Raw genomic sequence first — 57,671 nt, forward strand, 5'->3', positions numbered from 1 at the left:
CCGTGGGATCATGGGGCTTTCTTCCGGTTTTTGGACGAAACGGGGAGATTTATGATGGATATTATACCCCGAAGTCAGGCCAACTCATTGCCTTTGTTCAGGTTTTTACTTTTGCAGGGGCGACTAAGTACCGATGTTGAGTTCGCCGAGACGATCAATAGGGCATTTGAAGATAAATGTCGCGCGCTGGATTGGATAGCGGTTGGACAACCACTGTTTCAGGTTGGTATGGCATATCGCTCAACAGCGTGCAGGCCAACTCCATCCACGCGGGTACTGGTATGTTACGGCACCCTAAAGGCAGTTCGTGATTATGAACTGCGTCGAAGATTCGCTTCGCGTTGAGATTCAGACATGGCCTCTGTGGGAAGAGTTGATGCAACAAGGCGGGGCAGGGCCAGGACTTCTCTAGAATTGGCATTCTTGAATGCGATCAGGTCGCGCCAGCGTAGTGCCGCTTCAATAGGACGGTAATACACTTTTGCGAGTGGACTATGGTGATCATACATGCCGGCGTCCCCTGTTTTCACCTCGGTAGACCTTGCGTCGGGTACTTCGCCAGTCGCTGGTGTGCGTATATTGACTTCCGTGCGACGGCTACCATGCTGTCATCGGTGAGATTCTCGTGATTCCGATAGGAAGCTCTTCGCGTCCGCAAGAAACTGTTCCAGTTGATCATGATGAAGCCAATGCCCGGCAGTGGGGTAGAGCTTCACCTTGGCATCCCTGAATAGTTCGATTCGCGCCAGGTTCTCGGCAAGGGAGAAGAAGCTTAGCCCTCCCCAGGGCAGCAGTACGGGGCAGGAAACCTGCGCTATCAGTTGGCGCAGCTCGGACTCGGTGGCGCAGACCTGGCTCGGCTTGCGGCTATAGTCGTCGAACTTCCAGGTGAGGCTGCCGTCTCCGTGCTGGCGCAAGCCGTGACTTGCCAGGTGCTCGGCCTGGGTATGGCTCAACGTCGGATTGCGCCTGTGGAAGTGCTCGACCGCCTGTTCCGGCGAGCTGTAGCGATGCGCTGGGCGGGATGGCAGCGACAGTCGGTACAAGGCGTTTTCACGCAGGCGCTGGCTGTAGGGGAGGCTGTGGGTGTGCTCTACCTCGCCGGGTGAGGTGCCGAGGCCCTCGATGCAGATCAATCGCTGCATCCTTTCCGGGAAGGCGGCTGCAAAGCGCAAGGCGATGTTGCCGCCCAGGGAGTGGCCGATGATCGTCGCCTTGTCGATTTGCAGGTGTTCGATCAGCGCCAGCAGATCCCATACATAGGCGTCGTAGGTATAGATGCCGGAAGGGCACCAGTGGCTGTCGCCATGTCCACGAAGGTCAGGGGCGATGATCTGCCAGTCACTGCGCAGCTCCCTGGCCACCCAGTCCCAGTTGCGACAGTGATCCCGCCCACCGTGTACGAGGATCAGTGGTGGGGCATCCCGGTCACCCCACTCGGCGTAGTGGAGTTTCAGACGCTGCGACTCGAAGAATCTCGAAACAGGGTGTTGTGGCATTCGCGCGTATCCCTTCAGCATGGGTATTGGGTATCGTCGACGCGCAGGCAGATGCCCGTGACGAGCTCGGAGGCCGGCGACACCAGATAGAGTAGGTGCTCTGGGCGGCCGGCGCGTTTACGCGGCATACGCTGCAGAATTCTGTCGCCGAATTGCCTTAGCTGCTGCTGGGTCATCTCGGTCTCGAACAGACCTGGCGCGTTGGCGTTGATGCCATATCTGGCCCACTCCATCTCCAGGGCTTCGGTCATGCGCACCACTCCAGAGTTACAGGCGTAGTAGAGTGCTGTAGTGGTAGGCCCCCACGGAGGCCACGTTAATGATCATGCCAGGCGGTAGGAAAGATCAATGCACAACGGCGCCGCTGCGTTGTTTGCGGACGAGGACATGATCGGGGGCTCCGGTTAGGCTATCGCGGCCGGCGTGAACCGCCGCGATAGCGAGCATGGCAGGTCTTAGGAGGACTTGGGAATGAAAATGGATTTCGGCTGGGTGAACTCCATCAGGCCGGCCACCCCGTTTTCCACGCCGATCCCGGACTGCTTGTGGCCCCCAAGGGGGACGCTCGGCGAGGATTCCAGGTTCTGATTGATCCATACAGTGCCGGTGTCCAGGCGTTGGGCGACGGAGACGGCCAACTCGATGTCCTTGCTCCACACCGCCCCGGCCAGGCCGTACTCGGTACTGTTCGCGCGTTCGATGACCTCATCCAGGTCGCTGAAGCGCAGTAGTGGCAGGATCGGGCCGAAGGCCTCTTCGGTCACCACGCGGGAATCATCGGGGGGATTGTCGACCAGCGTCAGCGGCATGAAGTAACCGGTTTCGGGCACCGCCGCCCCTTCCAACAGCGTCAGGCCGGCGGCGAGCGCTTCCTCGCGCAGTTGCTGTACGCGCCGGTATTGGGGCTGGTTCTGGATCGGACCGAACAGCACGTCAGGCTGCATGCCGTCGCCGATTGGCAGGGTTTGGGCCAACTGATGCAGCTTGTCGCGCAGGCTGTCGTAGATGCTGTCGTGGATATACAGACGCTTGCAGGCCACGCAGACCTGGCCGCTGTTGAAGAAGGCGCCCATGAACAGTTTCATGGCGACCTCATCGATGTCCACGTCCGGCAACACGATGGCGGCGTCGTTGCCGCCCAGTTCCAGGGTGATGCGCTTGAGGTCCTTGGCGGCCGATTCCATGATGCGCCGCCCGGTGGCGGTGGACCCGGTGAAGGAGATTTTGGCGAAGCCGGGGTGGCTGGTCATCAAGGGGCCAAGATGGTCCCCGCCACTGATGATGTTCAACACCCCGGGCGGCAGGATACCTTGACTTAACTCACCCAGTCGCAAGGTCGTCAGCGGGGTGAAGGGCGATGGTTTGAGCACCATGGTGTTGCCGGTGATCAGGGCGTGGGAAATCTTCCAGGCGGCCAGGAGAATGGGGAAGTTCCAGGGGACCAGGGCGCACACCACGCCGAGAGGGTCGCGATGCACTTCGACCCGGCGTGTCCCGGTTTCCTCAACCACCTGAACCGGAATTTCCAACTGGCCGATGCCGCGGATCCAGTACGCGGCGCCGAGCACTTCCTCCTTGGACATGGCCAGCGGGCGCCCATGTTCCAGGGTGAAGAGCTTGGCCAACTCGTCGGCGTGCTCGACCATTTTCTCCGCGAACTGATCGAGCAGCCGGCGGCGTTCATCATGGCTGGTGGCTTTCCAGGCGGGGAAGGCCCGCTGGGCGCTGGCGACCGCCTGGTCCAGTTCCGGTTGCCCGGCGTCGGGGGCATGGCCGATGACGGCTTCGGTGGCCGGATTCAGCACATCCAATTGATGTTCCGTGGTGGCCGGGCTGGCGTCTATGGTCATGGCGAGCGAGACGAGGGAGGACATATAAGGGGGGCTCCTTTGGCTTCTGCTTGTTGTTGTGGGGCCGCCAAAACAGGCGGCGTGCGCATATTTATCTAATATAGTTAGATAATAGTTTTCCGTCAACCCGCCCTGCGCGGGCATTTCATTCATTGATGACCGATGGCGGACAAGAAGGTCTTTTCAATTAATATCTATTGCTGTTAGATTAATGGGATCCGACCTGACTTCCCCCGAGGACGTATTGGCGGAACCAACAACAACAAGGGCGAGGCCCGCTGCCTTGAGGAGTCGCAGATGCTCAATCCGGAAATTACCCCAGTGATCGTTGGCGTCGGTGAATGCGTGGACCGCCCGGCTGACCTGCAACACGCGCTGGAACCGCTGGCCCTGATGGAGCGGGCGGTCCGTTCCGCCAACAGGGACGCCGGCGACCAGGTGCTGGGGCGGGTCGGGTCGGTGGAAGTGGTGGGGTTCGTGAGCTGGCGCTATGAGGACCCGGTGAGGGCTTTGTGCACGAGACTGGATATCAGCCCGTCGCGCCGGATCAATGCCTCCATGGGAGGGGAAACCCCGGTTCGTCTGCTCCATGAGGCGGCGTTGCGTATCGCTGGCGGGCAGGGCGTCACCTCGCTGATCGTCGGTGGCGAGGCGATGAACTCGGTCAACAAGGCACGCAAGCAGCGTGTGCGTCTGGATTGGACACCGATGGCGGCCAAGGACAAAGCCTGCCGTTTCGCCAACGACGCCATCACCACCCGCGCCCTTGCCAAGAGTTTGGACGTCCGCGAGCCGACACAGATGTATCCCCTTTATGAAATGGCTTGGCAGGCCCGCCAGGGTATCAGCCCGGCTCAGGGGCGCGAGGAATCGGCGCGGTTGTGGGCACGCTATGCCCAGGTCGCCGCGCGCAACCCCGGGGCCTGGCTGCGACACGCGCCCGATGCGGCGCGGATCGCCGAGTCCGGGGAGGAAAACAGGATGATCTGCTGGCCCTATTCCAAATGGATGGTGGCCAATCCCAGCGTCAACCAGGCGTCGGCCGTTCTGGTGACCAGCCTGGCCGAAGCGCGTGCGCTTGGTGTCGCCGAGGAGAGGCTCATTTATATCTGGGGTGGCGCGCATGCCTGCGAGCCGGATGACTTTCTCGAGCGCTGCACCTTCGACCGTAGCTTCGCTCAGGAGGTGGTGCTCGAAAAGGCGTTGAATCTGGCTGGTGGCACGGTCCAGGCGCTCGACCGGGTCGAGCTCTACAGCTGTTTCCCCGTGGTGCCCAAAATGGCGTTGGCCAACTTGGGGCTGGATATTGATTCCAGCCTGGAACCGACGGTGTGCGGCGGGCTCAGTTTCTTCGGCGGGCCGCTGAACAACTACATGGGGCACGCGGCGTGCGGCATGGTGCGGTCATTGCGTGAGATCCCCAATGGTCGTGGTTTGCTGTATGGCCAGGGCGGTTTCGTGACCAAGCATCAGAGCCTGGTGTTGAGTCGTCTGGCCCCTGAGCGTCCGCTGGAACCCGAGGCGTCGGTGCAGGCGCGGGTGGATGTGGCGCAGGGGGAGGTGCCGTCGGTGCTGGAGGAGTATGTCGGTCCGGCGCGGATCGAGACCTATACGGTGCTGTACGCCCGCGACGGCCAGCCACGCCAGGGTGTACTGGTGCTGCGCACGCCGAGCGGTGCCCGCACCATGGCCAGGGTCAGCCGCGACGACGAGGAGGCGATGGCCCTGCTCCTGTCCACCGAACGAAATGCCGTCGGCACCTCGGGCCATGTCCGTACCGATGTCTTCGGCAAGCCTTGCTGGCGCCTTCACGAACACGAGGCCGCCAGGGAAGACCGCTATGCCAAGGTCGAACGGCACGGCCCCATTACCTTGGTGACCATCGACCGGCCCAAGCAAATGAACGCGTTGCACAGGGATGCCAACGCGGAGCTGGCGCGGATATTCGACGAGTTCGCCGCTGACCCCGAGCAATGGGTGGCGATCATCACCGGTGCCGGAGAGCGTGCCTTCTCCTCGGGGAACGATCTTAAGTACACCGCCGAGGTGATGGGCAGGGGCGAAAGGGTGGAGGTGCCGGTCAGCGGTTTCGCCGGCTTGACCGCGCGCTTCGATCTGAACAAGCCGGTGATCGCGGCGGTGAACGGCCTGGCCATGGGCGGTGGCTTCGAGGTGGCGCTGGCCTGCGACCTGATCATCGCCTCCGAGCATGCCGCGTTCGCTCTGCCGGAACCGAAAGTAGGGCTGGCGGCGCTGGCGGGGGGGCTACTCAGGCTGCCCCGGCTGCTCGGTTATCAGCAGGCCATGGGCATGATCCTTACCGGTCGTACCGTGGCGGCCGACGAGGCCCTGGCCCTGGGGTTGGTCAATGAAGTGACCGGCGCCGCCGACCTGCTACCAACAGCGTTGCGCTGGGCCGAGCAAATCGTTGCCTGCAGCCCCATGTCGATCCGTGCCTCCAAGGAAATCGTTGCCCGTGCCATGGAGGAGCCGATCCTCGAGCAGGCCTATCAGGCCCAGAGCGCTTATCCCGCGGTCCGTGCGCTATTCCGTTCGCCGGACGTTATCGAGGGTCCCCGGGCGTTTGCCGAAAAACGCCCACCACGCTGGGGTTCACGTTGAGCGGAGATGACGACCATGAATACCCAATGGAGCGATGAGGAAAACGCGTTTTGTCGGCAGGTGGTCGACTTTTTCGAGCATGAACTGAGCGATGATCTGCGGGCCGCCGGGAGATGGATGACCAGCGTCTACGCCGATCATGAACGGTCTCTGCGTTGGCAGCGCAAGCTGGTGGCCAGAGGTTGGGCGGCGCCGGCCTGGCCAGTGGAATACGGCGGCTGTGACTGGAGCGTGGCGCAACACTACATCTTTGCCCGCGAGCGGGCCTTTGCCGGTGCGCCGCCGGTCTCGCCGATGGGCATACAGATGTGTGCTCCGGCGCTGATCGCCTTCGGTACCGCCGAGCAGAAGGCCCATTTCCTGCCGCGCATGCTTAGCGGCGAACACTTCTGGTGCCAGGGCTATTCGGAGCCGGAAGCGGGCTCCGACCTGGCGTCATTATCGATGGCCGCCAGCGACGACGGCGATCACCTAGTTTGCACGGGCAGCAAACTCTGGAGCACCCACGCGCATGTGGCCAACTGGGTATTCTGCCTGGTTCGTACGTCGCGTGGTGACCGCCCGCAAAAGGGCATCACCTTCCTGCTCATTGATCTCGACAGCGCCGGGGTGGAGGTGCGCCCCATTGTCTCGCTGACCGGCGAACACATCCAGAATGAGATCCTTTTCAATCAGGTGCGGGTGCCCAAGGCCAATGTGGTGGGCCGCATCGGCGACGGCTGGACGGTGGCCAAATACCTGCTCGAGTTCGAGCGAGGCGGTGCCGCCTACGCGCCACAGATGCAGGTGCGCCTGCGGGAACTGCGCCAATTCGCGCGGCGTGCGCCGGCGGACCGCGGTGGCACACTCAGTGACGACCCGGTGTTCATGGCGCGTCTGGCCGAGGTTGAGTGCCAGGTGGATGTGCTCGAAAGCTATGAGCAGGAAAGGCTTTCGGAGTTATCGCGGGGCGGCTCGCCAGGCGCCTCGGCATCGGTGCTGAAAATTCTGGGCACCGAGTTGCAGCAGGCGGTCACCGAACTGGGGCTGGAGGCGGCCGGCCATTATGGCGCGGCTTTTCAACCCCAGGCGGGATACCCCGGTGGGCCGGTGCTGCTGCCCCATGGCGGCGGTTTCCTCGGTGATCGGCAGGCGGCTCTGGCGCCGCTGCGTTACTTCAACGAACGGGCCGGCACTATTTACGCTGGCACCAACGAGATTCAGCGCAATATCCTGGCCAAGACCGTTTTCGGACTGTGACCGGAGCGCTCCTTTAACCGGCCCGTGGGCCAGAACAACAATCAGGAGTCGTACAGTGAAAGGTATAGGCGCCGACGGCGAATACTGGGCCGCGCTCGCCCAGGGCAAATTGAAGATGCAGCGGTGCGCGGGCTGCGACAAGTGGAACTGGCCGGCAGTGTGGCGCTGCAGCGAATGCGGCGGTTGGCGGCAGGCTTGGCATGAGGTGGCGCCGCGCGGTCGTATCTACAGCTGGACCCGTTCTTGGCACGATTTCGGGGTGCCCCGCGATTTGCCGGTTCCCTACGTCAGTGTGGTGGTCGAGCTCGATGACGCCGGCGGTACTCGCTTGCTGGGAACGCTGGCGTCCGGGGAGCCGGCCATCGGTTTGCCGGTAACGGCAACGCCGCACACCAGTGAATTCGAGGGCGAGGCGCTGCACTGCCTGCGCTGGAATCCGTGTTCCACCCAGACCGGCGGGGAGGCCTGACATGTCCTTGGAGAACTTCCGTGGCGCGGTTTCGGTAGCCGGGGTGGGCCTGCGTCAGTATAAGCGCGGCACGGCGCCGCTGCCCGAGCAGGGCGTGCTGGTACAGGCGATCGTCGATGCCTGCGAGGACGCAGGTTTCGACCCGGCCGACATTGATGGCTTTGCGTCCTATGGCGATGACAACAACGAGCCGGTGCGGCTGATGCCGGACCTGGGCACGCGCGAGCTGCGTTTCAATGCGCAGATGTGGGGCGGCGGCGGCGGCGGTATCGCCGGTGCCTTCGGGCTGGCCGCGGCGGCCATCGCCACTGGCCAGGCCCGCGCTGTGGTGGTGTTCCGCGCCCTGGTACAGAGCAACAGCGGGCGCATGTCCGCCGCGGTCATGCGCCATCACCTCAATGATCATCTGGTAGGTGCCGGGCTGTTGGCGCCGGCACAAATCTGCGCGCTGCGCGCGCAGCGGCTGTATGAGTACCACAAGGTGCCGAAGTCGGTGGCCGAGGAACTGGTGCGCGCCTCCTACTATCACGGTTCCCGCAACCCCGATGCCACCGCCTTTGGACAGACGCTGGATCTGGAAGCCTATCGCGAGGGGCGTTGGATCGCCGAACCCTTCCGCCTGTTCGATTGTTCCCGTGAGAGCGACGGTGCCGGTGCCCTGCTGCTGGTTTCGGCGGAACGCGCCCGCGACCTGCGTAAACCGCCGGTGCGCCTGCTGGGCGTTGCCAACGGCACGGAGAAGGGCTGGGGGGATCTCTGCGAGAACGACCTCGACTACGCCTCGGCGGGCTTCAAACCGATCGCCCGGCGCCTATGGCAACAGACCGGCGTGACCCCGGCGGATGTGGATGTCGTCCAACTCTACGAGAACTTTAGTGCCCAGGGAGTCGCCTCACTGATCGATCATGGCTTCTGCGATTACCAGAACGTGGCCGAGGTGGTGCGCTACGAGAACCTGATAGCGCCGGGCGGCAAGCTGCCGGTGAATACCGCCGGTGGCAACTTTGCCGATGGCTTCGTCCACGGCATCGGTATGGCCGTGGAGGCGGTGCGGGTGTTGCGCGGTGAGTCAGCCAACCCCGTGGAGGGGGCCAAGACCTGTCTGTTGGCCGGTGGGCCGGGGGCGCCAACCGTGAGTTCGGCGCTGTTCGGCCGCGATGATCTGTAACGCCGAGGAGAAAAACAAAATGCCCGATCTACAACACTGTATCATCGTCGGCGGCAGCCACGCCGGAGCACAGGTGGCGGCCAGCCTGCGTCAAGAGGGCTGGGAGGACGGCATCACCATGATCTCCACCGAGTCGGTCCTGCCGTACCATCGCCCGCCGTTGTCCAAGGGCTTCCTGCACGGTGGTAAAAGCGACGACGAGCTGCTGATCCGCCCGGCCGATTTTTACACCAAACAGGGCATCGAGGTGCGCTTGAATACCCGGGTCACCCGGGTGGATCCGGTCAGCCGTATGCTGTCCTGCGACAATGGCGCGCAATTGGCCTACAGCCACCTGGTGCTTGCCACCGGCGCGGATGTCCGACGCCTGAGCGTGCCTGGCAGTGAACTGCCGGGTGTGTGCTACCTGCGTGGGCGCGATGACGTCATGGCGATCCGCCGCCACCTCCGGCCCGGAGGTCACGCGGTGATTGTCGGCGGTGGCTATATCGGGCTGGAAACCGCGGCTTCGCTGCGCAAGCAGGGTATGGAAGTGACCGTGCTGGAAGCTCAGAGCCGGGTTCTGCAACGGGTCACGGCGGCCCAGGTCTCGGAGTTCTACACCCGGGTGCACCGCGAGGAGGGCGTGGAGATTCTGCTGGAAGCCAGCATCGCCCGCATCGCCGGCGGCGATGCGGTGGAAGCGGTGGTGCTAAGCGACGGACGTATCCTGCCGGCGGACCTGGTTGTGGTCGGTATCGGTGTGCTAGCCAACGTGGAACTGGCTCGCCAGATGGGTCTGGAGACGGACAACGGTATCCGTGTCGACGAGCATGCGCGCACCGCCCTGGACGATGTCTACGCGGTGGGCGACTGCTCCCTGCACTACAACCCTTACTACGACACCTGGGTGCGGCTGGAGTCGGTGCAGAACGCCACCGACCAGGCCAGGACCGCGGCCCTGGCGATCAGCGGCAAGCCCTCGTCCTACAAAGCGCTGCCCTGGTTCTGGTCGGATCAATACGACCTCAAGCTGCAGATTGCCGGCCTGTCCAGTGGGTACGACCAGGTGGTGATCCGCGGCGACAGCCGCCGGGGGCGCGGTTTTTCCGCCTTCTATCTGCGCGAAGGGAGGCTGCTGGCGGTGGATGCCGTTAACCGGCCCAAGGAATTCACCTTCACCAAACGCTTCCTCGCCGAGGGGCGGAGCGCGGACCCTCAGCGCCTGGCTGATGAGTCCGTCGATTTTAAAGCTTGTTTCAGTTGAGGATCACGCCTATGCCACAGATCACTTTCGTCGCCCACGACGGCTCCGCCTTCGACGTGGAGGCCGCCGTGGGCAGCAACCTGATGCAGACCGCCCTGGCCAACGGCATTGACGGCATCCTCGGTGAATGCGGTGGTGCCTGCAGTTGCGCCACCTGCCACTGCTACTTGGATTCGAATGTGTACGAGAAAATACCCGAGCCCAGCTCGATGGAGCGCGACATGCTCGACTGCGTGGTCGATCTGGAGCCGACCAGCCGGCTGGGTTGCCAGGTGGTGGTGACTGAGGACATGGACGGCATGCGGGTGCGCATGCCTGAGTCACAGTATTGAGCGGCGTTTCCGCCGTGTTAACAGAAACCTCATTGAGGAGATGATCAGCATGATGCCGCGGGTAATTTTCGAGGCTGAGCATGAGCAGTTTCGCGATAGCGTTCGTCGCTATGTACAGGGTGAGATCGGGCCGCGCGCCGAGGCCTGGCGTCAGGCCGGGCGGGTGGACAGGGAAGCCTGGCGCAAGCTGGGTGAGCAGGGCTACCTGTTGATGTGGGCGCCGGAGGAATACGGCGGCCTGGGCATCGATGATTTCCGTTACGACCAGATCCTCTACGAGGAAAACGTGCGCTACGGTGAGATCGGCTTCTACATGCAGTTGCACTCGCGCCTGGTGGCGCCGTACATCGGCCATTTTGGCAGCGAAGAGCAAAAAGCGCGCTTCCTGCCGGGCTGCATCAGTGGCGAAAGCATTCTTGCCGTGGCCATGACCGAGCCGGGTGCCGGTTCTGATCTGGCGGGCATGAAGATGCGCGCCCGGGACATGGGCGATCACTGGCTGCTCAACGGTTCCAAGACCTACATCTCCAATGGCCTGATCGCGGATGTGGTACTGGTGGCGGCGCGCACGGTGGCGGACTCGAAACATGGCATCGGTCTGTTTCTGGTCGAAGAGGGCATGCCCGGCTTCACGCGTGGGCGGAAGCTGCAAAAGATGGGGTTGGATGCCCAGGACACCGCGGAGCTTTTCTTCCAGGACGTCAAGGTGCCAAAGGAGAACGTGCTGGGTGACCCCACCAAGGGTTTTGGCTACATGATGCAGGGTCTGGCGGAAGAGCGGCTCACCGGCTCGGTGGTGTCACTCGCCTGTGCCCAGACGGCGTTCGACCTGACCCTGGAATACATCCAAGAACGCAAGGCCTTCGGCCGGACAGTGGGCAGCTTCCAGAATTCGCGTTTCAGGATGGCGGAACTTCGCACTCGCCTGGATGCCGTTCAGACCTTTCTGGACCAATGCGTGCTACTGCACAACAAGCGTGAGTTGAGCGGCGAGGTGGCCGCCCAGATCAAGCTACTGACCTCCGAGCTTGAGGGCAGGGTGATCGACGAATGCCTGCAGCTGTTCGGGGGCGCCGGCTATATGGAGGAATACCGCATCTGCAGGATGTACCGCGATGCGCGTATTACCCGGATTTTCGCCGGCACCAGCGAAATCATGAAGGAAATCATCGGTCGCAAGCTGGGGCTGGACGAACGGGGCTGACAGGCTTTGGGGCCGGCGCGGCGGCGGGAGGCTCGCTCAGAGCAGTCCGCTCTGACGCGCCAGGGATACCGCCTCGGTGCGGCTTCGCGCGCCCAGCTTGGCGTTGATGTTACGCAGGTGGGTACGCACGGTTGTTTCGGAGACGAACAGGCGGGCGGCGATGTCGTTGTTGCGCAGACCCGTCTCCAGCAGGGTAAGGACTTCGATTTCCCTCGGTGACAGCGCCACGTCGGGGGGGGGGGCTTCGGCGCTCAATGCCTGCTCCAGTCGCGACTGGAATTGCTCCAGGAGCGGGTCCTGTCCGCTGTCGTTGCGTAACAGCGCACGGTGGGTCTCACACCAGCGCAGCGCCAGGCGGTGGATTTCCGGGCCCTCGTCGAGGAACACTTGGCTGTAACCTTGATCCACGGCCTGACGTAAGGGGCCGGTCAGCGCTTCCAGAGCCCGGTCTTCGTCCTGGTCGCCGGTTAGCAGGGCACGGGCCAACAGGATCTCCAGTTCCATGGCGCGGCGTGTGCGGCCTTCGCTCCGGGCGGTGGCGACGGCCCGGCGCAGTTCGTCCAGCGTACCGGCGTCGCTGGCGCGGGAGTGGGCGGCCAGGCGCAGCCGCATCATCTCCGGCCAGTCGGCATCGTACAGGTAGGCAACTAGCCTGCCGGAGTGCTGTCCGGACTGCGCGGTGGATCGCCGGTACGCGTAATGGGCGCCAGCGGCGTCGCCCCGTTTCCAGGCCAGCCAGGCGCGACCTATCCAGGCGCTGCTGCTCAGGCGCGGGATGTCGTGTACGCAGGCCAGCGCATCCAGTTCATCCAGGTACTCACTGGCCTGCGCGGTGGCGCCGCGCAAGGCGTGGATGCGTGATTGCAGCAGATGCGCGTAGATCAGTTGGTCCGGCGTGCCGTTCTCGGCGATCAGAGGCATGATACCGGTAAGCACCTCGAAGCAGCGCTGCAGCTCGTTACGCTCATAGAGCGCGATCGCCAGGGTGATGTTGTTCAGGCCGCGGCTCCGGTGCCGATACAGCGGTTGCGTGGCACGGCTGTACTCCTGCTCGTGGCGCAATTGGCCCAGGGCGGTGCCCAGGCGCCCCTGGATCAGGTCCAGTGAAGAGCAGAAGCTGCTGGCCAGGGCCTTGGTGAAATCCGCCTGGTGCCCCCGCGGGCTGGCCACTATCCGTTCCAGTAGTTCCCTAGCCGCCTGGAAGTCGTTGCCCGCGATCATGGCGTAGACGCAGATGTGCATCAAAACCTGTTGTTGGAAAGGTCGGCCGGGTGAATCCGGCACGTCTGACTCGACGCTGATCATCGCCACGCTTTCGTGGGTCCTGTCCACCATCGCCAGGCTCACGGCGCGGATCGCCTGAATTTCCTGGTGAAGCTCTTCAGCGGCGGCGGGGTCCCGATCGGTGAAGGCGTTGAGATAATGTTGGGCTTCCTGGTGACGGCGGCTCAGGCCCAAGGTCCAGGCGAATGTCAGCATCAGGCGGTGGTGGTGGCGGATGCCGTCGGCGGGCAGTTGTTCGAGCCAGCGCAGCAACAGCCGCACGCGTCCCTTGGCCAGCAACTCCGATGATATCCGCTCGATCAGGGTGATGGTTGAGGCGGTACACCCGGCCAGCAGGAAATGGTTCACGGCGAGGATTGGACGTCCCCGGTCACGATACCAGATCGCGGCCCGCCGATGGATGCCGGCGCCACGCTCAGGAGTGACCATGGACATAAGAATGTTTGAGAACAGGCCATGGTAGCGATAGGTACTGCCTTGCGGGTCGACCCGGTGGACGAACAGCTGTTGCCGTTCCAGATCGTCGATGATGGCCTGGCTGTCCTGTCGGCATAACGCGTAGTCGCAGAGGGGCCCCTCGAACTCTCCCAGTACGCTGGATTCCAGCAAGAATCGCCGGGTGGCCTCATCCAGTCTGTCGACGATGCGGCGGGAGATCATTGACGTCATTGAATCGCGCCCCTCTTTAATCCGTTGCCGCAGTTCGTCGTCGGTCATCGGCCCATGCAGGGTGCGGCAGAACAGGCCTAGGAAAGCGGGCCAGCCTTCGCTCTTGCGCTGCACCAGAGCGATTTGCTGTTCGCTGAGGAGTGAACCTGACCGGGCTCGCAACAGAGAACGGATTTCCTCATGATCGAAGTTGAGCTGGTGCGCGGTGATCTCCAGCACCGTACCCTGCGCGCGCAGGCGGGGCACGCCGATGGCGGGAAGGATGCGGGAACCGATCACGACCTCACTGTCCTGACCGACGCGTTTGAGCAGTTCCCGCATGAAGCTGAGAACACCGGGATTGTTGATCACCTCGAATTCATCAAGAAACAGACAAAAGGCGGTGCCGAGCAACAGATTTTCAAGACGTTCGAAGGCATTGCCGGCGGGACCCTCTTCTGAGACCTGGGAAAGGGCCCGTTCCAGCCTCAAGGCGAAGTGGTTGATGTCGTTGTCGCGTTCCGACAGCGTCAGCCAACCGCAGTGCCTTTGCGCCGAACGGTCGGTGAAGAACTGCCTGAGCAGACTGGTCTTGCCATACCCCATGGGCGCATGAACCAGTGTCAGAACGCACGGCGGAGACCGCCGGAATCGCTCCAGCAGGTTGTCTCGGGGAATCAGCGTTGTCGTCGGTCCGGGCGGCGGCGTCCGGACCGCCAAGCGGGCCGCTGAAGACTTACTGGGCATGCTGGTGCACCTCGGCGAGGGCAAGCAGTCGGCCCCGCCGGTGTTAGCGGCGGCGGGGCCATCGGCTCGCGTCATCAGCCCATGTATTTTTCAAGGGTTTCGTATTGCATCAGGATGCAGCGCTCCAGACCGGAATAAACCACCTCGATGTCGTCGAGGGCACCGGTCTTCAGACCTTTGAAGCACCATTCCGATGCCTTGAAATCCTCGTTGCCGAACACCCCCAGCACGGTTTCATAGGATGTTTTGTAGAGCGCCTCGGACTTGGGGTTGTCCGCCTTGTTGAGCGTCAGCATGTGGTAGTCGACTTGCGTTTTCCCGGCCGCCGTTGGGATCACGATCATCACGCTCATGTAATACGGGCTGGTAATCACCACCGTGTTGGGGAATAGCAGGTAGGCATGAGTGATGGTCTTGTGAATGTTCTTTTCGTTGTCCAGGCCCTGCGGGGCGAATTCGACCTTGCCGGAGATTTGCCGGATATGGTCACCAATGCGTTTCACCACGGTCGGTACGTCGGCGAACAGTGGTCCCACGGAGTTGGCGTGCAGACGTTGCACGTGATAGCCCTCCAGGAAGGGTTCGATGACCTGCTTCCAGTTGGACTCCAGGTGAAAGGTTTTCCGCCCATACAAATACTGGCTGCCCAGATCGAGGGCGTCGAGGTCGGCGACGATTTCGTCGTTGAGCAAACTGAAGTCGGCTTCGGCGTCACGGTCGAGAATCGCCCAGATGATGCCGCCGGTTTCCCGGCTGGGCAGCTCAACCAGGTTGCGCTCCGCTTTGTTCAGGCACTCGAAGGTTTCCGCGCGGGCAACGCCCGCCAGCTTGCCATCAAGGCGCCAGGACCAGGCGTGATAGGGACAGGTAATGCGGGCGCCTTTCTGCGATTCGCAGCCGGTCACCAAGGTTGAGCCCTTGTGCATGCAGGCGTTGATGAACACGTGGGCGACGCCTTCGCGATCGCGGGAAACCAGCAGCGGTACGCCATACGCCTCATGGGGCAGCAGGGTGCCGGTTTCGGGCAGCATCGCTGAGACGGTGACGGCCACCGGCAGCCGGTGGAACACGCTCTCTCTCTCCTTTCGGAACACCTCTTCGTCAAGAAAGATCGCGGTTGGCCGGGTGGCCTTGATGGCGGGTGCATCCGCTTCGCCATGTGCAGGAATGGCGTGGATATCCTCTATTTGGCTAGGAGTCAGGTCACTCAGCCGCTGGTAGATCGGAGTTGCATCACTCATCGCTCTCGTCCTCTTTGGTCATTTTTGTTCTGGAAGCATTTAACTAATGACGTTAGATTATTGTCACGGTATCGTCTTTATTTCAAGCCCCATCGTCCTGGTGGCTCCAGTTTTTTTGGGGTGACCAAGCACGAATCGTCGGAAGCGACGAAGGCGCGGTCCGCGCAGCCGACTAGCATAAACCGCAGTGGCTCTCCCTTCGGGGGGGGGCTTTCATGCATCTGGTTGGAGTTGCTCAGTGACTGACGCCTATATCTACGATCACGTCCGGACGCCGCGGGGGAAGGGGCGCGCGGATGGCGCCCTGGCGCAAATAACCCCTGTTCAGTTGGCGGCCCAGGCGCTCACCGCTCTGCGCCAGCGCAACGACCTGGACACCGCTCGGGTGGACGACGTGATTCTTGGCTGCGTGGCGCCCATTGGTGAACAGGGGGCCAACCTCGGCCGCCTGGCGGCGCTCGTCGCCGACTATGCCGAAGGCGTACCAGGCCAACAAATCAACAGATTCTGCGCCTCGGCGCTGGAGGCGGTGAACCTGGCGGCCGCAGTGGTCTCGGCGGGGCAGGCGCAGGCGGTGGTGGCCGGCGGCGTGGAATCCATGTCGCGGACTCCGATGGGGGGTGATGGCGGCCCTTGGTACGCCGATCCGCAGACCAACTGGAAATCCTACTACACCCCGCAGGGGATCGGTGCTGACCTGATCGCCACGCTTGATGGCTACAGCCGCGAGGATGTAGATGGCTTTGCCGTCGAGAGTCAGCGTCGGGCGGCCCGGGCCTGGGAGGACGGATACTTCGCGAAATCGGTGGTGCCGGTGTGCGATGTGATCGGCGAGGTGTCACTGGCGCGCGATGAGCATATGCGCCCGGGCACCTCCCTGGAAGACCTGGGGCGCCTCAGGCCCGCTTTCACCGCGCTCGGCGCGAGCGGCTACGACGCGCTGGCTCAGCAACGTTATCCGCGGGTGGAGCGGATCGAACATGTGCACACCGGGGGCAATGCGTCAGGCATCGTCGACGGTGCCAGCGCGGTGCTGATCGGCAGCCGTGCCTTCGGCGACAAGGAGGGCCTCAGGCCGCGTGGTCGAATCCTCGGTTTTCAGTCGATCGGCAGTGAGCCGACCATCATGCTCACCGGGCCGGCGCCGTGCAGCGCTAAACTTTTGCAGCGCCTGGGCCTCAGCTTCGACGATATCGATCTGTTCGAAGTGAACGAGGCTTTTGCCTCGGTGGTGTTGCGCTTCATGCGCGAAACCGGCGTGGACCACGAACGGGTCAACGTCAACGGCGGCGCGATCGCCATGGGTCACCCCCTGGGTGCTACCGGCGCCATGCTGCTGGGGACTGCCCTCGATGAGCTGGAGCGGCGCGGCGGCAAGCGCGCGCTGATCACCCTGTGCGCGGCGGCGGGCATGGCTACGGCCACCGTCATCGAACGGTTTTGATGGAGGAGTAGCGAAGATGGAAACCATCAAGTATGAAATCGATGGCGATGGTGTGGCACTGATCGGCATCGACGTGCCCGGGCGCAGCCTGAACATTCTTACCCCGCAGCTGCAGAGTGAGCTGGAGCAGTTGTTCGCTTCGATGGCCGGGGATGACGCGGTCAAGGGCGTGGTAATCCACTCGGCGAAGGCGCGCGGCTTCATTGCCGGCGCCGACCTGATGGCGCTCGCACAGTCCTTCGAGCGGGGCATCAGCCGGAGCGAGGCGCGCGCGCAGAGCTCCTCCCTGCAGGGTCTGACCCGGCGTATCGAGACCTTCGGCAAACCGGTGGCCACCGCCATCGGCGGCTTGGCCCTAGGCGGTGGCCTGGAGCTGGCGCTGGGTACCCACTACCGGGTGCTCAGCAATGATCCGGACGTCAAGGTTGGGCTTCCGGAGGTGACGGTGGGGCTGCTACCCGGTGGCGGTGGTACCCAGCGCCTGCCGCGCCTGATTGGCGTGGCCGAGGCGCTGCCGTTGCTGCTCGAGGGCAAGCCGGTGGCGCCGCAACGGGCGCTGGAACTGGGTATTGTCGATGAACTGGCCGAGCCAGCGCAGTTGCTGGAGCGGGCCAGGTCCTGGGTGCTGGCCAATCCCGAGGCAAGGCAGCCCTGGGACCGCAAGGGCTGGAAGTCGCGCGACTTGGCGTCGTTGGCATTCCCCAGCGGGCCGCTGACCGCGGCCATCCTCCAGGCCCATGTGGCCTCGTACGGCAACTACCCGGCACCCCTGGCGATCCTTTCCTGCGTCGGCGAGGGCCTGGTGGTGGGCATCGACGCCGGCTTGCGCATCGAGAGCACCTATTTCGCTCAGTTGCTGACCGACCCGGTGGCACGCAACCTGATCCGCACCCAGTTCATCAACAAGTCGGCGGCGGAAAAGCTGGTGCGCCGCCCGGTGGGTTTTGAACCCCGCGAATTTGCCCGCATCGGCGTGCTTGGCGCCGGTCAGATGGGCGCCGGCGTCGCCCGGGTGGCCGCCGCCGCCGGCATCGAGGTGACACTGTTGGACGCTTCCCTGGTGCAGGCCGAGGCCGCCCGCGAACGGATCGGCGCCGGCCTGGCCAAGAGCGTGGCGCGTGGTCACCTTGACCAGGATCAGGCCACGGCTATTCTGGCGCGTATCCGTCCCGTGGCCGACTATGCGTCGCTGGCCGGGGTCGAGCTGGTAATTGAGGCGGTGTTCGAGGATCTGGCGGTCAAGGCCGAGGTAATCGGAAAGGCGGTGGCCGCCATGCCGGCTGACGCGGTGTTCGCCAGCAACACATCGACCCTGCCGATCTCGCGCCTGGCCGCGGAATTCCCGCGTCCGGCGGACTTCATCGGCCTGCATTTCTTCTCCCCGGTGGAGCGTATGCCGCTGGTGGAGGTCATTCGTGGCGACACCACCAGCGACGGGACTCTGGCACAGGCCATGGATTTCGTCGGGCAGCTGCGCAAGACCCCGATTCTGGTCAACGACAGCCCCGGTTTCTTTACCAGTCGGGTATTCGGCAGCTTCGTCGACGAGGGATTTCTGATGGTCAAAGACGGCATCGACCCGGTGCTGGTGGAGCAGGCTGCCCGCCAGGCCGGCATGCCGGTGGGGCCGCTGGCGGTCGCCGATGAGGTGTCGCTGGAACTACAACTCAAGGTCAACCGGCAGGCCATCGAGCTGGGTCTGGATGAGCGCTTCCAGCGCGCCGCCGCCATCGACTTGGTGCGCACCATGGTGCAAGAACTGGGGCGGCCGGGACGGCGCGGCGGCGGTGGTTTCTACCAGTACCCGGCGGACGGCGCCAAACACCTCTGGCCCGGTCTGGCCAGGCATTGGCCAGTCGCTCCCGAGCAGCCGTCGCTGGAGGAGCTGCGCCTGCGTTTCCTCAGCATCCAGGCAATGGAAGCGGCCCGCTGCGTGGAAGAAGGGGTGATCGGGGAAGCGGCCGACGCCGACCTGGGCTCGACTCTGGGCATCGGCTACCCGACCTGGACCGGCGGGGTCCTGTCCTATATCGATACCATCGGCGCGGCTGTCTTTGTCGAACAGTGTGAGCACCTGGCCGAGCGCTGGGGTGAACGCTTCCTACCGTCGCCCTGGCTGCGTCGACGCGCGGCGGATGGCGAAGCGTTTTACCGCGCTTCCTGTTCCGCCTAGAGGAGATGGCATGGCCGATTTTCGCCTTGACCTCCAGTGCGACGATGCCTTTGCCCCCGGCAACTATCAGTTGGTGCGCACCAGCGTCATCGGCGCTGGTGTGATGGGCCGTGGTATTGCCTGTGTCTGCGCCCTCAACGGACTGCCGGTGCGAATAAAGGACATTCGCCAGCAGGCCCTCGATCGCACGTTGGCCGAGGTCGACCACCTTTTAGCGCGCAGGGTCGCCTTGGGTCGCCTTGACGATGACGGGGCGCGACGGGTGCGCGCGGCGATCCATCCGCAATTGGATTACTACGGGTTGGAGAGCGTGACCGTGGTCCTTGAAGCGGTGGTCGATAACCTGGGCGTGAAGAATCAGGTGCTCAGCGAGGTGGAGGGGCTGTTGGCGGCGGATGCGGTACTGTTGAGCAACACCTCGTCCCTGCGCATCGACGACCTGGCCGGGGCGCTGCAGCGACCGCAGAACTTCGCTGGCCTGCATTTCTTCAATCCGGCGCCGGCCATGCCACTGGTGGAAGTCATTCGCGGCCGCCGGAGCAGCGACTACGCGATTCAGACCGCGGTCAAGCTGGCGCTGGCCATGGGCAAGATTCCCATCGTTGTGGGTGACGGCCCCGGGTTCCTGGTCAATCGTATCCTGATGGCTTACGTCCATGCATTCCTGCAACTGCTCGCCGACGGCGTGGACTACCCGTGCATCGACCGGGTGGCCGAAGCGTTCGGATGGCCCATGGGGCCGGCCTACCTGGAGGATGTGGTGGGGTTGGATGTGGGTAGCCAATCCTGTGACCTGATCTTCGCGGGCTACCCACAGCGCATGCCCGGTGTCGACCCTGATGCGTTCAAGCTGCTGCTCAGCGAGGGCTGGCTCGGACGCAAGAGCGGAGCCGGGTTCTACCGCTATGGCCTGGACGCCGAGGGACGACAGGTGCGTAGCCCCCATCCGGCGGCGCGCAAGCTATTGGCCGAGCGAATGCCCCCACGCCGGAGCTCGGGTGACGGTGAGATCCTGGAGCGGCTGATGCTGCCGATGATCGTCGAGTCTGTGCATGCGCTGCAGGAGCAGGTGGTGGCCAGCGCCGAGGAACTGGACCGTGCCCTGCTGTTGGGCATCGGCTTCCCGGCCTGGCGGGGTGGGGCGCTGCGCTATGTTGACGAGCTGGGCGCGGATCGAGTGGTGGCGCGCTGCCGGCGCTACAGACACCTGGGACCGAGTTACGAGCCGCCGGAATTGCTGCTCCAGAAAGCCCGCGACGGCGGGCGATTTTACGCCGACGACCCGCTGGAAAATCCATGAGCCGGATGCCCGCCACCCGTCGCTGTTCTTCGTCGGGCCGGCAGCCCGGTCCGTCCACTCCCGATCAGAAGGAAACCACGTGGTGAAAGATTCGTATCGCTACATCACCTTTTCCACCGAAGGCGCCATCGCCACCCTCACACTTAACCGGCCGGACAGCCTCAACGGCATGAGCGCGCCGATGCAGGCGGAGATCCACCAGGTGTTGCTCGAGCTGCAGACCCAGAGTCAGGTGCGCGCGCTGATTCTCACTGGCGCCGGGCGGGCATTCTGTTCCGGGGCCGACCTGAGTGACATTCGCGAGAAGGGGGATGGCCAGGAGCAGGCCGAAACTACCTTCCAGGCCATGGTCGAACAGTCCAACCCGCTGATTCTGGCGTTGCGCCGTTCGTCGATCCCGGTGATTGCAGCGGTCAATGGCATCGCCGCGGGCGCCGGAGCAAGCCTGGCGCTGGCGTCGGACATCGTGATTGCCGCCCGGTCAGCGGGGTTCCTGATGCCGTTCTCGCCGCGCCTGGGCATCGTCCCAGATATGGGGGCGACATGGCTATTGCCGCGCTTGCTTGGCGATGCCCGGGCGCGCGCCGCGTTTCTTCTGGGCGAAAGCATCAGCGCCGGTCAAGCGGCCGACTGGGGTGCCATCTGGTCCTGCGTCGAGGATGATGACCTGTTGCCGCGGGCTCGTGAGCTGGCCGCCCGGCTGGCCGCCGCGCCACGGCATGCCGCCGTCGAACTGAAGCAGGCTCTGGAGTTGGCTGATCGCCAGTCCCTGCCCGAGCAGCTCCGGTACGAGGCCGAACGTCAGCGCGAGCTGATTGCTCGGGACGAATTCCAGGAGGGGGTGGCGGCGTTTCTTGAGAAGCGTAAGCCGGTCTTTCACTGACGTTTGATCGGAGTGATCACGGCAAAAAAGAGATGTGGGGGTGCATTGCATACCTACTGGCGTTAGGTTTATTTTAGGCCTCTGACGAAACAAAAAAAATAATCGAGCACCGGTGGTGGCGGAGGAGTTTGCCTTGATCGTCTTTGCAATGCCTGGAAAACCTGATGGTCCCCGTCCTGAGCGGCTAGTCAACGATGTGCGCAGCCTGTTTGGTGCCATGGAGCTGCATACTGTGGAGAGGCCGCGGTTGCTCCAACCGCTGCTTGAACGGATTGAGAATCAATCCGTGACCTTCATCCAGGGGCCCGCGGGCAGTGGCAAGACGGTGTTGCTCGAACAAGCCCTGAAAGCCCTCGCCTCGCGGATGCCAACGGCGCGATTGTCGCTGGCCTCCACGCCGCTGCGAGGCAGTTCGATCCGGGCGTCACTGCTGGCGTTATTTTCCCGCCTGTCCAAGGGATCCCGGTCTTTCGTGATTGTGGTTGACGACGCCGATGAACTGCTCGGACGGGCGGATCAGCGGGTGCTCGAGGAGTGTCTGGTCAGTCTGCCGCCGCGGGGAAAGTTGGTAATCGCCAGTCGCCGGCGGTTGATGGCGCGGCAAGCCGACGGCCCGGTATTGGAACTGGCCGACCTGCTGTTCACCCAGGACGAAGTGCGCGCGGCGCTGCGGCGGCGTGGGCATTCCCTCGATGCCGCTTCGTTGATGGCGGTCTGGCGTCTCAGCGAGGGCTGGCCGGCGGTGCTGGCGTTGCTCTGCGCCAGCGACACCGATGACCAATCACTGGAGCCGGAACGGCTGCTGATGGAGTGGTTCCAGGAAGAACTGCTCGACAGCCTCGCCCCTGAGCTGCTGGCGTTCGCCCTGGAGGCGAGCGTGGTGGTGGGGCGTCTGCGCCCCGAATTGCTCGATCGCATGCGCGGGCGACCCGGCAGCTGGGCCCAACTGCATCGACTGGTTGTCGATCACGGGCTACTGATCCGTGGTCACGAGCGTTTCCCCCGGCCGTTGGCGTCGACCCTGCGCCGTCTCCATAGCAGTCGTTCACCGTTGCGGGTTCGCGAGTTGCATCGCGCGGCCCTGGAAACGCTGCTCGCCGAAGGCGAACCGGAGGCGGCCCTGGAGCACGCCTACCGGATGGGTGATCGAAGCCTGTTGCTGCGGCTACTGAAAAGCCACTCACGGACGCTTCTGTTGCAGGGGCGTATGCGTTCGCTGAGACGGTGGCTGACGGCGCTTGATCGGGAAGGGGCCCTGGGTGACGATCCCGGCGTCCACCTAACGCTGGCCTGGTCGCTGCTCTTCAGCAAGGATCAGCAGGCGGCTCAAAGGATGATCGAGCGCCTGCGGGAATGGCCGTTGACGACGCAGGGCACGCAGGCCCTGCGGGCACTGGAGTTGACCTGGCTGAGTATGCGCGATCAGGTGGACGAGGCCCGGTTGTGCTTGGCGGCGTTTGAGCGGGTGCCGGTCGGGGATGGTTTCTCGACCGGCGTGGGGCAATGCACCGCGACGCTGGTCCGGCTGCTTCTGGAGGACCTGGCGATCGGCGGGGCCCACCTGGACCGTTGCTTGCCGCGGCCTGATGCATCGGGTGGTTTCGTTGCCGCCTACGCCCGTTCGCTCCGGGCCATGCACTGCCTGATGCGCGCCGACACCGTGGCGGCAAGGGACCACTTGCGTCTCGCCCGCCACGGCCTAGTGGGCGAGGAGGAGAGGGCACGCGGTAATTCCCTGGTCGCGACACTCGATGCCGTAGCGCTCTATGAAACGGGTGAGCTGGATCAGGCCGGTACCTTGCTCGAACTGCATCTGCCGCTGCTCAGGCAGGGTGGCATGCTTGATCAGATCATCCTGGCGCACAAGCTTTACGCGCGCATCGCACTGCGGCGCGGCGATCACGACATCGCACGGGATGCGCTGACGTCGCTGGAATGCCTGGGACGGGCTCGCCGCCTGCCGCGAATGATGTTCAGCGCGCGACTTGAGTGGGTCCGCTGCGCGCTGGTACGGGGCGACCTAGCCTTGGCGCGGGAGCGGTTGGAGGCGGCCCGCGACCCGGAGATGGACGCCTTCGTCCAGCGCTGCAACTTCCCCTCCAGCGACACCGATACCTGGTACCTGATGAGCGTGCGTCTGGCACTGGCCAGCGACGCCGCGGAAGGGCTGGACAAGAAACTGGCCGGTCTGCTCGAGCAGGCCGAGCGGGTCGGCCGCGAGCGCCGTGCACTGACGTTGCGCATCCTGCTGGCACAGGCGCTGGAACAGAACGGGCACCCGCACGCCGCCCGGCGAGCCATGCAGGACGCCTTGTTGTTCGCCGCCCCGCGCGGCCTCAGCCAGGCGTTCCGCGACGAGGGGCGCCGGGCCCTGAAGTTGGCATTCAAGGCTAGCGAGGGGGTCGCCGGGGTCTCGTCTTTAAGGGAAGTCTTGGTTGAGGGTAGCGGTCTGGAAGATGCACCGGAGGCGCCGACCGTGGCCCTGACCAACAAGGAACTCCAGGTCTTGGCCTTGGTCGCCGGCGGTCAGAGCAACGGCGATCTGGCGCGGCGCCTGTTCGTCTCGGAAAGCACCGTTCGTACCCATCTGCGCAGCATCAACGTCAAGCTGAACGCGCGCAGTCGCCTGGAGGCGTTGGCGATTGCCCGTCGCCAGGGACTGATCACCGCCTGAGTGAAGCAAAATCGTCTGAACCGATGAGGAATGCCGGATCGGGCCTGGCGGATACTCGCGGGGTATGCCGGCGAGCCCCATGTCGTGTCGCCGCGCTGCATCACCAATAACAATGAGAGGGCTGCAAGATGGACAAGGTAAATCTTCCATTGTCAGGTGTCCGCGTGGTGGAGCTGACTTTTGGCAAGCTGGAAATGTGCGGTCGCTTCCTGGCCGATCTGGGTGCCGAGGTGATCCTGGTCGAACCCCGCGGCGGCTTGGCCTCCAGGCAGGCAACGCCCTGCTATCGGGGCGCCAGCCTGCATTTCGCCAGCCACAACGCCAACAAGCTGAGCGTCGAGCTGGACCTGGACGGCGCCGAGGACTTGCGGAGGCTCGAGCAACTGTTGCAGCGGGCGGAGATCGTTCTCGACGCGGCTCCCCCGGGCTGGTTGCGTGATCGCGGTTTGGACCGTCGCCCGTGCGCGCATCAAGTAGTACTGAATCTGAGTGACTTCGGCTGCACGGGGCCCTACGCTGGATTTTCCGCCACTAACGCTGTGTTGTTGGCCATGGGCGGCGTGCTGGCCCGTTCCGGTATCAAGGGCAGTGAGCCACTGTTGCCGCCTGGAGAGCTGGCCGTCGAAACGGCAGCCCTACAGGCGGCCTGGGTGGCTCTGAGCGCCTATTGGAGTCTGCTCAATGGTGGGCAGGGCGGTCGCTTCGATTTCTCCGCCTATGAGGCGACGCTGCAGATTCTCGACCCTGGCATGGGCGTCACCGGCAGCGCGGCGGGGGGGCGCAGCGCGTTGGAGCTGGCGCCCCGCGGCCGGCCTCCGGTGGGCAAAGGTTATCCGATCTTTCCCTGCCGCGACGGGGCGGTGCGTATCTGTCTGCTTAACCCCAGGCAATGGCGAGGGATGTCCGACTGGTTGGGCGACGATCATCCGTTTACCGATCCGTCGTTCGCCAGTCTGGCCCGACGTTTCAAGGTCATCCGCGAGATCAATGCCCTGATCGCCGAGTTGTTCCGTGACCAGCGGGCCGCGGATCTGGTCGCCGAGGGACAGCGGCGCGGTGTGCCGATTGCCGCCGTGGCGAGCCCAGACCAGGTGCTGGATGATGCGCATTTCCAGGCCCGTCACAGTTTCGTCGACCTGTCCGTCGCTGACGGTGTTACCGGGCGGGTGCCCGGCGGTTTCGTCGAGATCGACGGTCGATCCACCGGTATCCGCCGGCCGGCGCCATCGTTGGGTGAGCACACGGCGCAGGTGTTGGGCAATCTGACCACGCCTCCGCCGCCCGCCCCGGTGGCCACCGGCGACCCGGCACGACGACCCTTCTCCGGTATCCGGGTGCTGGACCTGGGGGTGATCGTTGCCGGCGCAGAACTGGGTCGTCTTCTGGCTGACCAGGGTGCCGAGGTGATCAAGATCGAAAGCACCGCCTACCCGGACGGCCTGCGGCAGACTCTGGATGGCCAGCCGATGAGCATTTCCTTCGCCCAGGGCTCGCGCGGCAAACATTCCTTGGGCCTCAATCTGCGCGATCCGCGTGGCGTTGCCCTGTTCAAGTCGTTGGTGGCCGACAGCGACGTGGTGCTCTCCAACTTCAAGCCCGGCACACTGGAATCACTGGGTATCGGCTACGACGTCCTGTCACGTGTCAAACCGGATCTGATCATGGCCGACAGCAGTGCCCTGGGGAATAATGGTCCTCTGAGCAGGAGTATGGGCTACGGCCCGCTGGTGCGGGCCTGCACCGGTCTCACCTGGCTCTGGCGCTATCCCGGGCGGGCGGAAGGTTACAGCGACAGCACCACTATTTTTCCGGACCATTTTGCCGCGCGCATTTCCGCCGCCGCCATCGCGGCGGCGCTGGTGCGCCGGCGGCGCACCGGGGCCGGCGGGCAGGTCAGCGTGTGCCAGGCCGAAACCATTCTGGGGGTTTTTTCCAGCCAGTTTCTGGAAGAGTCGCTGCGGCCGGGCAGCTTCGTGCCGCTCGGTAATCGCCCGGCCGGCGAGTCTCTCGCCACCTTGTTCCCCTGTGCCGGCGACGATGAATGGTGCGTGATCAGCGTTCGCGATGACCGGCAATGGCGGGGGCTGTGCGAGGCCCTTGACCGCGGCGACTGGCTGGCCGACCCGCGACTGGCTAGTGCGTCCGGCAGGCACGCCCATGCCGCCGAGTTGGAGGCCGGGATCGCCGAATGGACCGGCCGGCGCTCGCCGGTGGACGTGCGCGACCGGCTGCAAGCGGCGGGTGTGCCGGCGGGCAACATGCTGCGCCTGGACGAGATGACCAGCGATCCGCAGCTCAGTGCCCGCGTTTTCTTCAAGATCCTCCGGCAGCCGGGACTGCCGGCACCGACGCCGACCGAGAATGTTCCCGCCATCGGCCCCTGGCCGGAACCGGACATCCGCCCAGCACCCTTTCCGGGCCAGCACACCCGGGAGATCTCCCGGGAAATATTGGACCTGGATGCTGCAGTGATCGAACAGTTGGTGGACGAGGGGGTGTTGGAACCGATGGCGGCGGACATTGAGCGGCTGTTGAGCGACTACAACCCATCATGATGGAGAGAGAAGCGAAAATGTCGAGCCCCGCGTTCAAGACCTTGGATTTAAGCATAGAGGACGGCATCGCCGTGCTGTATCTGAACCGCCCAGACCAGCTCAACGCATTCACCTCGCAGATGGTGCGGGAGTTTCTGGCCGCGTTGGACTACACCGATGCCGAGGATCGCATCAAGGCGGTCATCGTCAGCGGCCACGGGCGGGCTTTCTGCGCCGGCGCCGATCTGTCCGAAGGCGGCGGCGCCTTCGACTACGACGAAGCGGAGGAGGGCGGAGTATTCCGCGACGAGGGCGGGCTGCTTACCCTGCGCATCTTCCGCAGCCTCAAGCCGATAATCGCCGCGGTCAACGGTGCCGCCGTGGGCGTCGGAGCAACGCTGCAACTGGCCATGGACGCGCGCCTAGCCTCGGAGCGGGCGCGCTTTGGCTTTGTCTTTGCCCGCCGGGGCATTGTTCCCGAGGCGGCGTCGTCCTGGTTTTTGTCCCGCGCCGTGGGTATCTCCACGGCGCTGCAGTGGTGCTATTCCGGTCGGCTGGTGATGGCTGACGAGGCGTTGGCGCGGGGTTTGGTGCAGGCCACCTATCCGCCTGAGCAGCTGCTGGCGGCGGCCAAGGAGCTGGCGCGCAGTTTCATCGAGCAGAGCGCACCGGTTTCCCTGGCCGCGACCCGGCAGATGATCTGGCGCATGAGCGCGGTGGAGCATCCGATGCTCGCGCATTGTCTGGACAGCCGAGTGGTTCAGGAGCGGGGGCGTTCGGCAGATGCGCGCGAAGGCATCGCCGCGTTTCTGGAGAAACGCCCGGCCGAGTTCCCCTGCCGGGTCTCGACCGATATGCCCGGTTGCTTCGACTGGCGTGAGGAGCCTGATTTTACCTGAGCGTTACGCCCGGTGCGCCACCGCCTGGAAAATCGTCGCATCCGACGATGGGGAGGGAGGCGGCGATACCGTAACGTTGATTCTGGCTCCAGATGGCCGTATCCACCGTCGGCGTGGGGCTTTAATTGATTCCAAGAACAATTACAAAAGGAGAACCACTGATGACCGTTACTTGGAGAATGTCCGGCAGTGCAGCCGTGGGTCTCGCCCTGTTGCCCGCCATGGCGATGATGGCGGTTGGGGGGCATGCGGCCACCTTCGAAACGGACAACTGGCGTGGGTATTGGGATAACACCCTGACTTACAATCTGGGTTTCCGCATGCGGGATGTCGATGACAAGATCGGCAACGATCCGAACTATGATGAGTCGGATTACAAGTTCAAGGATCGTGGCGATGTGGTGACCAACCGGGTCAACCTGTTGACCGAGTTGGGCGGCACCTATAACGATAGACTCTCAATGCGGCTGTCGGCGCAAGGGTGGCATGATTTTGCGTACGACGACGATGTGGAAAGCAACCCGGATCTGGCGGCGGCGCCCAACGCCTATCCATCCGGTGAATACAGCGGCGGTGTGAAGAACGAGTACATCAGTGGTGGCCGTCTTCTGGATGCCTTCGTGCAGTATTCGGATCTCATTGGCGGTCGTGCCTATACCGCCCGTGTAGGTCGCAACACTCAGTACTGGGGCAACGGGTTGTTCTTCCCCATGCAGAGCATCTCCTATTCCCAGGGCGCCGTGGATGGTATCGCCGGCGCCGCTTCCCCGGGTACCCCGGCCAAGGCGCTGTTTATCCCGAGGAACCAGGTGAACCTGAGTACCCAGGTGACGTCCTCGGTCAATATCGGCATGCAGTATTTCCTAGAGCGTGCGGAAAATATCCTGCCCCAGGGTGGCACCTATCTAGGCGCGGCGGACTTTCTGTTCACCGGGCCGGAAAGCATGCTCGGCATCCCGCGTGGTTCCACCCGGCGGGCGGATGAAATCGCCGACAACTTTGGCGTCAACCTGGGCTGGCAGGCGACACCGGGCACCACGGTCGGTTTTTATTACCGCAGGCTGGATGAGGTGCAACCCTGGGCGCCGCTGATCAAACTCGATGGTAGCGCGCCGTCTTATTTTCTTTCTTATAATCAGGGCGTCGATCTGTTCGGGATCAGCGTGGATATGCCGCTTGGGAACAGCAGTCTGGGGCTGGAGGTGTCCTACCGTGACGGTACCGCCTTGAACAGCACGCCCAATGTGATGGCCGACGATCCCGAGCGCGGCGCCACCGGCAACATCGTCAATGTGCTGGCCAACGTACTGGTCCCCCTGGGTACCACGCCGTTCTACGAAACCGGGACGCTTACCGCCGAACTCGCTCACACACGGGTGCTGTCCGTGGACGGTACCAATAAGTCGCTCTACAACGGTGAGGGCTACCAGGGATGCGCGGGTGATAAGTGGGACGGCTGCTCCACCCGCAGCGCCACGGCGCTGGCGCTGTCCTTCACGCCGGAGTGGATACAGACTTTTCCGGGTGTGGATATGAGTATGCCGACCAGCATTACTGCCGGCCTGAAGGGCAATCCGGGTGTGCTCGGTGGCACCGCGCAGGGCTCCTACAAATTCTCCATCGGGTTGCAGGCGAAATACAGATCGATACACACGCTGAAGGTCGAGTACATCGGATCGCGTGCGCATACCGGAGACACGATCGTCAACGACTTCGGGCTGACTCAGTACGCGGGCGGTAATGGCCCCTACATGCTCAACGACCGCGACTGGATTTCGATCACTGCACAGACCCTCTTTTAGGTGTTCCGGGCCCGCCTGTTTACCCCCCCCCCCAGGAGGCTGGTGTGAATCCGTTTTTCGCAACCCTGGTGAGGGGTCTCCGCCAGGGTTGCGGAACATGTTTCACGCGGCGGTTTCAGCGCCCAGCGTCCTTGGGAATATCGTTGAGTCCGACGATGGCGGCGTGCAGCGGGAATCTAGAATTGAATGAATCGTGGCCGGTCCATCCGGACCGACCGAATGAGAACGGTAAAGCAAACTCCGTTTTGGGGAGCCTGATGTGCACTAAAGATGTTATCGATGACTTCCGGAAATGCCGCCTGCTTAGCATGCGTAAGGCCGTTGCGGCGTTGGCGCTATGGCTGTCGGTGCTTCTGGGTATGGTTCCGCTCGCCCACGCTGCGGGATTCGCCGATCCCTTGGACACCGCGGCCGTCCAGCAGTCGCAGTCCGCTGATCATCTTCCCGTTCAGGCGCTCGCCGGTCTCGGGGGCGGGCAGCTGATCGCGGTGGGGATGCGGGGTGTTATCCTGCGCAGCGTTGATTCCGGCGGTACCTGGCATCAGGTGCCGGCACCGGTGAGTTCCGACCTGCTGGACGTGTGCTTCGCCTCGCCGAAACGCGGCTGGGTGGTGGGGCAGGACGGCGTGGTTCTGGCCAGTACCGACGGTGGCCGCACCTGGCACAAGCAGTTTGACGGCCGCGAACTGGAGAGCCTGCTGAATTACTACCGCGAGGATCAACGGATTGATCCAGAGCGACGCGAGGAATTGGTGCGGCAACTGGAGCTTAACCTGGGCGCCGGGCCGGTGCTGCCGTTTCTCAGTGTTCAATTTATCGATAGCGATTCCGGGCTGGCCAGCGGGCCATTTGGCATGCTAATCGCCAGTGAGGATGGCGGCCGGCACTGGCGGCCAGCCATGCACCAGATCGACAACCCGGATTACCTGCATCTCAACGCCATCGCGCGGGTCGGTGACCACCTGTTCATCGCTTCCGAGCAAGGAATCGTGTTCAAAGCCAAAGCCGATGTGCGCGAACTTCATTTCGAACCGCGAGAGACCGGTCACGTAGGCTCCTTTTTCAGCATCGCCGGCCATGACCAGGTTCTGTTGGCCGGTGGCCTCGGTGGCGTCCTGTTTGGCAGCCACGACGGTGGCGACAGCTGGCGCCCGCTGGCCACATCCTTGACACAACTGGTCAGCAACATTGAATTCGACGCCGACAGTGATCGCTTCACCGCCGTGACTACCGGTGGCGAAGTCCTGTCCCTGTCCGCTGACTTGAGCGACATTCAACTGCGCGATAGCCAGGCACCCATGCTATACACCGACCTGGTCAGTTTGCCCGGCGGCGGTGTGGTCTTCGCTGGTATTCAGGGGCTGCGCCATGACACGCAGTCGGCGATGCTGGCGCAAGGGGACGAGCAATGATGGATACCTCCGGTCTCAATAATATGCCAGTGGTCGCCAGGGTCGAGGATTTCGATCGCAATAGCGGCGGCTTTATGGAGCGCACCATCTTCAACGGACGATTTCTGGTCATTCTGCTGTCCTTGCTGGTGACCGTGCTGCTCGGTTCCCAGGCCTTGCGTTTGAACGTATCTTCGAAATTCAGCGAGATGATCCCGCAGTCACACCCCTTTATTCAGAACTATTTCGACAATGCGGATTCCCTGGGCGGACTCGGCAATGCCGTGCGCATCGTGGTGGAGAACAAACAAGGCAGTATTTACGACCCGGATTACATGGAAGTGCTCAAGAAAATCAACGACCAGGTGTATCTGCTGCCGGGGGTTGACCGGGTTTTCATGAAATCGCTTTGGATGCCGGTGGTACGCTGGACCGAGGTCACTGACCAGGGGTTTGTCGGCGGTCCCGTGGTACCCGAGGATTACGACGGCTCCGAGCGGTCCCTGAAACGACTCAAGCGGAATGTAACGGTCGGTAATCTGGTCGGTACCCTGGTCGCCAACAATGAGCGCTCCAGCATGCTGTTCGTGCCGCTTCTGGAGCGCTTCGCGGACACCGGGGAGCCGGTGGACTCCGCCGAGTTCGCCCGCCGGCTGGAAAGTGTTCGCGATTACGAAAGCGACAAGATCGGCATTCATGTGGTGGGCTTTCCGCAACTGGTCGGAGACCTGGTGGCGGGGTTGACCGAGGTGATGAGTTTCTTCGTGGTCGCCGCCCTGATCGCGATGATCATCATCTTCGTTTATACGCGTTGTCTGAAAAGTACCTTGCTGGTCACCGTGTGTTCGATCATGGCGGTGGTCTGGCAACTCGGCATTTTTGAGATCATGGGCTACGTGATCGATCCCTACTCGGTTCTGGTGCCGTTTCTGGTGTTCGCCATCGGCATCTCCCATGGTGCTCAGAAAATGAACGGCGTGATGCAGGATGTCGGTCGCGGAACCCATCGCTACGTGGCCGCGCGTTATACCTTTCGCCGTCTTTTTCTGACCGGGCTGACCGCCTTGCTGGCCGATGTGGTGGGCTTCGCGGTGCTGGTAATGATCGATATTCCGATGATTCAGGGGCTGGCGATCGCCGCCAGCATCGGTGTCGGCGTCCTTATCTTCACAAACCTGATCCTGTTGCCGGTACTGCTGTCCTATACCGGTGTTTCCGCTGGCGCGGCGCGCCGAAGCCTGCGTGAGGATCAATCGGTGAGCCGCCTGGAAATACTCGTTAATCTCACGCGATCGCGCCCTGCCGTGATCATGATTGGCGTGGCGCTGGTGCTTACCGTGATCGGCTACGCGGTCAGCCGTGATATGCGCGTCGGCGACCTCGATCCGGGCGCACCGGAGCTGCGTGCCGAGTCCCGCTACAATCAGGACAATGCCTTCATTACCGGCAATTTCGGGCTGTCCAGTGACCAGTTCGCGGTTATCGTGAAAACCGATCCGGGCGGTATCAACGGTTTTCAGACATTGCTGGAGATGGATCGCCTAGAACAACGACTGCGTGCCCTACCGGGGGTACAGACGACGGTGTCGTTGGGCAGCCTGACCAGGGTGTTCACCGCCGGTAACTCCGAGAACAACCCAAAATGGATGAGCATTCCGCGCGATAAATTCATCGCCAACAATGCCACCTCGCAAATCGCCGTGAATTTCCCCGCACTGGTCAATGACGACTACTCGGTGGCGCCTGTCATCGCCTACTTGTCCGATCACAAGGCCGAGACCCTGGAGCGGGTGGTGGTGGCGGTGCAGGCCTTCGCGGAAGAACACGACCAGCCCGGACGCCACTTTCTGTTGGCGGCGGGCAGCGCCGGCATTGAGGCGGCCACCAACGATATGGTTCGCCATGCCCACTATCGCCTGATTCTCTGGGTCTATCTGGCGGTGGCGTTGCTCTGTTTCATCACCTTCCGTTCCTGGCGCGCGGTGTTGGTGGCGCTGATCCCGCTGGCGATTACCACGGTTCTTTGCGAGGCCCTGATGGTATGGCTGGGTATCGGCCTTAAGGTTGCCACCTTGCCGGTGATGGCACTGGGCGTGGGGATTGGCGTGGATTATGCGCTCTATCTATTGAGTGTACAGATGAGCCACCTTCGCGCCGGTACCTCACTGACCGAGGCCTACCGCAGTGCCCTGCACTTCACGGGCAAGATCGTGGCACTGGTGGGCGTGACCCTGTCGGTGGCGGTGGTGACCTGGATCTGGTCGCCAATCAAATTTCAGGCGGACATCGGCCGGCTGCTCACGTTCATGTTCATCTGGAACATGGTTGGCGCTCTGGCACTGATCCCGGCGCTCTCCTACTTCCTGCTCAGAAAGCAAGATGCTGATCGCGCCCGCCACGGGGTGGATCGCGATGTGGCGGAGGTAACCGGGCGTTGAGAAGACGAGCACCAGTAACACTGGCGCGCCACACCGGAGCTGTTGGAGTGATGGCCCCGACGCTCCATGACACCCAAGGTTAGGTAATGAAAACGCAGACAGGAGAACAACAATGATATTGCGAGATTGGAAAACAAAACTGACAGGGCTGGGCTTGGCCGCCGCTGTTGCGCTGTCCACGGCCCCGGCTGTCGCACAGGAACTGACGGCGTTCGGCGCGATCAAGGACGGCAATGCCGATGGCAGTATCCCGCCCTATACCGGCGGAATCACCACACCTCCGGACGGCTATCAAGGCGACGGTAACTACATTGACCCCTATGCCGATGAAAAGCCGCTCTACAGCATCACCCAAAAAAACCTCGATCAATACAAGGAGGATTTGACGCCGGGCACTCAGTCTCTGTTCGAGCGCTTTCCCGATTATCGGATCGACGTCTATCCCACCCACCGCAGCATGCACTGGCCGGATGACGTGCTCGAGAACACCGTGGAGCACAAGGGGCAGGCCAGGCTCGCTGGCGAAGTGGAAGGCGACCGACTGGAGAACGCGTTCTCCGGCGTCCCTTTCCCTGAGCCGAAGACCGGTTATGAGGCTTTGTGGAACCGCTATTTCACCTATATTCCGTATCTCGAATTAAGTGCCGGATCCTATATGGTCGACGCGCGAGGTAATATTTCGATGCTTCCGGCGGGCACCATGCACAAAGCCAACGTGATGTACCAACCGGAGATGCAGACCCCGGACAACGCCGGCGTCACGGACATGGCCAATATCGTCAGCACCTCCCCGGCCAATGTCGCCGGCTATGCCCAGCTTCGCAAGGAACGCTTGGACTATGGCTCCGGCGGTACCATGGCGTGGGCCTATGACCCGGGCCAGCGGCGGGTGCGCGTGGCGCCCAATTATACGTACGACATTCCGGCGTCAAGCTATGGCGGGGTAATGTTCTATGACGAGGTGTTCCTGTTTTCGGGACGTATGGACCGCTTCAATTACAAACTGGTCGGCCGCCAGGAGATGATCCTGCCTTACAACAGCTACAAACTGCTGCAAACCAATTACAAGGAGGCCCTCGGGCCCAAATTCCTCAATCCCGACGTGATCCGTTGGGAGAAGCACCGGGTCTGGGTGATCGAGGCGGATCTCAAGGAAGGCGCCCGGCATGCCTACAAGAAGCGTTACTACTATCTTGACGAGGACTCCTGGGTAGTGTTGGCCACCGAAGGCTACGATCACGCCGGCGAACTGCACCGTATCGGTTACACCTACCCGGTGTTCGAGTACACCGGCCTTGGCGGTGTTTCCAACGGCAGCCACGGTTTCTATGACTTCAACCGAGGCAGCTACGCGGTCATCTGGATGGGTAAACCCTCCGGCAAGCCGGCGGATGTCGAGTTCTACAAGAAAGTGCAGCGCCCGCGTATGTTCACACCGCGTGGTATTGCAGGCTCGTCCACACGCTAGCTGTCCGCTGTGTACCAGGCGGTTGCGAGCCTGGTGCGCTACTGAACGTGCGGGGATCTTCCCTGCTCATGACTATACCTTAGTAAGTCGGGACGCCCCCGGGCGGGGTGTCTCCGAAGGAAGAAAACGATGTCCGGTACCCTTATAGAAACGTTTAACTGGTGGGCGGTGGAGCGCGCCGAACAGCCTGCCCTGGTGATAGGCGAAGAACGAGTAAGCTACGCCCGGCTCCATGCCTGGGCCGAATCATCCGCAGAATGGCTCCGCGCCGAGGGCGTACAGTCGGGGGACCGCGTCGGCGTGATGGCGGCGAACTCGCTACAATGGATCGTGCTCAGTCAGGCGGCAATGTTGGCCGGCGCCATACTAGCACCGGTTAATCCGCGCTTCACCTTCAGTGAGGCCTCCTATCTGCTGGTCGACCGTTACCGAGTCAAGGCGATTTTCCATGACGATGAACGCGCCGAGATGGTGGCCAAGGTCGGTGACCATATCGACGGGGCCCGGGTGTTTAACCTGGCGGAACTGGATCGATTCCGCGACGTCGAGCCTCGGGGCACCCTGAACCCCGAGACGATACCGTTGGATACCGACCTGGTGATCATCCCTACCAGTGGTTCCACTGGCCGTCCCAAGGGCGTGGTGCTGTCGCATCGTTCCATGTCCGGTTATGTAGCCGACTCGTGTCTGGCGCGGCCGGGGGCATTCAGTGAACCCAAGGTGCTGTTGTTCGCGCCCCTGTGTACCTCGGCGGGCTATGTGGTGTTGATGCAGTATCTGGCCTATGGCGGCACTGTCTTCCTGGAGCCGGCGTTCGACGCTGAGCGGGCTCTGCGCAGGATTGTCGAACAGCGCATCACCACCATGATGGGCACGCCGATCTTTTTCGAACGCATGGCGGCCTGCGCAAGCTTTCAGGATGCTGACCTGAGCAGCCTGTTCTACTGCCTGGTGGGTGGAGCGCGAGTTTCGCGCTCCCTGCTTGAGGCTTGGTTGGACAAGGGCGTGTTGCTGCGCCAGCTGTATGGCCAGACCGAAGTGGGCGGGCAGGCTACCTTCAATACGGATCAGGCCTCCATTACCGACCCAGAAAAATGCGGGCGGGGCTCGGTGTATACGCGGGTGGCGATCATTGATGAACAAGGTGATTTCTGCTCGCCGGACACCCCCGGCCAGATCGTCATCAAGGGTCCGGGAACCATGGAGCGTTACTGGGATGATCCAGAGGCGACGGCCGCCACCATAGTCGATGGCTGGGTACGTACCGGCGACCTGGGCATGGTCGACGAACAGGGCTTGCTGACCATGCTGGATCGCATCAAGGACATCATCATTTCTGGTGGTTTGAATATTTCCGCGGCAGAAGTCGAACGGGTGATCTCGGAGTACCCGGGAGTCCAGGAAGTGGCGGTGATCGCCGCCCATGACGACAACTTCGGCGAAACCCCCTTGGCCATTGTGCATGGCTTACAGCCCGGGGATATTCCCGATTTGCTGCACCATTGCGGCACCCACCTGAGCAGCTACAAGGTGCCACGCTATATGGTCTGCATCTCCGACCCGCTACCACGTTTGGCCAGCGGTAAGATTTCCAAACCGCTATTGCGCCAAGAGTATCGTGAAGCTCATCTCAAACTGACCAAGATACGTTGATTTCGACGCTGTTGATCCAGTCATGCCCGTAAGGGAAGGCTGGATTTTTTATCTGGAGGAAACCGGCGATGATTACCCTGTATCACAGCAAGGACACGCGCTCGTTGCGCTGCCTATGGCTGCTGGAAGAACTCGGCTTGCCCCATAAACTGGAGTGGGTCGCCTTTCCGCCGCACCTGAAGCATCCGCGGTTCCTGGAGGTCAACGCCAACGGCACGGTTCCGTTCCTGGTCGATGGCGATACCCGGCTGCGTGAGTCCTGCGCGATCCTGCTGTACCTGGCCAGCCGCCATGGTGACGGCCGCTGCCTGGTCGCCAGCGATTCGCCCGACTACGGCGTGATGCTGGACTGGACGTTCTATGGTGAAAGCGCTCTGGCCGCGCCTTTGTCCACCGTTCTACGTTACTCCCTGTTCCTGCCGCGCGAGCGGCGTGTGCCGGAGGTCGCCGAGGACTACCAGGCGCAGATGCTACAGCGCCTGCAGGTGCTTGATCAGGCGCTGACGACGCCTTGGTTGTGCGGCGAGACGTTCACTGTGGCTGATATCTCGGTGGGCTATGGGTTGCTGTTGGGCGAGATGTTCGGCCTGGCTGAGCGTTATCCGGCAAGGGTGGGCGACTACCTGCAGCGGTTGAAGGCGCGACCCGCGCTGGAGAAGGCGAGAGCCGTCGAGGGCTGAAGCCTCAATAGTTGCGGCACCTTTGCCAAGGAGGGAGAGTGGTCAGGCTGGCCGCTTCATCGGACGATCCGCCGCGTCTTGCGTAGCGGAGGTGCCCCGTTGAGGCCAGCGTGAATCCTGGCTCAGTCGCTGCCGCGGTTAGACAGCGTCGCACGCAGAGGCTGCTTGAGGATCTTGCCGGTCGGCGACAACGGCAACTGGTCGACGAAGCTCACGCTGCGCGGGCACTTGTAGCGCGCGATCAGCCCGCGACAATGGGCTATAACCTGCTCGGCGTCGAGCTCCGTGCCGTGCCGCGACACGATCACCGCATGCACGCATTCTCCCCACGTCTCGTCGGGCACGCCGATCACCGCGCACATCTCGACCTGCTCCATCCGTGCGATGGCGTTCTCGACTTCCGCCGAGTACACGTTCTCGCCACCGCTGACGATCATGTCCTTGAGCCGATCCACCACGTACAGGAAACCATCCTCGTCCAGGTAGCCGGCGTCGCCGGTATGCAGCCAACCATCGCGTAGCGCCTCAGCGCTCTGCTCGGGCAGGTTCCAGTATCCAGTCATCACCATCGGCCCGCGGGCGACGATCTCGCCGACGCTCCTGGGCTGTAGTACCGTATCCGATGCATCGACGATGCGCACTTCGGCGATCGGCACAGGCCGGCCGGCCGAGCGTAACCGTCCCCGTGGCTGGCTGGCCGCATGGCACCACGGCGGCAACGCCGCGACCACCGGCGACAGTTCGGTCATGCCGTACAACTGGGCGAACTGTGTATGGGGCAATCGTTCCAGCGCCGCGGCGAGCAGGGGCTCGTCGATCGGCGCGGCTCCGTACAGCACCAGCGCCAGGCTGGACACGTCGTGCTCGGCGAATCCCGGGTGTTCGATCAGGCGCTTGAGCATGGTCGGCACCAAGAACGTCTCGCTGGCGCGTTCACGTTCGATCAGCGATAACATTCGCGCCTCGTCAAAGCCAGCCACGAGTATTTGCGGACACAGCCGCAGCATCAGTTGCAGGGTTAGGCCCAGCCCCCCGATGTGGAATAACGGCGCCGGGTTCAGGCCAACGGCATCGTCTGGGCGCGGCGCGGCCAGGCAGGCCGACAACTGGCCAAGATAGAGGTTGCCGTGGCTGAGCATCACGCCCTTTGAGCGACCAGTGGTGCCGCCGGTGTACATGATCGCAGCCAAATCCTCGCCGCCGCGGCGCGCGTCTTCGATCGGAACGGCGGCAGCGATGAGCGGTTCGACGTCGTCGGTCGCCAGCGTTGTATTGTGCCGGCCCTCGCCCAGGCACAGCACCACGGCCAGCGAGCACGACAATCCGCGCAGTTGCTCGGCCACTGGCAGGAACGCCGGGTCGACGAGTAGGATACGGGTCTGGCTGTCGTCCAGCGAGAAGGCGATTTCATGCACGTTCCAGCGCGCATTGATTGGATTGATCACCCCGCCGGCCCACCAAGTGGCGTACAGCGACTCCACGTAATGATCCGAATTGTGGCCGAGCATGGCTACCCGCTCGCCCGCGTGCACGCCCAGGTCGCGCAGCACGGCTGCCAGCCGTGAGACTCGACCGACAAAGGCGGCAAACGACCAGCGTCTCTCCTCGCAGATCAGGGCGGTGGCTTTGGGTCGTTCAAGCAAGGCCTTGTGCAGGGGTTGGGTGAGGTGCATGCTGCGCGTCCATCCAGGTGAGGGGGTTGGGAAGGGTCATGCGGATTATCCTTCACCACGCCATCGCCGGGATCGTCCGATCTGACGAATCGAGGTCGTGATGTTCGCCGCGGGTTCGAATGTACCTTGCCGCACCGGCTCCTGGCGGCCATGGCCGCCAAGAAACGGGAGGGCTGGGGTCAGGCCCATTGCAACGGCAGTTCCAGCAGCGCCAGAGCGAAGCCCATGCGATAGCTGGGCTTGTATTCGGGGGCGAGCTTGAAGCTCGGGATGCGCTTGAGCCATTCCTCGGTGAGAATGCGCATTTCCGCGCGTGCAAGGAAATGCCCCAGGCACAAGTGGGCCCCGGTTGAGAAGGTCAAGGACTCGCGCTTCGAACGGTCGATGTCGAAGCGGTGCGGATCGGGATTCTTGCGATCATCTCGCCCGGATATCGGCAGCAGATTCAGCACCATGTCTCCTTTCTTGAAATGCACGCCGAATCGCTCGCAGTCCTTGGCTACGATACGTGGCGTACTGATGATGCCGAAGCAGCGCAGGCCTTCATCGACGAACGCCGGTACCAGTGTGTTGTCCGCAGCCAGGCGGGCCTGGAGTTCCGGGTCCTGAGCCAGTTTGCGGAAGGTAAAGGCGGTGGCGTTGGCCACGGTGTCCATGCCGCCGAGGAACAGCAGGAAGCACATGTTCTGAATCTCGTCCAGACGGATCGGGCGCCCGTCGATCTTCACGGTCAGCAGGTAGCTGATCAGATCGTCGCCCGGAGCGTTCCGCTTGGTCTCGATGAGATCGGTCATGATGCCGATGATCTGGGCGCTCAGGGTGTGCAGTTCGGCCTGCTCGTTGGTGGAAAAGAACCGGTCGGAGAGCTCCCGGAATTCGCGTAACCGCTCCAGCGGCATGCCCATCAGTTCCATGAAGATCGATACCGGGAAGGCGGAGGAAATGTCATGGGTGAAGTCGCACCGACCCTGCTTTTCCACGTCGTCGATCAGTCGGTTGGCCCAGTAGCGAATCTTGTCTTCCAGAGCTTTCACGTTCTTGGGGGAGAAATGCGGCATCAACGCCTGCCGGTAGGGCAGGTTGGTGGGTGGGTCCAGGCTCAGCGGAATGAACACTGGCGGGTTTTCGATGCGTGGGATCTGTTGTTCCGAAGCGGAGAAGTGTTCCGGGTCACGCACCACCTCGGAGATCTGCTCATGGCGGGTGATGACCCAGTGTCCGCCATTGCGCGGGGTATAGAATACGTCCGGTGCCTCACTGTGCAGGCGTCGCGCATAGGCTTCGTGGAGGTCTTCGGCAGGCTGCTCGGAGCCCGTGACATTGAACATGTCGAAATCAAAGAGCTGGTCTTCGGACACGTGGTCCGGTTGTGTTGAAGTCATCATTTATGTCCCTCACTAGCGTCATTGGTTGTTTTCGGCTTCTCCCTGCAGGAGGCAGAGAGGTGTGATAAACGACTATAAAACTAATAGTGTTTGATTTATAGCCGCTCTCCGGGCCGTTGGTCGGGTCGTTTTCAGGGTGGCGGGCGCGGCGCATCAGGCAGCACCCGCGCGGGCTCACCGTTGGGCCTTAGGTACATGAAGCTCAATACCATCAAGCGCTTCGGTGAGCGCAATCTGGCAGCAAAGGCGGGTATTGGGCTGTGGAGACGGAACGCATTCCAGGATGTCGCGTTCCATCTCGCTTTGCTTTGGAATTGCGGCCTGGAAGCCTTCCGGGATAACCACGTGGCAGGTCCCGCACACCATGTTGCCTCCACAATCGGCGAGTATTCCGTCGATGCCATTGGCAATCGCGACTTCCATCAGGTTCGCCCCCGGGGGCGCTTCGACGTCGCTACGGGCTCCATCCGGGGTCACGAAGGTCAGTCTGATCATGGGAAAGGTTCCTCATTGTTGTTATGTGTGTTGACCATCAGCGAATATCTAAATACATTAGATAAACCTCTCGGGCAGGTGTCAACTGTCTTCGAGCGAATTTTCAAGTTGCTGCCCGGCTTTTCCGCCGGGCGGCCATCGGTCGTACAACAAAAAGAATGGAGCCTGTTCATGGCTGAATTCGATTACATCATCATCGGTGCCGGCGCGGCGGGCTGCGTGCTGGCGCACCGGCTCACCAACAATCCGCGGATTCGGGTCGCGTTGCTCGAAGCCGGCGGCAAGGACGACAGCTACTTCGTGAAAATGCCCAAGGGCCTGGCCAAGGTGATGCAGGATCCCCAGCGCACCTGGATGTATCCGGCGCAACCGGAGGCCAGCAGCGCGTTCAAGGAAGAGTATTGGGCGCGCGGGCGCCTGATGGGTGGTTCAAGCAGCATCAACGGCATGATGTACGTGCGTGGTCAGCCCGGCGATTTCAATGAACTCGCCGCGCAGTCCAGCGCCGACTGGGATTGGGAACACATCGCCAAGGCGTATCGCGAAATTGAATCCCACGAGCTGGGCGCCGCCGCCAGCCGCGGCGCGGACGGCCCGTTGCGCATCAGCCTGCCGGATCGCCGCAACGTCTTGACCGAGGCGGTGATCCAGGCCGGTGTCCGTTTGGGGCTGCCGCGCAAGGAGGATGTTAACGAGCCGGATGATCAGCCGGCGGTGGGGTATGCTTCACGAACCATTTGGGACGGCCGACGGCAAAGTGCGTCCACGGCGTTCATCGATCCGATTCGTGACCGGGACAACCTGACCATCATCAGTGGGGTGACGGTGGACCGGGTGCTGTTCGACGGTGACCGTGCGGTGGGCGTGGCGCTGGCGCCGGGTAGCGCGGAAGGTGCGTTACGGGCTACCCGGGAAGTGATTCTGGCCGCTGGCGCCCTGGCCTCGCCGGGCATCCTGCAACGCTCCGGGATCGGCGCGCGAGAATTGCTGGAGAGCTTGGGCATCGAGGTGGTGCACGACAACGCCCAAGTCGGACAGAACCTGATCGAGCATCGTGGCTTACTGCCTCAGTGGCGACTTTCCGGCGCCCCCTCCGACAACCGTGAATACGCCGGACTGCGGCTGCTCAAGAACACCTTGCAGTACGTTTTCCGGCGCCGCGGGCCGATGTCCTCCGCCGCCTATGAGATTGGCGCCTGGTTGAAGTCGGACGAGTCACAGCCGCGTCCGGACATCCAGTTCCTGATCGCCCCTTTCACCTTCGACTATGCCACCGAACGGCAGACCCTGGAAAAGCATCCGGGCATGGGGATGGTGATCTATCCGCTGCGGCCTCAATCACATGGTTCGGTGAATATCGCCAGCCGCGACCCCCATCAGTTGCCCGCTTTGCAGGCCAACTACCGTGCCTGTGAGGACGACCGTGCGCTGATGGTTCGGGCTCTGCGGTTGGCGCGTCAGTTCGTTGCCCAGTCGCCGCTGGCGCCCTATGTAGTCGAGGAGACCTTCCCCGGCCCGCAGTGCGTCGATGACGACCAGATCATCGACGCCTATGACAGCCACGGCAGCTGTGGCTACCACGCGGTGGGCTCATGCCGCATGGGGCGTGACGCCGAGTCGGTGGTCGATCCGGCCCTGCGCGTGCGCGGGGTGCGCGGCCTGCGTGTGGTGGACGCCTCGATCTTTCCCGGGATTCCGGCGGGTAACACCAATGCGCCGACCATGGCCATGGCCTGGCGCGCCGCCGACCTCATCCTGCGTGAACTGGATAACTGATGGCTCCTATGGTGTTCTCTCTCACTGACGAGCAGCGTATGCTGCAGGACAATCTCGAGCGTTTCCTCCGGGAAAACCGTGGTCAACCGCTGTGGTCCCGATTGATCGGCGAGTTCGGTCTGGGGACGCTGTTGCCGAGGCCCGGCGCAGAACCGTTGCACGTCGAGCACGGTCTGGTCATGGAGGCGTTCGGCCGCCACCTGGTGCGCGAACCCTTTCTGGAAGGTTTGGTTGTCGCCGGGCAACTGCTTGCAGGGTCGGCCGACGAGCGCGCGGCGGCGCTGGCCGAACGGACTGCCCAGGGCGCGGCGTTACCGGTGCTGGCCTGGGCCGAGCCGGGCATGCGCTACGATTTCGCAGGCATCGGTCTGGGCGCTCGCGTGCGCGGCGCCGGCTGGGTGCTGAACGGTCGCAAGTGCATGGTCGCCGGGGCCGGTCAGGCCAGTCATTTTTTGCTTGCCGCGCGCACCTCCGGGGCGCCCGGCGAGGCGCGGGGGCTTTCACTCTTTGTCCTGGAGCGCGGCGCCCCGGGCCTCTCGGTGGAGCCTTATTATCGCTTGGATGGCGGAGACGTGGCCGACCTGGTGCTGCACGACGTACCGGTGCAGGCGTGCGATCTTCTGGGCGAAGAGGGCGGGCTCCTGGAGCGGCTGGAATGGGTGCGCGACTGCGCCATAGCCGCGCTCTGCGCGGAGGCCAGGGGTGCGCTCGCGGAAATGCTGGAGCAGACCCAAGGCTATCTGGGGGAGCGTCGTCAGTTTGGGCGGCGGCTTTCCGATTTCCAGGTGCTGCAGCATCGGCTGGTGGACATGTACCTGCATCTGCTAAAGGCCGGCTCGGCCTCACGGCTGGCGATGCGCAGCCTGGAGGATTCGCTCAAGCGCGCGACGGCGGTGTCCGCGGCGAAGGTGGTGGTCGCCGACGCCTGTCGCTTTATCGGCCAGTCTGCGGTTCAATGCCATGGGGGCATGGGCATGTGCGACGAGGTGGCGGTCAGCCGGTACTTCAAGCGCGTGACCTTGATCGAGCGCGAGTTTGGCGGGCGCGATTTCCATCTTGGGAGATACAATGCCCTCTATCGGTGCCCGCCATGATACGATGGGCCTTTGCGGGGTTGACTGGCCTGGGGTCAGGGGTGTCGAGGCGCTTCGGGCTACCGCCGAAGTGCCTGGGTGAGCAATACATTTACAGGAAGTACTCCTCTTGGGTAGACCATCAAATCCGATCATCTCAAAGGAACGGGTCGTCCGTGCCGCGCTGGAAGTGCTGGACGATAAAGGTATCGAAGGGCTGACCGTCCAACTGGTGGCCCGTAAGCTTGGGGTCAAGGCGCCGTCGCTGTACTACCACTTCAAGGGCAAGTCCGAGATGCTTGAAGAGATTGCCCGCACCATCCAGGTCGAGGCGATCATCCCGAACCTGCGTACCGAGGGCGACTGGCGGGAGCAACTGATCGAACTGGCGGTGGCCGTGCGGGCTTCCATTATGCGTCACCCGAAGGCGGCGCCTCTGTTATTGAGGTTCTTCCCGCGGCACCTGATGTTGCAGTACTACGAGTTCTGGGTGAATCGTTACGATATCCCGCCGGCGCGCAGGATGCTGGTCATTGAAGGTGTCGAGAAGCTGACCTATGGCTCTGCACTGATGGGTGCCATGAGCCGCGCCACCGGCATACCACCGATGCCTGATTTCGATGAGACGGAATTTCCGTATATGGCGGAGGCGATGAAGGCCAGCTCGTTGAACGACGACGAGGTGTTCGTCGAAACCCTCAAGGTGTTTCTTTACGCCTGTTGATGTTTGCCGGAGTGTCCTCGTTAGATTCGTCGTAAGCGACGATGTTGGGTCGCTGGCCGATACGTGATCATTGCCATCGTAATTTCGCTGGATGGCTAATGGTATGAAAACACGTATCACGGAACTGCTGGGTATTCGCTATCCGATTATCCAGGGCGGCATGATGTGGGTCGGTCGCGCGGAGTTGGTCGCGGCCGTTTCCAATGCCGGTGGTCTGGGCATCCTCACCGCGCTGACCCAGCCGACGCCGGAGGCGCTGGTTGAAGAGATCGAGCGCTGCCGGGCGCTGACCGATCAGCCGTTCGGTGTCAACCTGACTATCCTACCCTCCATCTCACCACCGCCATACGAGGCCTACCTGGACGCGGCCATCGCCGCTGGTGTGCCGGTTCTGGAAACCGCGGGGAGTAATCCGCAGGCGTTCATCGCCAAGGCCAAGGTAGCCGGGATGAAGGTCATCCACAAGTGCGTGGCGGTGCGCCATGCGTTGTCCGCCGAACGGCACGGTGCCGACGCGGTATCCATCGACGGCTTTGAGTGCGCCGGGCATCCCGGCGAGGACGACGTGCCTGGGTTGGTGCTGATCCCTGCGGCAGCACGCCGCCTTTCGATTCCCGTGATCGCTTCGGGGGGGATAGCCGACGGCCGTGGCCTGGCGGCGGCGCTGGTGCTCGGCGCCGAAGGGGTGAATATGGGGACGCGCTTCTGCGCCACCCTTGAGGCGCCGATCCACGAGGCGATCAAACAGGCCCTGGTGACCGCTGATGAGCGTGACACGCGGCTGATCTTTCGTAGCTTGCGCAATACCGCGCGGGTGCTGCGCAACGCCATTTCCGAAGAGGTGGTGGCGCTCGAGCGCCGGGCCGGCGGGGTGGAGTTCGAGGAGCTGCGCCCACTGGTCGCCGGCACACGCGGCCGGGCGGCGCTGGAAGCGGGAAGCGTCGACGACGGCATCGTCACCGCCGGCCAATGCATCGGCCTGATTGACGATATTCCCAGTTGCGCCGAGCTGATCGAACGCATCATCGCCGAAGCCGGCGAGCAACTGCGGCGTGCCACCTCTCGTTTGGCGCCGCACGAACCCGCTAGCAAGAATCAGGAGCAGGGCCGTGATTGACTTCATCTACAGTGGTCGGTCCTTGACGCTTTCGCGGATCGAGGACGGTTTCGTCGAATTGCGCTTGCAGCGCGAGGACGCTCCCATCAACAAGCTGGACCAGCGCACCCTGGAGGAACTGGAAGCGGTGGCCGGGCTGCTGGAAAACGCCAGCGGGGACATTCGCGGACTGTTGGTCTCCAGTGGTCTTGACGCGTTCGTGGTCGGTGCCGACATCACCGAGTTCGGCGCCCTGTTCAAGCGTAGCGAGGCGGAAATTGTCGAGCACACCTGGCAGGCCAACCGTTTGTTCGAGCGCCTGTCCGCCTTGCCCGTGCCCAGCGTGGTGGCGATTAATGGCTACGCCCTGGGTGGTGGCCTGGAACTGGCGCTGGCGTTCGACTATCGGGTGATGGCCGAAGGGGCTCGGGTCGGATTGCCCGAAGTGGGGCTCGGTCTGATACCCGGGTACGGTGGCACCGTGCGTTTGCCGAGGGTGAGCAGCGTCATGTTGGCGTTGGAGTGGCTTACTGACGGCAGGCCCAGGCAGGCCGAGGCCGCGGTGGCGGCCGGAGTGGTGGAGCAGAGTGTTGAGCCCGGTGCGCTGCGGACGGCGGCGCTCACGCTGCTGCACCAGGCGGTCGAGGGCGAGCTGGATTGGGACGATCGTCGCCAATCGCGGCTGAGAGTGCCGGCGCGGCCGGCCAGTGAAGAGGAACTGGCCCGGGTACGAACCGAACTGGCGCGACGTGCGCCCGCGCATCAGCCGGCCCGCCCTTGGCTGGTGGATCTGCTCGAAGCGGCACAGCGTACGGACCATTTGACGGCCCTGCGCCTGGAGGGCGAGACCTTCGGTCGGGTGGCCAAAACCCAGGCCGCGGCCTCTCTGGTGCGAACCTTCCTGAATGATCAAGCTGTCAAAAAGCTCGGCAAGTCCCACATCGGCGCGGCATCGCCGATCCGCCAGGCGGTGGTGCTGGGCGCCGGCATCATGGGCGGCGGCATCGCTTACACCAGCGCACTGCACGGTACCCCGGTGCGCCTGAAGGATATCCGCCAGGAAGCGCTGGACCTTGGAATGGCCGAGGCGGACAAGCTGCTGCGGCGCCAGGTTGGCAAGGGCCGTCTGAGCGAGGCGCGCGCCGCCGAGGTGCTGGCCTCGATCACCCCTCAGTTGGACGACACCGGTTTCGCCGAGGCCGATGTGGTGATCGAGGCTGTGGTCGAGAATCTGGGCGTCAAGCACGCGGTGCTCGGCGAGGTGGAGCAGGCGGTGGCGCCACACGCCATCCTGCTGTCGAATACCTCGTCACTGCGCATTGACGACCTGGCCGAGCCCTTGAGGCGTCCCGAGAACTTCGCCGGCATGCATTTCTTCAACCCGGTGCCGGTGATGCCGTTGGTGGAGATCATCCGTGGTTGCCGCAGTGGCGATGCGGCGGTGGCCACCGCCGTGGCCCAGACCGTGGCGATGGGCAAGACGCCGGTTGTGGTCAAGGATGGGCCGGGCTTTCTGGTCAACCGCATCCTCGCGGCTTATATCCACGCCTTCCTGCAACTGGTGGCCGATGGCGCCGATTTCGAGCAGGTGGACCGGGCGGCGGAGGCGTTCGGCTGGCCGATGGGACCTGCCTATCTGGAGGATGTGGTGGGGCTGGATACCGGAGCACACGTCTGCGACGTGATCTTCGCTGGATACCCCGAACGGATGCCGGCGGTGTCCGGCAATGCTATCAAGACGCTGCTTGCCGAAGAGCGCCTGGGGCAGAAGAGCGGCGCCGGTTTCTATCGCTACGAAGCCACCGAGGGTGGCCCCCCGCGCAAGGTTTCCGACCCGCGCGCCCGCTCCCTGGTGGCGGCCAGGCAGACCAGGGGGGCGCGCGATTTCAGCGACCCGGAAATCATCGAGCGGCTGATGTTGCCGTTAATTGTCGAAGCGATCCACGCGTTGCAGGAAGGTGTGGTGGCGACGCCCGCCGAACTGGATACCGCCTTGCTGCTGGGCCTCGGGTTCCCCCCCTACCTGGGCGGTGCACTGGTGTACGCCGACTGGCTGGGAGCCGCGCACCTGGTGTCACGTTGCGAACAGTATGCGGCGCTGGGCGAGGCCTACCGGGCCCCGGTCATGCTATGTGAACTGGCGGCCGGCGAAGGTCGGTTCTACGCCGAATGATACCGCGCCGGGCCAGGTCCGGCGCGCCGAACGACCGGAATAAGAGGAGTGAAAACATGGCTGAGGCCTTTATCGTGGCCACCGCGCGCAGCGCCGGTGGCCGGCGCGGTGGAAGACTGGCCGGATGGCATCCCGTTGACTTGGCCGGCGCGGTATTGGATGCGCTGGTCCAACGCAGCGGTGTTGACCCGGCGGCCATTGACGACGTGATCCTTGGCTGCGTCGGCCAGGCCGGCGAGCAGTCGACCAATGTGGCGCGTAACGCCATCCTGGCCTCCAGTTTGCCGGAGAGCGTTCCGGGAACGACGGTGGATCGCCAGTGTGGGTCCTCGCAGCAAGCTCTGCACTTCGCCGTGCAGGCGGTGTTGTCGGGCACCCAGGATGTCGTCGTCGCCGGCGGCGTGGAAAGTATGAGCCGCGTTCCCATGGCGTTGCCCCATTGGCTGCCGGAGGAAAACGGCTATGGGCAGTATGTCAGCCCCCGCGTGCGGGAGCGCTATCCAGACGTGGTGTTTAGCCAGTTCAATGGCGCCGAGCGCATCGCGCAAAAGTACGGCTTCAACCGCGAGCAGTTGGACACTTTTGCCCTGGAAAGCCACCGCAAGGCGGCGGCGGCGACCCGGGCCGGATATTTTGACGCCGAGATCGTGCCGCTGCCGATCACCTTGGAGAGCGGCGCGAGCGACTGGCATTCCGTCGATGAAGGGATCCGCTTCGACGCTTCCCTGGAAGGTATCTCCGGGGTCAAGCTGCTGGCCGAGGGCGGGCGGATCAGCGCCGCCAGCGCCAGCCAGATCTGCGACGGTGCCTCCGCGCTGATGGTGGTCAACGAACGTGGTTTGAAGGCCATTGGCGCCGAGCCACTGGCGCGCGTACACCACATCAGTGTGCTCGGGCATGATCCGGTGATCATGCTGGAGGCGCCGATCCCCGCAACCCAGCGGGCGCTGCAGCGTAGCGGGCTGAAGATCGACGATCTGGACCTCTACGAGGTGAACGAGGCGTTTGCGCCCGTCCCCTTGGCCTGGTTGCAGGGCACCGGGGCCGACCCGGCCCGGCTCAACGTCAATGGCGGTGCCATCGCCCTCGGCCATCCACTGGGCGCCACGGGCACCAAGCTGCTCGGCACCCTCATTCATACGTTGCACCGCCAGGGCAAGCGCTATGGGCTTCAGACCGTCTGCGAAGGCGGAGGCCTGGCCAACGTCACCATCATCGAGCGTCTGTGACGCGAAGCGGAGAGACACGAAATGAACATTGATAGTCAGCTTGTCGCCGTGGTCACCGGCGGCGCTTCCGGTCTTGGCGCGGCCTGCGTGCGCGCCCTGGCGGCGCGTGGCGCCAGAGTCAGCATCTTCGATCTCAACGAGGCCCAAGGTCAGGCGCTGGCCGCCGAGGTCGGTGGCGCCTTCTTCCAGGTCGACGTGACCTCCGATGCCAGTGTTGACGCAGGCTTCGCTGCTTCCCGCGCGGCCGCCGGCCAGGAGAGGGTGCTGGTCAACTGCGCCGGCACCGGCAATGCGATCAAGACCGCCTCGCGCGACAGGAACACCGGCGCGATTCGCCATTTCCCGCTCGATGACTTCGAGCGCATCGTGCAGATCAACCTGATGGGCACCTTCCGCGCCCTGGCCAAGTCGGCCGCCGGCATGCTGGAGGTGGAACCGATCGAGGACAGCGAGCGCGGGGTGATCGTCAACACCGCGTCGGTAGCGGCCGAGGACGGCCAGATCGGCCAGGCCGCCTATTCGGCGTCCAAGGGCGGTGTGGTGGCCCTGACCCTGCCTGTTGCACGCGACCTAGCGGGCGACGGCATCCGCGTTAACACCATCATGCCGGGTATCTTCGATACCCCACTGCTCAAGGGCTCGCCGCAACCGGTGCTGGACGCCTTGGGCGCCTCAGTGCCCTTCCCGAAACGCCTGGGGCGGGTTGAGGAGTTCGCCGCGATGGTCGTGGCCATCGTCGAGAACGGTTACATGAACGGCGCGTCCCTGCGCCTGGATGGCGCCATTCGCATGGCGCCGCGCTGAAAGAGGCCGACCATGGATTTCGCGATAGACTACCAACTGCAGGAGCTGCAGGAACGCACCCGCTGCTTCGTAGCCGAGGTGGTGCGTGGCTACGAGGATGACCCGCGCCAGGACGGCCATGGGCCGCATGAAGCGCTGCGCGACGAACTGGTGGCGCAGGCGCGAGAAAGGGGACTGCTGACCCCGCACGCGGGCATCGAACTGGGTGGGTTGGGCCTGACCCACGTGGCCAAGGCGATTGTTTTCGAGGAGGCCGGCTATTCGCCGCTGGGGCCTGTGGCGTTGAACATCCACGCGCCCGACGAAGGCAACGTACACCTGCTCGAACAGGTCGCCACCGAAGCGCAAAAGGAGCGCTGGCTCAAACCCTTGGTCGACGGACGGGTGCGCTCGTGTTTCTGCATGACCGAGCCGGCGCCGGGTGCAGGGTCCGACCCGGAGATGTTGCAGACCTGTGCCCGGCGCGATGGCGATGATTACGTCATCGACGGGCTTAAATGGTTCATCACTGGCGCCCGTGGAGCCGGCTTTGCAATCATCATGGCTCGTACCGAGGATGGCGAGGCGACCATGTTCCTGGCCGACATGGATCAGCCCGGCATTCATGTGGAGCGGCTGATGGAGTCCCTGGACTCCTGCTTCACCGGCGGCCATGGGGTGATCCGCTTCGAGGGCCTGCGGGTGCCCGCACAGAACGTGCTGGGCGAGGTCGGCAAGGGCTTCCGCTACGCCCAGGTGCGTCTGGCCCCGGCGCGTTTGACCCATTGCATGCGCTGGCTTGGCCAGGCACGTCGCGCCCATGACGAGGCAGTGGACTACACCACCCGGCGCCAAGCCTTCGGTAAACGCCTGATCGAGCACGAGGGGGTGGGCTTCCAGCTCGCTGACAACGAGCTGGATCTCCACAGTGCGCGCCTGGCGATCTGGCATTGCGCTTGGGTGCTCGACCAGGGGGGCAAGGGTCGCCACGAGTCCAGTGTGGCCAAGGTGCTGTGCTCGGAGGCGCTGTGGCGGGTGGTTGACCGCAGTGTGCAGGTGCTCGGCGGCAGCGGCGTCACCGGCGAGCGCATCGTCTCGCGGATCTTCCGCGATCTGCGCGCCTTCCGCATCTACGATGGCCCTTCAGAGACCCATCGCTGGAGCATCTCCAAGCGCATCGACCGACAAGCCGGAGGCCAGCCATGATCGACCTTAGGGGCAGGCGCGCGCTGGTGACCGGTGCCTCCAGCGGTCTCGGCGCGCACTTCGCGCAGACTCTGGCGAATGCCGGCGCCGAGGTGCTAGTAGCCGCGCGCCGACGGGAGCGCCTGGAGAAACTGGTGCGACAGATCCGCGAAAGCGGTGGCTGGGCAGAGGCGCTGGTGCTCGACGTGTCGTCCTCGGAATCGGTGGCGCAGGCCATGCAGGCAGCCTTCGCCCAGGCGCCGCTGGATATCTTGATCAACAACGCTGGAGTGACTGTGGTGCGTCCGGCGCTGGAGCAAACGGAAGAGGACTGGGACGGTGTGCTTGGCACCAACCTCAAGGGAGGCTGGCTGGTGGCGGTCGAGGCGTCGCGCTGGATGGTGCGGCACAAGCATCCTGGCAGCATCGTCAACATCGCCTCGATTCTCGGTGAACGGGTCGCCGGCAACGTCGCGCCCTATGCCGTGTCCAAGGCCGCCCTGTTGCAGATGACACGAGCCCTGGCGCTGGAATTGGCGCGCCACGGTATTCGCGTCAATGCCCTCGCCCCGGGCTACGTCAGCACTGAGTTGAACCAGGAGTTCCTTGCCAGCGAGGCTGGCCAGCGCTTGCTGTCGCGTATTCCGCAGCGGCGCTTCGTCGAGCCGCGTGACCTGGATGGCGCCCTGTTGCTGCTGGCCTCCGAGGCAGGTAGGGCGATCACCGGGGCTACCCTGGCGGTGGACGGTGGCCACTTGCTCAGTTCCCTCTGAGGAGCCCGACGATGTCCAGCTTGTACCTGCTGCGTCATGGCCAGGCCGTCTGTGGCGATGACGATTATGATCGGTTGTCACCGCGTGGCCAACATCAGGCGCGGGCGAACGGCGCCTTTTGGCGGCCAGGGGAATGGCCTTCGACCGCATGCTGGTCGGGCCACGGCAGCGTCAGGACGCTCGGCGGCGCATCGGCGACCTGCTGCTGGCTCTCGACAATGCCGCGTTGAGCGAACTGGTGTTCAGCTCCGGACGCGGGTCCCTGCGTAGTTTCAACAGCACATCCCACCTGCCGGCCGAGTTGACCAGCAGGATCTGAGCGAGGTAGTTATGACGATAGAGGTTAGGCGCGACGAAAGCCTGGAGCAGCCCGCCTTGCGAGAGGCGCTGGCCCGGGAACTAGCCAGCCGGCTGGCCGCCGAGGCGGTGGAGATCCGCAGTGCCAACCGTCTGTCCGGCGGCGCTATACAGGAGAATTGGGCATTGCAGGCGCAGGTTCTGGGTGGGCCACACGCCGGTGCGCAGGACTGGGTGCTGCGTACGGACGCGCCTTCGGCGGTGGGCGTCAGCCTAGACCGGCGTCAGGAATTCGCGGTGCTGCAGCGGGCGGTGGCGGTCGGGGTGCGGGCGCCACGACCATTGCTGGTGGTCGAGCATAGCGAGGCGCTGGGGCGCCCGTATTTCTTGATGCAGCGGCTGGGCGGCACGGCAGCCGGGCATCGCCTCACCCGTGACCTGCTGTCCGTTACGGAGTCGGCGCGGTTGCTGGATGACCTGGCGCAGAGCCTGGCGCGCCTGCACACGATCGGTCCAGAAGAGGCCGGCCTGGACTTTCTCCTGATGCCGAACCAGGCCCCGGCGGCTGAGGCCATCGCCGAGTACCGTGCCTACCTGGACACCCTGCAGGAGCCACAGCCGGTGCTGGAGTGGGGATTGCGCTGGTGCGAGCTTAACATGCCGGAGCCGCTGCCGCTGAGCTTGATTCATCGCGACTTTCGTACGGGCAACTACCTTGTCGAGCGCGGTCGCCTCAGCGGCATCCTTGACTGGGAATTCGCCGGCTTCGGCGATCCGCGCGAGGATATCGGATGGTTCAGCGCTCGCTGTTGGCGCTTTGCCGCGCCGCAGCACGGGGCCGGCGGCATTGGCGCCCTGGCGCAGTTCCTCGACGCCTATCGGCAGGCCGGCGGCCATCCGGTCGAACCTGAAGAAGTCGTCTACTGGCAGGTACTGGCCCATCTGCGATGGGGCGTGATCGCCCTGCAGCAGGCCCAGCGCTACCTGAGCGGTCGCGAGGTTTCCCTAGAGCTGGCCCTGACCGGACGGCTGCTGCCCGACCTGGAAATCGAAATTCTCCACCTGACCCGAGAGGGACAACCATGAGTCGCCAACCCGATGCAGCGGAGCTGTTGAGCACCGCCCGCGAGATCCTGCTCGGCCAGTTGCTGCCGGCCTTGCCGGAAACGCTGCACTACCAGACTCGGATGATCGCTAATGCCATGGCCATCGCCGCCCGCGAGCAGCATGCCACAGCGTCCGTGGACATCGAGCGGGAACGCCAACTGGCCACGGCGATACGTCGCGGCGCGCATGACGAAGGCTCGGCCGGGCAGGAACTGCTGGCCATCGCGCGCGGCAAGCTGGAGAACAGCAACCCGCGCCTCCTGGCCGCCTACCCGGAGGGTAGCGACTAGCCGGCTGTTGCTGTTTCGTCTGCATACAAAACAAAAAGGACAAGCACATGCATGCGATTTTCACGAGTATCAGCCACCTTTCCGTCGGCAATCGCCTGTTTCTGGGGTTCGGTCTGACCTGCCTGCTGACCTTGGTGGTCGGTATCAGTGGCTTCCAGGCGATCAGCCTACTGAACGACAGCAACCAGCGTGCCAGGGACCTCTCCAGCATCCAGGCCGAGGTGCTGCAGGTGCGGATCGCCGAAAAGACCTTTGCTCAGGAGCGGTCGGAGGCTGCGGCCAAGCAGGTAAAGGAGCAGTTGGATGGCCTTGAGCGATTTCTGCGAGAGCACCCGGCTTTGGTGGCTGTGCCCGAGGTGCAGGGTGTGCGGGGGAAGTATCAGGTGGAGTTCGAACGTTTCGACCAGTTGCAGCGGCGTGCGGTACAGGCGCGCACCAACATGCAGCAACAGGCGGACGAGGTCCGGCGCAGCTTCGAGGTTGTCGAGCAGGACTTCTTCGACGCGGCCATGGGGCTGGACGACTCGGCCGGGCTGAGAGTGGCGGAGGCAGTGCGGCAGGCCAACGATATGGCTGAACTGGTTCGCATGCAACTGACGCTGCGCACCCTGGAGTTCGCCCATGACCTGATTCCCAGCGCAGCGAACTATGACGCCTGGTACACCTATAGCGCGGGGGTTACAGCGACCCTGGAAAGCCTGCTGCGCCGAGTCGAGGGGCCTCATCGGGAGGCGCTGGAGGAGGCCATGACGGCGTTGCAGCGCTATATTGATGCCTTTGCCGATTATCGCCTCGGCTTGCAGAGCAGCAAAGACAGCGAGGCCCACCTCGTCACGCTGTCTGAACGAATGCTGGATCTGGTCGATGAGGCCCATGCGCAGGAAGCGCTGGCGCTGGAGCGGGAGAGCCGGCTCTTCCTATTGGGCGTCGGCGCGATTACCGGGCTGGCCATCCTGCTAGGCCTTTCCGCTGCCTGGCTGATTCGGCGCCTGACCCTGATTCCGCTGCAAGACACCTTGGCAATGGCTCGGTGCGTTGCCGAGGGCGATCTGGGAGCGGATCGGCTGCCACGACGACGAGACGAGTTTGGAATACTGCAGGAGGCCATGCGTAGCATGACCAGCAACCTACGGGAACTGGTTGGACACATTGATGACGGCGTGCGGCAGTTGTCCAGCGCGACGGTCGAGCTGGCGCGCTTGAGCGTGGATACGCTGGATGGCATGAATCGGCAGTGCGCCGAAACGGAGCAGACCTCTTGCGCAATGCAGCAGATGACCGCTACCGCCCTGGCGGTGGCCAAGGATGCGGAGGGCGCTTCGGTGGCCGCGCTGGAGGCCGACGGCAAGGCCAGCGGTGGAGAGCGGCTGGTGCAGCAGGTGGCCGAGCAGATCCGCCAGCTTTCCGGCGAGATGCGGCAAACTGCGGTGTCCATCGACCTGCTGGATCAGGAAAGCCGGGGCATAGTTAGGGTCCTGGAGGTGATCAAGGGGTTGGCCGAGCAGACCAATATGCTAGCTCTAAACGCCGCCATCGAGGCGGCCCGCGCCGGGGATCACGGGCGTGGCTTCGCGGTGGTGGCCGAAGGAGTGCGCACGCTGGCGGGGAGAACGCGCCAGTCCGCGGATGAGATCGAGCAGACCATCGGGCAATTGCTGACGGTAACCGAGCGGGTAGTCGGAAAGACACAAGCCGGCATGGACTTACTTGACGACAGCGTCGAGCTTACCGAACAGGCCGGCTCGGCGTTGGAGCAGATTACCCGGGGTGTGTCCGTCATCGAGAAACGGAATCAGCAGATCGCCGCCGCGGCAGAGCAGCAGAACGTGGTGGCGGGGCAGGTCAACGATAGTGTGGCGCGGATCAGCAGTGTCACCCAGTCGAACGTCTGCGCCACGCAAGCAATCGACGCCTCTACCCGGGAGTTGGTCAAGCTAGGCGAAAGGTTGCAACAGTTAACGCAGCGCTTTCGGGTCGATGGATGAGGTTCCAGAAAACCTCTTTCTGGAACTGCATGCGCAGCTGGATCGGCTGGACGGCCAGTTCTAGAAAACCATCGGGTAGCCTCCTGGCGCCATCGGAAAACGGCAGCACCTGAGCCTGCTGAACAGCCAGACACTGTAGCTCTATCAGACTCGTGTTGCTCAGCTTCACGTAATGCACGTCGACTTCAGCTAGGATGGTATCGGAATGCTGGGTAGGATGCGTAGATCATGCAGACATTCGAGGAACTGCGATCAGAACGTGAGCAGTTGCGGGAGCCTCTGGGCAAGCTAATGCGTGACTACGCCATGCGCCACATATGACGACACTCGTGAGCGCTAGGCAAAAATCTTCTGCACTCTTCGAAATATCGTTTTATTACGGGAGAAGCAAAAAATTCACGAATCTGCTTCTCGCTGATAATCCCCGTACCGGATCCTGTGCTCGCGACTGCCGATGATTCAAAGGCAGCGCTTATGTTTAAACAGGTATGCAGGTTGGCAATGAGCTGCCCCCCTGATGTGGTGGGTATGACTTTCGATGGTGATCCCGGTGAAACGGCACTCATTCCAAAAACATCAGCTGTTCTTGGCGGGCATTGTCAATTATTGGCTTGATTGATCGCTGCTGTCTTGGTTTTCCGCCTCTACAATCGATCAAAACAAGATGGAGGACGCGATATGAACGCAACGAAGTCAGCCAAGACCGCTATAGCAGCAGCCCTGCTTTGCGGTGCTAGTGCCGCCGCAGCCGAAGAAAACATCAATTCGATGGTATTCCAAGCCCCGATCCAAGAAGTATACAACTATGTATCGAAGCCAAATCTTTGGCATGAGTGGCACCCTGCATCTTTGGGGGCGGACAGCAGCAGCGATAAAGATCTCGCCGTAGGTGAACATTTCAAGGAGCAGATCAGGCTCTACGGAAAAGAGGTTGAGATGGATTATAAAGTCGTTATCGCGCGCCCACCCTACGAGTTCAAGACGGCATTCGTCTCGCCGATGATTGATGGAAGTATCCACTATCAGCTGGAAGAGGTGGATGGCGGCACCCATTTTACACGCACCCTCAATTATTCCATCGAAAAGTACCTCACGTCCTTGCAGGAACAGATGCAGCAGGCGTCGGGCGTTGCTTTGAGTAACCTTAAAGAACGGCTGGAATCGTCAAACTGATTCATCCGGTGAATGCGAGAGCATTATGCGAGTCGTAGTCATAATGAGTACGCTGCTGCTGTCGACGTTTCTGGTGTCCTGTGCGACTGAACAGATTGCGTCAAAGCCTGTCCAGGGTGGGGTCCAAACTTTTACAGTTGCCTTGGCTAACACCCACGTGCTGGACGTATCGGGTGTCCGTCTTATGATCGATTCTGGTAAGGCGGGTAACGAGGGCACCTTGATCGACAAGATGTCTGAAGCGGGTATCGACCCGGCAAGTATCGACTATCTTATCCTGACACACGGGCACACAGATCATGCTGGAGGAGCGGCTTACTTCAAACGCCACTTTGGTACGCGGATTATTGCCAGCGCCGCGGAAGCATCGATGTTGGCCGAAGGCAAGAATGACGACCTCTGTCCAACCAACATGGTCGGAGGCGTACTCAAGCCGTTTATCATGCGTGAATCCTATCCTCCGGTAACGGCCGACGTGGTTGTGGGTGATCAGTTTGATCTGGCAAGCATTGGCGCTCACGGTATTATCGTTTCCATACCGAGCCACACCCCGGGGTCAATTGCTGTTCTTATAGATAATAAGGCATTTGTGGGGGATTTGGTGCGTGGCGGGTTGTTGCAAAAGACGATGCCCGCCCGCCACTTTTACATGTGCGATCTTGAGAAGAATAATTCAGATATAAGGAAAATACTGGCGAACGAGCGGATTGATACCTGGTATACAGGGCATATGGGGCCGCTATCCGTGGATTCAGTAAAAGAGGCCTTCGCCCAATGGCAATGATAATGTTTGGTGCGAACGTGTTTTGTTGGCTTTCGCGGGTCGATTCGGACGGCTGGTGTTGGCTTAGGTTGGAAGTCATTCAAGCCGGCTGCTTACTCCTAATGCCTTGTTCGACGCCAGCGTCCGGGTGTGTGGCCCGTCCAACGGCTAAAAGCGCGAGAAAAGCTGGCGGCTTCTGAGTAACCTAGCTGTTGTGCAACTTCTGCGATGCCAATGTTTGACTCGGAAAGCAGGCGCTCTGCCATTTTCTGCTTGACGCTGTCGTTGATTATGGCGAATGTTTTTCCAGTCCCCGCCAGTCTCCGATGCAGTGTCCGTTCCGAAAGGCCAATCCTTTCTGCAACCTGCCTGGCCGTCAGCAGCTCCGGCGCGCTTTCGAGCACGGCTTCCTGGACACGGCGAACTATTGGCGAATCGGATGCCGATAAGGGGAGCTCGTCGATCATCCTGCTGCATAGACGCTCCCCCTCAAACCGCGAGCTAAGGTTTGCCTGCGGCAGTGGCGCGGTCAGATCATGATATGCGAACAGTACGCCATTTTGTTCTGCTTTAAACCGGACACTATAGGGCTGCCAGTAGTCTCTTGGATGGCCCTCCTTTTTTTCGCCATGTTTCACTGTTACTTCCATCGGATGTACGTCGCGCTGCATCAGTTCTGAGGCGATACGGATAATCCCGGAGAGTCCGCGCTCGATCACCAGGCTCTTGGCATCTGGGGGTAGGACGCGCTCATCGAATAAAAACCATAGCCCTTGCGGGTGGATCTCTGTGCTGACTGGGCA

Annotated in this window: 43 protein-coding genes and 1 pseudogene (1 of these 44 running past the window's edge); 35 read left to right on the plus strand and 9 right to left on the minus strand. The window is 63.0% G+C overall.

Features of this window, described 5'->3' with window-relative positions:
* Nucleotides 1-608 precede the first annotated feature (608 nt).
* The 3 genes and pseudogenes from J3364_RS19785 to J3364_RS19795 form a co-directional block, all read right to left on the minus strand.
* Nucleotides 609-1,499 (minus strand): alpha/beta fold hydrolase, encoded by an 891-nt coding sequence (locus J3364_RS19785; RefSeq protein WP_349559884.1) that lies wholly within the window; start codon nt 1,497-1,499, stop codon nt 609-611.
* Nucleotides 1,500-1,513: 14 nt separating this feature from the next.
* Nucleotides 1,514-1,774: pseudogene (locus J3364_RS19790) on the minus strand (SDR family oxidoreductase); the annotation flags it as partial.
* 180 nt (nt 1,775-1,954) lie between these two features.
* Nucleotides 1,955-3,373, minus strand: a complete 1,419-nt coding sequence (locus J3364_RS19795; RefSeq protein ID WP_349559885.1) for an aldehyde dehydrogenase family protein — start codon at nt 3,371-3,373, stop codon at nt 1,955-1,957.
* Nucleotides 3,374-3,646: 273 nt separating this feature from the next.
* Here J3364_RS19795 and J3364_RS19800 point away from each other — a divergent pair, with 273 nt between their 5' ends.
* Genes J3364_RS19800 through J3364_RS19830 form a run of 7 tightly spaced genes read left to right on the plus strand, consistent with a single transcriptional unit; the run spans nt 3,647 to nt 11,629 of the window.
* Nucleotides 3,647-5,971: an enoyl-CoA hydratase-related protein gene (locus J3364_RS19800; RefSeq protein ID WP_349559886.1), complete on the plus strand. Its 2,325-nt coding sequence runs from the start codon at nt 3,647-3,649 to the stop codon at nt 5,969-5,971.
* A 15-nt stretch (nt 5,972-5,986) separates the two neighbouring features.
* Nucleotides 5,987-7,210 carry an acyl-CoA dehydrogenase family protein gene (locus J3364_RS19805; RefSeq protein ID WP_349559887.1) on the plus strand — a complete coding sequence of 408 codons (1,224 nt, stop codon included), beginning with the start codon at nt 5,987-5,989 and terminating at the stop codon, nt 7,208-7,210.
* A 55-nt stretch (nt 7,211-7,265) separates the two neighbouring features.
* On the plus strand, nt 7,266-7,679 hold the full coding sequence (locus J3364_RS19810) for a Zn-ribbon domain-containing OB-fold protein (RefSeq protein WP_349559888.1): 414 nt from the start codon (nt 7,266-7,268) through the stop codon (nt 7,677-7,679).
* 1 nt (nt 7,680) lies between these two features.
* On the plus strand, nt 7,681-8,847 hold the full coding sequence (locus J3364_RS19815) for a thiolase C-terminal domain-containing protein (protein ID WP_349559889.1): 1,167 nt from the start codon (nt 7,681-7,683) through the stop codon (nt 8,845-8,847).
* A 19-nt stretch (nt 8,848-8,866) separates the two neighbouring features.
* On the plus strand, nt 8,867-10,093 hold the full coding sequence (locus tag J3364_RS19820; RefSeq protein ID WP_349559890.1) for an NAD(P)/FAD-dependent oxidoreductase: 1,227 nt from the start codon (nt 8,867-8,869) through the stop codon (nt 10,091-10,093).
* Between the two features lie 11 nt (nt 10,094-10,104).
* Nucleotides 10,105-10,425 carry a 2Fe-2S iron-sulfur cluster-binding protein gene (locus J3364_RS19825; protein ID WP_349559891.1) on the plus strand — a complete coding sequence of 107 codons (321 nt, stop codon included), beginning with the start codon at nt 10,105-10,107 and terminating at the stop codon, nt 10,423-10,425.
* A 52-nt stretch (nt 10,426-10,477) separates the two neighbouring features.
* Nucleotides 10,478-11,629 (plus strand): acyl-CoA dehydrogenase family protein, encoded by a 1,152-nt coding sequence (locus J3364_RS19830; RefSeq protein ID WP_349559977.1) that lies wholly within the window; start codon nt 10,478-10,480, stop codon nt 11,627-11,629.
* 36 nt (nt 11,630-11,665) lie between these two features.
* Here J3364_RS19830 and J3364_RS19835 read toward each other — a convergent pair whose 3' ends face one another.
* Together J3364_RS19835 and J3364_RS19840 are read right to left on the minus strand one after the other, a co-directional pair.
* On the minus strand, nt 11,666-14,308 hold the full coding sequence (locus J3364_RS19835; protein ID WP_349559892.1) for a winged helix-turn-helix domain-containing protein: 2,643 nt from the start codon (nt 14,306-14,308) through the stop codon (nt 11,666-11,668).
* A gap of 74 nt (nt 14,309-14,382) precedes the next feature.
* Nucleotides 14,383-15,549, minus strand: coding sequence for an aromatic ring-hydroxylating oxygenase subunit alpha (locus J3364_RS19840; protein WP_349559893.1), 1,167 nt, complete (start codon nt 15,547-15,549; stop codon nt 14,383-14,385).
* A gap of 238 nt (nt 15,550-15,787) precedes the next feature.
* On the opposite strand from J3364_RS19840, the gene J3364_RS19845 reads away from it, so the two are divergent.
* From J3364_RS19845 to J3364_RS19905, 13 genes are all read left to right on the plus strand, one after another.
* On the plus strand, nt 15,788-16,993 hold the full coding sequence (locus J3364_RS19845) for an acetyl-CoA C-acetyltransferase (RefSeq protein WP_349559894.1): 1,206 nt from the start codon (nt 15,788-15,790) through the stop codon (nt 16,991-16,993).
* Between the two features lie 16 nt (nt 16,994-17,009).
* On the plus strand, nt 17,010-19,166 hold the full coding sequence (locus J3364_RS19850; protein WP_349559895.1) for a 3-hydroxyacyl-CoA dehydrogenase NAD-binding domain-containing protein: 2,157 nt from the start codon (nt 17,010-17,012) through the stop codon (nt 19,164-19,166).
* 10 nt (nt 19,167-19,176) lie between these two features.
* The gene (locus tag J3364_RS19855) at nt 19,177-20,466 is read left to right on the plus strand and encodes a 3-hydroxyacyl-CoA dehydrogenase NAD-binding domain-containing protein (RefSeq protein ID WP_349559896.1); all 1,290 of its coding nucleotides are present in this window, start codon (nt 19,177-19,179) and stop codon (nt 20,464-20,466) included.
* A gap of 79 nt (nt 20,467-20,545) precedes the next feature.
* The gene (locus J3364_RS19860; protein WP_349559897.1) at nt 20,546-21,349 is read left to right on the plus strand and encodes an enoyl-CoA hydratase-related protein; all 804 of its coding nucleotides are present in this window, start codon (nt 20,546-20,548) and stop codon (nt 21,347-21,349) included.
* A 247-nt stretch (nt 21,350-21,596) separates the two neighbouring features.
* Nucleotides 21,597-24,023, plus strand: coding sequence for a LuxR C-terminal-related transcriptional regulator (locus J3364_RS19865; RefSeq protein WP_349559898.1), 2,427 nt, complete (start codon nt 21,597-21,599; stop codon nt 24,021-24,023).
* Between the two features lie 128 nt (nt 24,024-24,151).
* Nucleotides 24,152-26,578 carry a CaiB/BaiF CoA transferase family protein gene (locus J3364_RS19870; protein WP_349559899.1) on the plus strand — a complete coding sequence of 809 codons (2,427 nt, stop codon included), beginning with the start codon at nt 24,152-24,154 and terminating at the stop codon, nt 26,576-26,578.
* Nucleotides 26,575-27,456: a crotonase/enoyl-CoA hydratase family protein gene (locus J3364_RS19875; protein ID WP_349559900.1), complete on the plus strand. Its 882-nt coding sequence runs from the start codon at nt 26,575-26,577 to the stop codon at nt 27,454-27,456. Before J3364_RS19870 ends, J3364_RS19875 begins: the two co-directional genes overlap by 4 nt.
* A gap of 161 nt (nt 27,457-27,617) precedes the next feature.
* A complete protein-coding gene (locus tag J3364_RS19880) occupies nt 27,618-29,258 on the plus strand; it encodes a DUF1302 domain-containing protein (protein ID WP_349559901.1) in 1,641 nt (546 codons plus the stop codon).
* Between the two features lie 257 nt (nt 29,259-29,515).
* The gene (locus J3364_RS19885) at nt 29,516-30,670 is read left to right on the plus strand and encodes a WD40/YVTN/BNR-like repeat-containing protein (protein ID WP_349559902.1); all 1,155 of its coding nucleotides are present in this window, start codon (nt 29,516-29,518) and stop codon (nt 30,668-30,670) included.
* Nucleotides 30,667-33,087 (plus strand): efflux RND transporter permease subunit, encoded by a 2,421-nt coding sequence (locus J3364_RS19890; RefSeq protein ID WP_349559903.1) that lies wholly within the window; start codon nt 30,667-30,669, stop codon nt 33,085-33,087. Before J3364_RS19885 ends, J3364_RS19890 begins: the two co-directional genes overlap by 4 nt.
* A 112-nt stretch (nt 33,088-33,199) precedes the next feature.
* Entirely contained in the window at nt 33,200-34,555 is a 1,356-nt protein-coding gene (locus J3364_RS19895; RefSeq protein ID WP_349559904.1) for a DUF1329 domain-containing protein, read from the plus strand.
* Between the two features lie 129 nt (nt 34,556-34,684).
* Nucleotides 34,685-36,208 (plus strand): class I adenylate-forming enzyme family protein, encoded by a 1,524-nt coding sequence (locus J3364_RS19900; protein WP_349559905.1) that lies wholly within the window; start codon nt 34,685-34,687, stop codon nt 36,206-36,208.
* Between the two features lie 68 nt (nt 36,209-36,276).
* Nucleotides 36,277-36,888: a glutathione S-transferase family protein gene (locus J3364_RS19905; RefSeq protein ID WP_349559906.1), complete on the plus strand. Its 612-nt coding sequence runs from the start codon at nt 36,277-36,279 to the stop codon at nt 36,886-36,888.
* Nucleotides 36,889-37,010: 122 nt separating this feature from the next.
* On the opposite strand, the gene J3364_RS19910 is transcribed toward J3364_RS19905, so the two are convergent.
* The 3 genes from J3364_RS19910 to J3364_RS19920 all read right to left on the minus strand — a co-directional run bounded on the left by J3364_RS19910 (nt 37,011) and on the right by J3364_RS19920 (nt 40,441).
* Entirely contained in the window at nt 37,011-38,561 is a 1,551-nt protein-coding gene (locus tag J3364_RS19910; RefSeq protein WP_349559907.1) for an acyl-CoA synthetase, read from the minus strand.
* Nucleotides 38,562-38,740: 179 nt separating this feature from the next.
* On the minus strand, nt 38,741-39,943 hold the full coding sequence (locus tag J3364_RS19915; RefSeq protein WP_349559908.1) for a cytochrome P450: 1,203 nt from the start codon (nt 39,941-39,943) through the stop codon (nt 38,741-38,743).
* A 177-nt stretch (nt 39,944-40,120) separates the two neighbouring features.
* Nucleotides 40,121-40,441 (minus strand): 2Fe-2S iron-sulfur cluster-binding protein, encoded by a 321-nt coding sequence (locus J3364_RS19920; RefSeq protein WP_349559909.1) that lies wholly within the window; start codon nt 40,439-40,441, stop codon nt 40,121-40,123.
* 171 nt (nt 40,442-40,612) lie between these two features.
* On the opposite strand from J3364_RS19920, the gene J3364_RS19925 reads away from it, so the two are divergent.
* The 15 genes from J3364_RS19925 to J3364_RS19995 all read left to right on the plus strand — a co-directional run bounded on the left by J3364_RS19925 (nt 40,613) and on the right by J3364_RS19995 (nt 56,889).
* Nucleotides 40,613-42,217: a GMC family oxidoreductase gene (locus J3364_RS19925; RefSeq protein ID WP_349559910.1), complete on the plus strand. Its 1,605-nt coding sequence runs from the start codon at nt 40,613-40,615 to the stop codon at nt 42,215-42,217.
* A gap of 38 nt (nt 42,218-42,255) precedes the next feature.
* The gene (locus J3364_RS19930; protein ID WP_349559911.1) at nt 42,256-43,311 is read left to right on the plus strand and encodes an acyl-CoA dehydrogenase family protein; all 1,056 of its coding nucleotides are present in this window, start codon (nt 42,256-42,258) and stop codon (nt 43,309-43,311) included.
* 109 nt (nt 43,312-43,420) lie between these two features.
* Nucleotides 43,421-44,014, plus strand: a complete 594-nt coding sequence (locus J3364_RS19935; RefSeq protein ID WP_349559912.1) for a TetR/AcrR family transcriptional regulator — start codon at nt 43,421-43,423, stop codon at nt 44,012-44,014.
* A gap of 103 nt (nt 44,015-44,117) precedes the next feature.
* The gene (locus J3364_RS19940) at nt 44,118-45,131 is read left to right on the plus strand and encodes an NAD(P)H-dependent flavin oxidoreductase (protein WP_349559913.1); all 1,014 of its coding nucleotides are present in this window, start codon (nt 44,118-44,120) and stop codon (nt 45,129-45,131) included.
* Nucleotides 45,124-47,283 carry a fatty acid oxidation complex subunit alpha FadB gene (gene fadB / locus J3364_RS19945; protein WP_349559914.1) on the plus strand — a complete coding sequence of 720 codons (2,160 nt, stop codon included), beginning with the start codon at nt 45,124-45,126 and terminating at the stop codon, nt 47,281-47,283. The genes J3364_RS19940 and fadB overlap by 8 nt, the downstream gene beginning before the upstream one ends.
* A gap of 56 nt (nt 47,284-47,339) precedes the next feature.
* Nucleotides 47,340-48,512, plus strand: a complete 1,173-nt coding sequence (locus tag J3364_RS19950) for an acetyl-CoA C-acetyltransferase (protein WP_349559915.1) — start codon at nt 47,340-47,342, stop codon at nt 48,510-48,512.
* 21 nt (nt 48,513-48,533) lie between these two features.
* Nucleotides 48,534-49,316 carry an SDR family NAD(P)-dependent oxidoreductase gene (locus tag J3364_RS19955; protein ID WP_349559916.1) on the plus strand — a complete coding sequence of 261 codons (783 nt, stop codon included), beginning with the start codon at nt 48,534-48,536 and terminating at the stop codon, nt 49,314-49,316.
* Between the two features lie 12 nt (nt 49,317-49,328).
* A complete protein-coding gene (locus J3364_RS19960) occupies nt 49,329-50,501 on the plus strand; it encodes an acyl-CoA dehydrogenase family protein (protein ID WP_349559917.1) in 1,173 nt (390 codons plus the stop codon).
* A complete protein-coding gene (locus J3364_RS19965) occupies nt 50,498-51,253 on the plus strand; it encodes an SDR family NAD(P)-dependent oxidoreductase (RefSeq protein ID WP_349559918.1) in 756 nt (251 codons plus the stop codon). Before J3364_RS19960 ends, J3364_RS19965 begins: the two co-directional genes overlap by 4 nt.
* 133 nt (nt 51,254-51,386) lie before the next feature.
* Entirely contained in the window at nt 51,387-51,572 is a 186-nt protein-coding gene (locus J3364_RS19970; protein ID WP_349559919.1) for a hypothetical protein, read from the plus strand.
* 11 nt (nt 51,573-51,583) lie between these two features.
* Nucleotides 51,584-52,636: a phosphotransferase family protein gene (locus J3364_RS19975; RefSeq protein ID WP_349559920.1), complete on the plus strand. Its 1,053-nt coding sequence runs from the start codon at nt 51,584-51,586 to the stop codon at nt 52,634-52,636.
* Entirely contained in the window at nt 52,633-52,947 is a 315-nt protein-coding gene (locus J3364_RS19980; protein ID WP_349559921.1) for a DUF6285 domain-containing protein, read from the plus strand. The genes J3364_RS19975 and J3364_RS19980 overlap by 4 nt, the downstream gene beginning before the upstream one ends.
* Nucleotides 52,948-52,994: 47 nt before the next feature.
* Nucleotides 52,995-54,932 (plus strand): HAMP domain-containing methyl-accepting chemotaxis protein, encoded by a 1,938-nt coding sequence (locus J3364_RS19985; RefSeq protein ID WP_349559922.1) that lies wholly within the window; start codon nt 52,995-52,997, stop codon nt 54,930-54,932.
* 678 nt (nt 54,933-55,610) lie between these two features.
* Complete coding sequence (locus J3364_RS19990) at nt 55,611-56,105, plus strand: SRPBCC family protein (protein WP_349559923.1); 495 nt, start codon at nt 55,611-55,613, stop codon at nt 56,103-56,105.
* A 43-nt stretch (nt 56,106-56,148) separates the two neighbouring features.
* Complete coding sequence (locus J3364_RS19995; RefSeq protein WP_349559924.1) at nt 56,149-56,889, plus strand: MBL fold metallo-hydrolase; 741 nt, start codon at nt 56,149-56,151, stop codon at nt 56,887-56,889.
* Nucleotides 56,890-56,987: 98 nt separating this feature from the next.
* Here the strand turns inward: J3364_RS19995 and J3364_RS20000 are convergent, their stop codons facing one another.
* Nucleotides 56,988-57,671, minus strand: the 3' portion of a protein-coding gene (locus tag J3364_RS20000; RefSeq protein ID WP_349559925.1) for an AraC family transcriptional regulator. Its footprint extends 264 nt past the window's final position; the window shows 684 of its 948 coding nt (coding positions 265-948); its start codon lies off the right edge, out of view; its stop codon occupies nt 56,988-56,990.

Source organism: Marinobacter sp. NFXS9 (genome assembly GCF_040148665.1).
GTDB lineage: Bacteria > Pseudomonadota > Gammaproteobacteria > Pseudomonadales > Oleiphilaceae > Marinobacter_A > Marinobacter_A mangrovi.

Excerpts from the sequence above, each read along its gene's own strand:
- J3364_RS19925 (WP_349559910.1), top strand. The coding sequence starts at position 40,613 with ATGGCTGAATTCGATTACATCATCATCGGTGCCGGCGCGGCGGGCTGC.
- J3364_RS19920 (WP_349559909.1), bottom strand. The coding sequence starts at position 40,441 with ATGATCAGACTGACCTTCGTGACCCCGGATGGAGCCCGTAGCGACGTC.
- J3364_RS19890 (WP_349559903.1), top strand. The coding sequence starts at position 30,667 with ATGATGGATACCTCCGGTCTCAATAATATGCCAGTGGTCGCCAGGGTC.
- J3364_RS19850 (WP_349559895.1), top strand. The coding sequence starts at position 17,010 with ATGGAAACCATCAAGTATGAAATCGATGGCGATGGTGTGGCACTGATC.
- J3364_RS19970 (WP_349559919.1), top strand. The coding sequence starts at position 51,387 with ATGGCCTTCGACCGCATGCTGGTCGGGCCACGGCAGCGTCAGGACGCT.
- J3364_RS19895 (WP_349559904.1), top strand. The coding sequence starts at position 33,200 with ATGATATTGCGAGATTGGAAAACAAAACTGACAGGGCTGGGCTTGGCC.
- J3364_RS19980 (WP_349559921.1), top strand. The coding sequence starts at position 52,633 with ATGAGTCGCCAACCCGATGCAGCGGAGCTGTTGAGCACCGCCCGCGAG.
- J3364_RS19985 (WP_349559922.1), top strand. The coding sequence starts at position 52,995 with ATGCATGCGATTTTCACGAGTATCAGCCACCTTTCCGTCGGCAATCGC.
- J3364_RS19900 (WP_349559905.1), top strand. The coding sequence starts at position 34,685 with ATGTCCGGTACCCTTATAGAAACGTTTAACTGGTGGGCGGTGGAGCGC.
- J3364_RS19855 (WP_349559896.1), top strand. The coding sequence starts at position 19,177 with ATGGCCGATTTTCGCCTTGACCTCCAGTGCGACGATGCCTTTGCCCCC.
- J3364_RS19955 (WP_349559916.1), top strand. The coding sequence starts at position 48,534 with ATGAACATTGATAGTCAGCTTGTCGCCGTGGTCACCGGCGGCGCTTCC.
- J3364_RS19950 (WP_349559915.1), top strand. The coding sequence starts at position 47,340 with ATGGCTGAGGCCTTTATCGTGGCCACCGCGCGCAGCGCCGGTGGCCGG.
- J3364_RS19785 (WP_349559884.1), bottom strand. The coding sequence starts at position 1,499 with ATGCCACAACACCCTGTTTCGAGATTCTTCGAGTCGCAGCGTCTGAAA.
- J3364_RS19905 (WP_349559906.1), top strand. The coding sequence starts at position 36,277 with ATGATTACCCTGTATCACAGCAAGGACACGCGCTCGTTGCGCTGCCTA.
- J3364_RS19825 (WP_349559891.1), top strand. The coding sequence starts at position 10,105 with ATGCCACAGATCACTTTCGTCGCCCACGACGGCTCCGCCTTCGACGTG.
- J3364_RS19975 (WP_349559920.1), top strand. The coding sequence starts at position 51,584 with ATGACGATAGAGGTTAGGCGCGACGAAAGCCTGGAGCAGCCCGCCTTG.
- J3364_RS19840 (WP_349559893.1), bottom strand. The coding sequence starts at position 15,549 with ATGAGTGATGCAACTCCGATCTACCAGCGGCTGAGTGACCTGACTCCT.
- J3364_RS19995 (WP_349559924.1), top strand. The coding sequence starts at position 56,149 with ATGAGTACGCTGCTGCTGTCGACGTTTCTGGTGTCCTGTGCGACTGAA.
- J3364_RS19835 (WP_349559892.1), bottom strand. The coding sequence starts at position 14,308 with ATGCCCAGTAAGTCTTCAGCGGCCCGCTTGGCGGTCCGGACGCCGCCG.
- J3364_RS19805 (WP_349559887.1), top strand. The coding sequence starts at position 5,987 with ATGAATACCCAATGGAGCGATGAGGAAAACGCGTTTTGTCGGCAGGTG.
- J3364_RS19990 (WP_349559923.1), top strand. The coding sequence starts at position 55,611 with ATGAACGCAACGAAGTCAGCCAAGACCGCTATAGCAGCAGCCCTGCTT.
- J3364_RS19930 (WP_349559911.1), top strand. The coding sequence starts at position 42,256 with ATGCTGCAGGACAATCTCGAGCGTTTCCTCCGGGAAAACCGTGGTCAA.
- J3364_RS19915 (WP_349559908.1), bottom strand. The coding sequence starts at position 39,943 with ATGACTTCAACACAACCGGACCACGTGTCCGAAGACCAGCTCTTTGAT.
- J3364_RS19880 (WP_349559901.1), top strand. The coding sequence starts at position 27,618 with ATGACCGTTACTTGGAGAATGTCCGGCAGTGCAGCCGTGGGTCTCGCC.
- J3364_RS19870 (WP_349559899.1), top strand. The coding sequence starts at position 24,152 with ATGGACAAGGTAAATCTTCCATTGTCAGGTGTCCGCGTGGTGGAGCTG.
- J3364_RS19910 (WP_349559907.1), bottom strand. The coding sequence starts at position 38,561 with ATGCACCTCACCCAACCCCTGCACAAGGCCTTGCTTGAACGACCCAAA.
- J3364_RS19940 (WP_349559913.1), top strand. The coding sequence starts at position 44,118 with ATGAAAACACGTATCACGGAACTGCTGGGTATTCGCTATCCGATTATC.
- J3364_RS19815 (WP_349559889.1), top strand. The coding sequence starts at position 7,681 with ATGTCCTTGGAGAACTTCCGTGGCGCGGTTTCGGTAGCCGGGGTGGGC.
- J3364_RS19875 (WP_349559900.1), top strand. The coding sequence starts at position 26,575 with ATGATGGAGAGAGAAGCGAAAATGTCGAGCCCCGCGTTCAAGACCTTG.
- J3364_RS19885 (WP_349559902.1), top strand. The coding sequence starts at position 29,516 with ATGTGCACTAAAGATGTTATCGATGACTTCCGGAAATGCCGCCTGCTT.
- J3364_RS19800 (WP_349559886.1), top strand. The coding sequence starts at position 3,647 with ATGCTCAATCCGGAAATTACCCCAGTGATCGTTGGCGTCGGTGAATGC.
- J3364_RS19820 (WP_349559890.1), top strand. The coding sequence starts at position 8,867 with ATGCCCGATCTACAACACTGTATCATCGTCGGCGGCAGCCACGCCGGA.
- J3364_RS19965 (WP_349559918.1), top strand. The coding sequence starts at position 50,498 with ATGATCGACCTTAGGGGCAGGCGCGCGCTGGTGACCGGTGCCTCCAGC.
- J3364_RS19830 (WP_349559977.1), top strand. The coding sequence starts at position 10,478 with ATGCCGCGGGTAATTTTCGAGGCTGAGCATGAGCAGTTTCGCGATAGC.
- J3364_RS19960 (WP_349559917.1), top strand. The coding sequence starts at position 49,329 with ATGGATTTCGCGATAGACTACCAACTGCAGGAGCTGCAGGAACGCACC.
- J3364_RS19795 (WP_349559885.1), bottom strand. The coding sequence starts at position 3,373 with ATGTCCTCCCTCGTCTCGCTCGCCATGACCATAGACGCCAGCCCGGCC.